Origin of the sequence: Leucobacter albus (assembly GCF_039528015.1) — a bacterium.
In the GTDB taxonomy this organism is placed as follows: domain Bacteria; phylum Actinomycetota; class Actinomycetes; order Actinomycetales; family Microbacteriaceae; genus Leucobacter; species Leucobacter albus.
The window spans coordinates 1-56,038 of record NZ_BAAAKZ010000009.1; the positions used below are offsets into that span (position 1 = coordinate 1).

Genomic DNA, 56,038 nt, shown 5'->3' on the forward strand with positions numbered 1-56,038 from the left:
CGGCGTGGCGGCGGCGCGGCGCCCCGCGCGGTGGGCCGCCGCCCCGGGCGCAGGGAGCGCGAGAACTACCCGAAGAACGACACGGGCTTCACAATGTCGGCGTACATGAGCAGCAGACTCATCGCGCCGAGCGCGATTACGACAACGAAGGTGATCGGCACCATCTTCGCCGTGTCGACCGGGCCGGGGTCGGGCTTGCGGCGCAGCTTCGCCCAGCCGCGCTTGATGGCCTCGTAGATCGCGCCGGCGATGTGGCCGCCGTCGAGTGGCATGAGTGGCACGAGGTTGAAGACGAACAGCGCAACATTCAGCGAGCCCGCGAGGCTGAAGATGAACTGGGCTCGGGCCGCGATGGGCGCCTCGTCCATGCTCACGATCTCGCCTGCGAGCCTGCCGACGCCGACGACACCCATTGGGCCGTTCGGGTCGCGCTCCTCGGCCCCGAACGCAGCCTGCCACACGTCGACCAGGCGCGCGGGAAGGTTGATGACGATGCCCGAGACAGCCTTCACGTTCTCGCCGACGAATGCCGGCACCTCGGTGATGGGGCGCTGCACGGTCTCGGTGCCGGGGGTCGCGCCGATCATGCCGACGGTCTCGGTCTTCGGTGTGCCGTCGTCGTTCAGCAACGCCTTCCCGCTGCCGTCGGCGAGCACGCGCTCGTTAGGCTCGGGGGTGAGCGAGAGCGTGTTGGTGGATCCCGCACGCTCGATCTGCACCGACAGCGGCCTGCCGGGCGACGCGGCGACAATCTGCCTGAACTGCTCCCAGCCCTCGATGGCTGTGCCATCGACCGAGACGAGGGTGTCGCCCGGCTGCAGACCGGCCGCCGCGGCTGGCGCCGCCGGGTCGTCGGCGCCGCACTCGGTCTGCGTGCTGCCGGCCTGCACGAGGCACTCGCTCACGTGAACGAGCGTCGTGCTCGACTGGCCGACGCCGAAGCCCGAGATCACGATGCCGAAGAACACGAACGCGAGCACCAGGTTCATGAGTGGCCCGCCCGCCATCACGATGATCTTCTTCCAGACTGGGAGCCTGTAGAACGAGCGGTGATCCTCCCCCTCGCCGATTGTCTCGGCGCTCGCCTCGCGCGCCTCGTCGACCCAACCGGCGAGGCCGCGCCGATACTCAGCGTCGTCGGTTTCGGGCTCGTCGGCCGCGCCTGTGGTGGGGCCAGCCGGGCCAGTCGCGGGGCCGGCCGCGCCAGTCGCGGGGCCAGCCGGGCCGGTCGCCGGGCCAGTCGCGGGGCCAGCCGGGCCGGCACCAGCGGGGCCGGTGCCCTCGCCCGCCGGCACATCACCCACGCGGGTGATCTCGTCGACGATGTGCTCACCGCGGCCCTTGCCGACCTTCACCGGGGATTCTTCAACGACGGAGTTCAGGAAGCCGGTCGTCGATTCTCGCGGCGCCTCCCCCGGTTTCGCCGGCGGGTACATGCCAATCATCGCGACGTAGCCGCCGAGCGGCAACAGTTTCACGCCGTACTCGGTCTCGCCTTTCTTGCGCGACCAGATGGTGCGGCCAAAGCCGATCATGTACTGCGTCACCTTCACGCCGAACAACTTTGCCGGGATGAGGTGCCCAATTTCGTGCAGCGCAATCGAGATACCGAGCAGGAGCACGATAATCAGGATGCCAAGGGCGTACAGCAGAACGGTAGTCACCGGTTTAGCGTACCCGCGACGGCTGGGTGTCGGCTTCTAGCGCGCCATGTGCCGGCGACGGCGGCATGGCCCGCGCTGGGCGGCGTGCTGGGCGGCGTGCTGGGCGGCGTTCCGCGCCCACACCGCGTGATCCCTTGCGTTGCCACCGAGACCTCGCGCTATTTCGCGATGCAAGTGGGTGGTCTCGGAGGCAATTGCAGGGGTGGGGCGCCGCCGCGGTGCCGCAAGGCCCCGGCCGCACGCGGTGGGACGCACGGCCCGGGCCGCACGCGGTGGGGCACCAAGGCCCTCGCCGCGCGCCCCGCTCAGCACTCGATAACGTTCACGGCGAGCCCGCCGCGCGCCGTCTCCTTGTACTTATCGCTCATGTCTTTGCCAGTCTCGCGCATCGTGATGATGACCTCGTCGAGCGTCACGTGGTGCGCCCCGTCGCCCATGAGCGCCATCTTCGCGGCGTTGATCGCCTTCGATGCGGCGATCGCGTTCCGCTCGATGCACGGAATCTGCACGAGCCCGCCGATCGGGTCGCAGGTGAGGCCGAGGTTGTGTTCCATCGCGATCTCGGCGGCGTTTTCGACCTGCTGCGGGGTGCCGCCGAGGATCTGCGCGAGGCCGGCGGCCGCCATCGATGAGGCGGATCCGACTTCTCCCTGACAGCCAACCTCTGCACCGGAGATCGACGCCTGCTCCTTGTACAGCACCCCAACCGCGGCCGCCGCGAGCAGAAAGTCGACGACGACCCGCTGCTTCTCGCCGGCGCTCCACTCGCTCGCGCCCGGCGCGTAGTGCGTCGCGTAGAACAGCACGGCCGGGATGATGCCCGCCGCTCCGTTCGTCGGCGCGGTGACGACGCGGCCGCCAGACGCGTTCTCTTCGTTCACGGCGAGGGCGACGAGGTTGATCCACTCCTGCCAGAAGACGGGGTCGCGGTGCGGGTCTTGCTCGCTCAGCTTGCGGTGCCACTCCGGCGCGCGCCGCCGCACGTTCAGCCCGCCCGGCAGCACCCCCGTGCGGGTGAGCGCCGAATTCTTGCACTCCTCCATCACATCCCAGATGTGTGCGAGGCCCGTGCGGATCGCCTGCTCGTCGCGCGACACGAGCTCGTTTGCGAGCATCACGTCGGCGATGCTCAGCCCGCTCGACTCGCTGTGCGCGAGTAGCTCGGCCGCGGTGGTGAACGGGTAGGGCTGCTCGGCGAGCTGCTCGGCGAGGCGGTCGAGGATCTTCTCCTCGGCACCATCGCGCACGATGAAGCCGCCGCCGACGGAGTAGTATGTCTGCTCGTCGAGCACCTCGCCAGCGGCATCGAGCGCGGCGAAGCGCATGCCGTTCGTGTGCGCCTCGAGCACGGTGAGCGGGCGCAGCACGATGTCGGAGACCCCGAATCGCACGATCGCGGGTGCGCTTCCTGCGGTGGCGGCGGTGCGATCCGCGGGCGCGCCGGCGGAAGCGGCAGCGGTCGAATCGGCTGCGCCGGCGGAAGCGGCAGCGGTCGAATCGGGCGCGCCGCCGGCCTCGGCAACAATCTCGGCCCCAACGCGCAGCTCGCCCGTCTGCTCGATGCGAGCGAGCGCGGTCTCCACCTCGCTCGGGAGCACGGTCTCGGGGTCGAAGCCCTCGAGACCGAGCAGCACTGCCGTGAAGGTACCGTGGCCGTGGCCGGTGGCCGCGAGCGAACCGTAGAGGTCGACGCGGAGCCCGGCCACGCGCTCAAGCTGCCCGTGCGAGACGAGGCCGGCCGCGAAGGCGTGGGCGGCGCGCATCGGCCCCACCGTGTGCGAGCTCGACGGCCCGATGCCTACGGTAAAGAGGTCGAAGACGCTGATCGCCACGCTGCGGCCTGCCTTTCTTGTGCGGGAGGTGGGGTGTTACGCGACCGTCGCGTCGTTGGCCGCCGCGTACTCGTCGGCGCTGAGCAGCGGGCCCTCCTCGGTCACTGCGACGCGGAACAGCCACGCTGCGCCGTAGGGGTCGCTGTTCACGAGCGCGGGGTCTGCGACCACTGCGTCGTTGATCTCGACGACCTCGCCGGTGACGGGGCTGTATAGGTCAGAGACCGACTTCGTCGACTCGATCTCGCCGCAGACCTCTCCGGCGGTGAGCTGCTTGCCGACCTCGGGCAGCTCGATGTAGACGACGTCGCCGAGGGCGTCGGCGGCGACCTGGCTGACGCCGATTGTCGCTGGGCTCGCCTCGTCGATCCACTCGTGCTCTTCGGAGTAGCGGAATGCTGCGTGTACCTGGCTCATGGGGTTCTCGTTTTCTTTCTTGTGGGGGTTGTCTATCGGAGCGGAAAGAGCGTGCGCGGCCGCGGCGGCTACGCGCCGCGCTTGTAGAACGGAAGCGCGACGACCTCGAACGACTCGCGCTTGCCGCGCAGGTCGACTTCGACGGTCGTGCCGACCTCGGCGTAGCGGGCATCGAGCCGCGCGAGCGCGATCGGGTAGCCGAGCGTCGGGCTCGGCTGGCCGCTCGTGATCACGCCGATCTCGCGCGGTGCCTCGTCGGTCAGCTCGGAGGCGGGGGTGAACACCGGGTACCCACCGCGGCCCGCGCGGCGCCCGAGTCCCTTGAGGCCGACGAGCACGCTGCTCGCGCCGGCCGCCTTCGCTGCCTGGAGCGCCGAGCGCCCGACGAAGTCTTCCTCCTTCTTGAAGGAGACGACGCCGCCGAGGTTCGCGTCGAACGGGGTCGTGTCGACGCCGAGCTCGTTGCCGTAGAGCGGCATGCCTGCCTCGAGCCGCAGCGAGTCGCGCGCGGCGAGCCCGCAGGGCACGAGGCCGTGCGCGGAGCCAGCGGCGATGAGCGTCTGCCAGAGCTCCGGCGAGCGCTCTGCCGGAATGTACAGCTCGAAACCGTCTTCGCCGGTGTACCCGGTGCGGGCGAGCAGCACGTCGAGCCCGTCGACCGTGACCGCGGTCCACGCATAGTAGGCAAGGTCGGCGACCGCCGCGCGCTGCGCGTCGTCGGCGACGACCGCGCGCACGATCGCCTCGGAGTTCGGCCCCTGCACGGCGATGAGGCCGGTCTCGGCCGAGGCGTCGCGCACCTCGACGTCGAATCCAGCGGCGCGCTCGGCGAGGAGCCGTGCGACTGTCGGGGCGTTGCCGGCGTTTGGCACGACGAGGAACCGCTCGTCGGCGATGCGGTAGACGATGAGGTCGTCGACGATGCCGCCGTCTGCGTTCACGATGAGCGAGTACTTCGCCTTGCCTACAGCGGTGACGGCGAAGTTGCCGACGAGCGCGGTGTTCAGAAACTTGGCTGCGTCTGCACCCGAGACCCACACCTCGCCCATGTGCGACAGGTCGAAGATGCCAGCGGCCTCGCGCACGGCGCGGTGCTCAGCGAGTTCGCTGCCGTACTTTAGCGGCATGTCCCATCCGCCGAAGTCGGTGAACGAGGCGCCGAGCTTTTCGTGCTCGGCGTGGAGGGCGGTGTGCTTCGGCGCTGCGGCAGCCTGCTCAGTGGTGTGCTCAGTCATGATTAATCCTCGTAGGCTTCGATTGGCGGGCAGGAGCAGACAAGGTTGCGGTCGCCGAACGCACCGTCGATGCGCGACACCGGCGGGAAGTACTTGTCGACGCGCAGGCGCTCGCTCGGGAAGGCGGCCTGCTCGCGCGAGTAGGCGCGATCCCAGCTGTCGGAGACGACGACAGCGGCGGGGTGCGGCGCCCCACGCAGCGGCGAGGCCTCGATCGCGTAGGTACCTGCAATAACCTCGTCGATCTCGGCGCGAATCTGAATCATCGCCTCGATGAAGCGCTCGATCTCGACGAGATCTTCAGACTCGGTCGGCTCGACCATGAGCGTGCCTGGCACCGGGAACGCGAGCGTCGGCGCGTGGAAGCCGAAGTCGATGAGGCGCTTGGCCACGTCTTCAGCTGTGACGCCCGACTTCGCGGTGAGCTCGCGCAGGTCGAGAATGCACTCGTGGGCGACGAGGCCCGTCTCGCCCGTGAACAGCACCGGGAAGTGCTCGCGCAGGCGGGCCGCGATGTAGTTCGCAGACAGCAGCGCAGATTCGGTGGCGCGGGTGAGCCCGTCGCCGCCCATCATCGCGACGTAGGCGAACGAGATCGGCAGCACTCCGGCCGAACCGAAGAGCGTGGCCGCGACGGGGATGCCGTCGGTCGTCTGGATGCCATCGGCTGAAGCACCGGTCCCAGCACCGGCCGCGGCACCAGCACCAGCACCGCCTACAGGGTTGCCAGGCAGGAACGGCTTGAGGTGCTCGGCAACCGCGACGGGGCCGACGCCGGGGCCGCCGCCGCCGTGCGGAATCGCGAAGGTCTTGTGCAGGTTCAGGTGAGACACGTCGCCGCCGAACTCCCCGGGCTTGCCGAGGCCGACGAGCGCGTTCATGTTCGCGCCGTCGATGTAGACCTGGCCACCCGCCGCGTGCACGCGGTCGCAGACGTCGCGCACGTCGGCGTCGTAGACGCCGTAGGTCGACGGGTACGTGATCATGATCGCCGACAGCTCGGCAGCGTGCTTCTCGATCTTCGCGTCGAGGTCTGCGAGGTCGATCGCGCCAGTCTCGGTGTTCTTCACGATGACGACGCGCATGCCGGCGAGCACCGCAGACGCGGCGTTCGTGCCGTGCGCCGACTCGGGAATCAGGCAGACGTCGCGCGCGGTGTCGCCGTTCGCAAGGTGGTAGCTGCGAATCGCGAGGAGGCCAGCGTACTCGCCCTGCGAGCCTGCGTTCGGCTGCAGCGAGATGCCTGCGTAGCCCGTGACCTCAAGCAGCCAGTTTTCGAGCCGCTGGATGAGCTCGCGCCAACCCTTGCTCTGGTCGGCTGGAACGTAGGGGTGGATACCGGCGAACTCGGGCCACGAGATCGACTCCATCTCGGCGGTCGAGTTCAGCTTCATCGTGCACGAGCCGAGCGGAATCATCGTGCGGTCGAGCGCGAGGTCGCGGTCGGCGAGGCGGCGCAGGTAGCGCAGCATCTGCGTCTCCGAGCGCACCTGGTGGAAGATCGGGTGGGTGAGGTACTCGCTCTCGCGCACGAGCGCGCCACCGAACGCGTAGTCAGCGGCGGCACCAGCACCAGCAGCACCGGCCGAAACCGCCGCGGGCTCCCCCGCGCCAAACACGGCGGCGACGGCAGCGACGGTCTCATCCGTCGTCGTCTCGTCGAACGAAATACCGACGGTGTCGGCGTCGACGTGCCGCAGGTTCAAACCGGCAGCGGCAGCGGCCTCGACGAGCTTCGACGCGCCGCCAGGCACGCGCGCCCAGAGCGTGTCGAAGAACGACGAACGCACGAGCTCGACGCCGGCGCCGGTGAGCGCCGCAGCGAGCGAGCGGGTGTGCGCGTGGGTGCGCTGGGCGATGCGCTTGAGCCCGTCTGGCCCGTGGTAGACCGCGTACATCGATGCGGTGATCGCGAGCAGTGCCTGCGCGGTGCAGATATTGCTCGTTGCCTTCTCGCGGCGAATGTGCTGCTCGCGGGTCTGCAGGGCGAGCCGGTAGGCAGTGTTGCCCTGCTGGTCTTTCGAGACGCCGACGAGGCGGCCGGGCAGTGAGCGCTCGAGCCCCTCGCGCACGGCGAGGAAGGCCGCGTGCGGGCCGCCGAAGAACAGCGGAACGCCGAAGCGCTGCGTGTTGCCGACGGCGATGTCGGCGCCCTGCTCGCCCGGTGAGGTGATGAGGGTGAGGGCCAGGAGATCCGCCGCGACGGTAACCATCGCGCCGCGCTCCTTCGCCGCTGCGATCACCGCGGCGTGATCCACAACCGCGCCGTCGTTGCCCGGCTGCTGCAGCACGATGCCCGAGATGTCGCCGTCGGGCAGCCCCGTGGAGAGGTCTGCGACCTCGACCTCGAAGCCGAGCGCCTCGGCGCGGCCCCGGATCACGGCGATGGTCTGCGGGAAGAGGTTCTCGTCGATGACGGTCTTCGCGTCGGCGAGCTTCTTGTTCGCGCGGCGCATGAGCAGCACCGCTTCGGCGGCAGACGACGCCTCGTCGAGCATCGACGCGTTCGCGACGGGCAGGCCGGTGAGGTCTGCGACCATCGTCTGGAAATTCAGGAGCGCCTCGAGCCGGCCCTGCGAGATCTCGGGCTGGTATGGCGTGTACGCCGTGTACCACGAGGGGCTCTCGAGCACGTTGCGGCGAATCACGGGCGGCGTGTGCGTGCCGTAGAAGCCCTGGCCGATGAGCTGGGTCTTCAGCACGTTTTTCGACGCGAGGCCGCGCAGCTCTGCGAGCACGCCCTCCTCGCTCAGCGCCTCGGGGAGGTCGAGCTGCGACGCGGTGCGGATCGAGGCGGGAACGGCCGCGTCGACGAGGGCCGCGCGGCTCGTAAAGCCGAGGGCGTCGAGCATGACGCGCTGGTCGGCGTCGGATGCGATGCCGATGTGCCGGTTCGCGAAGGGTACGGACAGTGCTGAAGTTGTCAAAAGAGGATCTCCGGTGTCGGGGTCGCGAACGACCAACGAAAAGATCCTCCCCGCTCTGTACTGTGACCTGAGAGATTCGGGCGAGCGAGACCAGCTGCTGCGCCCTTGCACCTTCGGTGAGCGGGGAGACCCCACTGCTTTTCAGAGTTGCCTACGCGTTGCGGTACGGGTGCCTGAGAGTTTCCCGGGGAGGGTTTGCTCCTACGGCGCCGGGGCTCACCCGGTCTCTCCCGCAATGCCTAAGCGGCATATTCAGTTGTTATCGCAGAGTCTACCCTGCCTGCCTCGGGAACTCGCCGCCGATTCGGCGCGGCCGGCAAAGTCGATGTCAGTTTGCCCCGGTGCTCGGGCGAAATCGGCCGAGATTCTGGGGCAAACTGACACCGAGTTGGCGCGCGAGGGGCGGGGCGGGGCAGGCGTAGGCGGGGCGGATCCGCGGGTGCGTGGGTCGCGGGGCGGATCCGCGGCTGTGTATTCTTAGGCCGCGAAGACGCGGTGGGCCTCTGCGCGGGCCCAGGTTTCGGCTGAGGCGAGCGACTCGAGGGTGAGCTCGGCCGGCGCGTCGTGCCGATCCACCACCTCGCGCACCGCGTCGACGATGCCGGTGAACGAGATCTTGCCGTCGTGGAACGCGTCGACGGCCTCCTCGTTCGCGGCATTGAACACCGCGGGGAAGGTGCCTTTCGCCGCACCCACCTGCTTCGCGAGGTTGAGGGCGGGGAACGCCTCGTGATCCACAGGCTCAAACTCCCAGCTCGTCGCCCGCGTCCAATCGAGCGGCACGCCAATGTTCGTGAGCCGCTCGGGCCACGTGAGCCCGAGCGCGATGGGCAGCCGCATGTCGGGCGGCGAGGCCTGTGCGATCGTCGAGCCGTCGATGAACTCGACCATCGAGTGCACGATCGACTGCGGGTGCACGACGACGTCGATCTGCTCGTAGTCGATGTCGAACAATAGGTGCGCCTCGATCACCTCGAGGCCCTTGTTCACGAGCGTCGCCGAGTTCGTGGTGACAACGCGCCCCATATCCCACGTCGGGTGCGCGAGCGCCTCGGCCGGGGTGACGCCTGCGAGCTCTGCCCGGCTGCGCCCGCGGAACGGGCCGCCAGACGCGGTGAGCACGAGCCGCCGCACCTCGGCGTGCGTGCCCGAGCGCAGCGCCTGCGCGAGGGCCGAGTGCTCCGAGTCGACTGGCACGATCTGGCCAGGCGCCGCCAGCCGCTTCACGAGCTCACCGCCGACGATGAGCGACTCCTTGTTCGCCAGCGCGAGCGTGCGGCCGGCCTCGAGCGCCGCAATCGTCGGGGCAAGGCCAACCGAGCCAGTGATGCCGTTGAGCACGACGTCGGCCTCGACGTCGCGCACGAGCTGCACGGCCGCCTCGACGCCGAGCCCCGTATGCTCGACACCGAACTCGGCGGCCTGCTCGGCGAGCCGCCCCGCGTTCGAGCCCGTCACCAGCCCGACGATCTCAAACCTGTCGGGGTGCCGCCTCACGACGTCGAGCGCCTGCTCGCCGATCGAACCGGTTGACCCCAAAATCACAACGCGCCTCATGCATCCATTCTGCATGAGGCGCGCTGAGAGTATTGACCGGTTCGGTTACTCCGAGTGCACGGTGCCGAGAATATCGAGCACAAAGACCATCACGTCGTCGGGCTGGTGGCCCATGCCCTCGAGCTGCGCCGCGCCGTAGCCGCCGTCTTCAGCTGGTACGACCGAGATGATCTGCGAGCCAACCTTCTGGCCCTCGAGCGCCTTCGTGAAGCCCGGAATGACCTCGTTCGTGCGGAATGGGATGGGCTCGCCGCGGCTCCAGCTCGAGTCGAACTCCTCGCCTGTGCGCCAGATGACGCCCTTGTAGTGCACGTAGACGCGGTCGCCGGGCTCGACAACCTCGCCGTCGCCCTCAATGAGCGTCGCAACCGAGAGCTCGCCCGGCGCGTCGACGCCCTCTGGCATCGTGATCTCGGGCTTGCCGTCTGCGTCGAGCTTGACCGTCGGGAAGCCCTCGGGCGCGGCCACGGCCTTGCCCTCGGCCTTCTTCAGCAGGTCGCCCGGCTCGAGCGTGCCCGGCTCACCCTTGGTTTTTTCGATCTTGCCGAACTCCATGACGACGACGATCGCGTCGTCTTTCGTGATGTCGGTGAGCTGCATCTCTGCCGGGTCCATGCCCTCATACATCTTGTCGAACGACGCGGTCATCGCGACCTTCTGGCCCGGAACGGCGCAGCGGAAGGCCTCATCGGCCCAGCCGAGCAGCGACCCCTGCGTGAACGGCATCGGCGCCTCGGGCTGCTGCTGCAGCGCCTCGCCGGTCTTGCCGTTGAACATCGTCATCGCCACCTCGACGGTCTGCCCGTCTTTGATGACGTCGCCCTCGCCCGCCGTCATCACGGTGCGCTCAAGTTCGTTCGCCTTGACCGGCACCTTCGACGTGATCTCGAGGTCGACTCCGACGTCGCCCTTCACCTTGATCGAGTCGCTGACCGAGCCAGACGGCAGGCACGCATCGCCCGATCCGTCTTTTCCGGCGCCTCCCCCGGCGCTGCAGCCCGAAAGCAGCAGCGCACCGACGATGGCAGTGGGCACAAGTACACGGGAAAGTTTCACTGAATTCCTCAACGTAGGGTGAGCTCCGCGGCGCGAAGTATTGCGCACCGCGGCGAGACAACTGCCTCAAGTCTGGGGCATAGCCATGCCGTGAGCCTGGGAAGCGCCTCGACGACAGGCTACTTTGCGGCGAGCGCCGCCGCATAGAGCTCTTTGCTGGAAAGGCCAGACGCCGCCGCAACCTCGCGGGCAGCATCTTTCAGCCGATCCCCCGCCGCGACCCGAGACAGCACCTCGGCGAGCGCGGCCTCGGGCGAGGCAGCGGTCGCGGGCGCACCGCCGACGACCACGACGATCTCGCCGCGCACCCCGGCCCGCGCCCACTCGGCGAGCTCGGCAAGCCCGCCGCGCTTCACCTCCTCATACAGCTTGGTGAGCTCGCGGCAGACGGCGGCCGGGCGATCCGCCCCGAACGCATCGGCGAGATCGGCGAGCGAAGTGGCGAGCCGCGATGGCGCCTCGAAGAACACGAGCGTTCGCCGCTCACCGGCGAGCTCGCGCAACAGTCGATTGCGGTCGCCGCCCTTGCGCGGCAGAAAGCCCTCGAACGCGAACCTGTCGGTCGGCAGCCCCGACACCGCGAGCGCGGTGACGACCGCCGACGGGCCGGGAATCGCGCTGACCCGCACGCCGGCCTCGGCCGCGAGCTGCACGACGCGAAAGCCGGGGTCAGACACCGTCGGCATGCCAGCATCGCTCACGAGCACGACGTCTTCGTGCCTCGCGCGCTCCACGAGGCTCGCCGCCCGGTCGTGCTCGTTGTGGTCGTGCAGCGCGACGAGCTCGGGCCGGTTCTCGATCTCGAGCAGCCGCAGCAGCTGGGCCGTGTGGCGCGTGTCTTCCGCCGCGATCACCGTCGCGCTCGCGAGCGTCTCCCTGAGCCGCACAGACGCGTCGCCGAGATTGCCGATGGGGGTCGCTGCGAGAAGGATCATGGCTCAATGCTATGTCCTCTGGCGGAACGGCTCTGGCTCGCCAGGTCGCGCTCGGGTAAGCTAGGGCGGCTATGCACGAACCGACTCCGCCCACGACACTCTTCGAGCGCACGGGCCTCGCCTACTTCCCGCTTGCGCTCGTCGCGCGGCTCCCCTTCGCGATGATGGTTGTCGGCGTGCTGACGCTCGTGGTCTCCGCGCGTGGGTCACTGCAGCTCGGCGGGATCTCGTCGGCCGTCGTCGGCGTCGGCTCGGCCATCGTCGGCCCGTTCATCGGGGCGGCCGCCGACCGCTACGGGCAGCGCATCGCTCTCCTCATCGCCGCGGTCACACACAGCGCGGCGCTCGTCGGGCTCGCGTTCATCGCCTACTCCGAGGCGCCAGCTTGGGCGATGCTCGCCGTCGCCTTCGCCGTCGGCGCGACGAGCCCGCAGCCCTCTCCGATGTCGCGCTCGCGGCTCGTGCTCATCATTCAGAACTTTCTACCGCCCGAACGCCGCCCGAAGGTGATGTCGCAGGTGCTCGCCTACGAGTCGGCCGCAGACGAGGTCGTGTTCGTCTTCGGCCCGGTGATCGTCGGTATTCTCGCGACGTTCTTCGGCCCGCGCACTCCGATTCTCGCGGCCGCGGCGCTCACCATGCTGTTCATCATCGCGTTCGCGCTGCACCACACGAGCGCCCCGGCCAAGTCTGCAGCCGAGCGCGCCGCGACCCTCGCCCCGGCCTCAGAGCTCGCCCGGCCATCGCTCCTCGTTGTCGTCGCAGGCATCGCGGGCGTCGGGCTCGTGTTCGGCACAACGCTGACCTCGCTCACCGCGTTTATGCAGGGGCTCGGCCGGCCAGAATCTGCCGGCCTGTTCTACGGCATCATGGGCGTCGGTTCGGCGATTCTCGCGATCTGTGTTTCGCTCTTCTCGCCGCGCTTCACGCTGCGGTACCGCTGGCTCGTGTTCGGGCTCTTTGTGCTTGGCGGCGAGGCGATCATCGCCACGGCGTCGACGACTGCGCAGATCGCGCTCGGCCTCGGCATCACCGGCATCGGCATCGGCCCCCTGCTCGTGACGCTCTACAGCCTCGGCACCGCGCGCAGCCCCGAGGGGCGCAGCGCGACCGTGATGACGATGCTGGGCTCCGGCATTGTGCTCGGGCAGTCGCTATCTTCTGCGGTCGCCGGCACTGTAGCCGAGAACGTCGGGGTGGCTGAGGCGCTCGCGCTGCCGTTCTTCGCCGCGAGCTTCACGATGCTCGCTGGGCTCGTGAACTGGGTGCTGACGCCGTCTGGCAGCGGGCGCGACCAGTAGGTGGGGGGCTTGGGCTGGGCCTGGGCTTGGCCTGGGGCCTGGGCTTGGCCTGGGGCCTGGGGCCTGGGGCCTGCACTCAATAGGCAATCTGCGGCCAATAGGCCCGCAGCGGGCCCTGGCGTGCGTACGAGCGCCGATCCACCCCGCTTGCGCAGCACGCCCCGCACGCCCCGCACGCCCCCACACGCCCCGAACGGCCCAGGCGCGGCGCACGCGCGCGGCCGAGGCAACGCGCGCAGCGCTCACCCAGCGCGCACCTATCAAGCGCACCGCGAGCCCACTGCCCGCGCGCGGGCTACGAACTGCTTACGCCCCGGCGCTGCCGGGAGTCGGCTCGGGCGATTCAGGCGTTCCAGACACGGGCTCGGGAGCGAACTTGGGCCGCGGCAGGTTCCAGCCCCGCGCGACCGAGGTCAGTCGCAGCGCGATCGCCGCGGCCCCACCGACCAGCGAGCCTACGATGACATCTCCCCAGAGCGCGACGACCGACACCGCGAGCCCCGCGCCAACGAGCGCCGAAACCGCGTAGAGCTCGCGCGTGAGCACACCGGGCACGGTGTTGACCAGCACATCGCGAATCACGCCGCCACCGATCGCGGCGATCGTGCCGACAAGCACGGCTGCGACCGGAGGCTGGCCGCTTGCGAGCGCGAGCGCCGCCCCGTTTGCCGAGAACAGCCCGAGCCCAAAGGCGTCGAACACCACCTCGAAGTAACGAATGCGGGTGAGGCCCGGGTGCACGAAAAACACCACGAGCGAGCCCGCGACCGCGACCGCGAGGTTCGGCCAGTGCAGAAACGACACGGGTGGGTGCACGCCGAGCAGCATGTCGCGCAGAATCCCGCCGCCGGTGCCGGTCGCGGCGCCCACCACGATCACGCCGAGAACGTCGAGGTTTCGGCGCACGCCGACAAGCGCGCCTGAGAGCGCAAACGCCAAGATCCCCGCAAGCTGCAGCGCTTCATAGATCACATCGCCGATCACGAGTCTGATACTAGGCGATCTACAGGGGCGGTGGGGGCCACGGCGCGGGCACGGCACGGGCACAGGCACAGGCACAGGCACAGGCACAGGCACCGCGCGGGCACGGCACGGGCACGGCACGGGCACGGCGCGGGCGCGGCCCGGCCGCCCCGTCAAGATTCGCTCGCAGCGTAGGCGGCTGGCAGTCTTCCCCGGGCCGGGCGGGCTCGAAGGTGGAAGAATGGGGTACATGCATGCCTCTGTCTCTTCGAAACACCCCGCGTCATCGGTTCGATCTGCCGACCCTGGCGGGCGAGTTTCCCTGGAGGAGGTCGGGCGTCTTCGCGCCGCGTTCCCCTACTTCGCAGGCATCGACGAGCGGGCAGCGGCTGGCGCGGAGCCCGCTCAGGCGCCCGCGTATCTCGACTCCGCGGCGACGTCGCAGCGCCCTCTCGCGGTGCTCGACGCCGAGCGGCAGTTTCTTGAGCGCTCGAACGCTGCCGTGCACCGCGGCACGAGCGGCGCTGTCGGGGCCGCGACGGGGGCGTTCGAGGGTGCCCGCGCGCTCATCGCCGAGTTCGTGGGCACCGCGGCGCCCGAGCAGATCGTGTGGGCCGAGAACGCGACCGATGCGCTGAACCTCGTGACGCTCGGCATCGGCGAGGCGAACGCGGGCAACGGCGTCGCCGGCTCCGAACGGTTTGCCCTCGGCACCGGCGATGAGATTCTCATCACCGAGGCCGAGCACCACGCGAACCTCATTCCGTGGCAGCGTCTCGCGAAGAAGACGGGGGCCGCGCTGCGGTTCATTCCGGTGCGCGAAGACGGCACGTGGACGCTCGACGACGCTCGACAGGCGCTGAACGAGAAGACGCGGTTCTTCGCGTTCGCGCACGTCTCGAACGTCACCGGCATGGTCGCGCCCGTCGCAGAGCTCGTGGAGCTCGCGCACGCGGTTGGGGCAGTCACCGTGGTCGACGCGTGCCAGTCGGTGCCGCACATTCCCGTAGATTTTGGCGCGCTCGGCGTCGATTTCGCGGCGTTTTCTGGCCACAAGATGCTCGGCCCGAACGGCATCGGCGTGCTCTACGGCACCCCTGAGATGCTCGCGGCGCTCCCCGCGTCGCGCACAGGTGGCTCGGCGATCACCCGCGTCACGATGGAAGAGGCCGAGTTCATGCCGCCGCCGCTGCGCTTCGAGGCCGGCACGCAGCCGGTGTCGCAGGTTGTGGGGTTGGGTGCCGCAGCGCAGTTCCTCACCGCTGTGGGGATGGATCGCGTCGCCGCCCGCGAGCACGAACTCGTCGAGCGGCTCGTCGCCGGTATCGCGGAGCTGCGCGGTGTGCGCCTGCTCGGCCCTGCCGACACGTCGCAGCGCGTCGCGCTCACAGCGGTCTCGGTTGAGGGGCTGCACGCGCACGACGTCGGGCAATTTCTCGACGAGCAGGGCGTGCTCGTGCGCGTCGGGCACCACTGCGCGCAGCCGCTGCACCGCGCCCTCGGCATGGCTTCGTCGACGCGCGCGAGCGTGCACGTGACGACCACGGAAGACGAGGTCGACCGGTTTCTCGCCGCTATCGCCGGCGCTCAACAGTATTTTGGAACGGAGGTGTCCGCATGAGCGCGCTCGACGGACTCTACCAAGAGGTTATTCTCGATCACTCACGGCGCCCCATCGGCAAGGGTGAGCTTGCTGCCGCCGCCGATTCGCTGACGGCGACACATCACGAGTTCAATCCGAGCTGCGGCGACGAGATCGATCTCTCGATCGCGGTGGATCCGGCCACGGGCGAGATCACCTCCCTCGCGTGGCAGGGCCAAGGCTGCTCGATTTCCATGGCCTCGGCGTCGATTCTGTCGCAGCTCGTGCGCGACGAGACGCTCGACGGCGCAGCTGCGAGGGAGCGGGTTGCCGCGTTCCGCGAGATGATTCACGGTAAGACAGAGGGCGAGCCTGACGAGGAGCTGCTTGGCGATGCGGTTGCGCTGCAGGGCGTCTCGAAGTTCGTCATGCGCGTGAAGTGCGCGATGCTCGCGTGGGTGGCGCTCGAGGCCGACCTCACGAAGGTCGACGCGCAGCGCTAGCACCGGCGCATCGGCAGGCGGATCGGCGGGCGGATCGGTCTCCCTCCACAGGCTCCCCGGTGCGGGCCTCGACGCCGCGGGCTGTGCGATTCGGCGGAGCGGGGCGGAGCGGGCCTGAGGCTTGGCTCTATGACACACCCACACACCACATCAGCCCCCTCCTCACCCCAGCTCTCAGACGCGGCCGGGCCGACACCCCCAGGCATCGGCGGCCGCGAGCTGCCACGCCCCGCCGCGCCGAAGCTGCTGACATGCAGCACCTCGGCAGATTTTCTCGCTGCCCTGCCGAGGCTCGTTGGGTTCACAGCCCCGAACAGCGTGTTTCTGGTGCTGTTCTCGGGCGCCCGAGCGCAGTGCACCGTGCGCGTCGACCTGCCTCCCGATGAACGACCCGCGACCCTCAAGGAGTACGTCGACGAGTTCGAGCACCGGCTTCGCGGGGCCCAGCTCGCATACGGCGCCAGCGCCCCAGCGATCGTCATCTCGAGCGAACAGACGTTTCGCGATGCGCAGGGCATGCCGTGGCGCCGGCTCGCCAAGCTCCTCGATCGCAGGCTTGCGCGGGCGGGCCAGCGGCCCCGCGAGCTCTGTTGCCAGGCGCCCGATGCCTGGGCGAGCCTCTACGACCCCGCGCAGCCGCGGCTTGGTCGCCCGCTCTCCGAGATAGCGAGCAGCTCGGTTGCCGGCCCACCCCCGCCATCGCTCGCCGAGCTCTCGGCATTTCGGGCCCCGGCCCCAACCGAGCTAGCAGAGGTCGCGCGGGCGGCGGCCCGGCTCCGCGAGGCGGGCGCCACGGCCGAGCCAGCCGAGAGCCGCGCGGCCTGCGAGGCGGCCGTCGCGGCCTTATTCGCGCCGAACCCCTGGAGCCCTGAGGGCTGTGCGTCGCTGCTGCTCGCGCTCGGCTCCGACCTCGGCTGGACTATGGCATTTGATGAGCTGGCCAGCATCGCGGCCCTCGACGGCGCGGCCGCCGAGGCTGGGATTGCCGCTGCGGCAACCCAGCTGTCGAGCATCGTTCCCTTTGCCGGGCCCGATGCGCACGGGCGTATCGCGACACTGTGCGCGCTCGCCTGGTGGGTGCGTGGCCTGGAGTCGGTCGCGCACGCCCAGCTCACCGAGGTGCTCGAGCGCGAGCCCGAGCTCGCGGTGGCGCGCCTCGCGCGACGAATCGTTGACACCGGGGCGTTTGTCTCGGCAGGCCAGCGCGCCGCGGGGGCCGGTTTTGCCTCCTAGCCCATGCCGATCGTGGTATACCTAAGACAGCACAATCAGGGGAGTGACAGCGGTGAACATGAATAATCGCAAATTGGAGCAGACCACGGGTTCACTCAGCCACCACCGGTTTTCCCGGAGCCTGCTCAACGACCCGGCGCTGAGCTCGCTCGTCGAAATGCTGCTGCAAATGGAGCCGGGCCAACGGCTGGCAAGCGAGCGGGAGCTCAGCCAGACGCTCAACCTCAGTCGCAACACGCTGCGAGACCGCATGAGCAAGCTCGAATCGATGGGTGCCCTCGAGCGCAGGGAGCGGCTGGGAACCTACTACACGGGCGTGCAACCGGAGCACACCGGCGACGTGCTCATTCTCAGCCTCATGTTCCAGCAGATGACGCTCGACTCCCTCATCTCGGTGCGCCACGCGCTCGAGCGGCAGGCCGCGGTCGAAGCCTGCCGCAACGCCGATGGTGAGGCGATCGAGGCCCTGAGAGCCGCCGTGTCGGCGATGCACGCGACCGAAGACGGCCAGCTGCTCCTCGACGCCGACGGCGGCTTTCACCGCGCGCTGTTCGCCGCCTCGGCCTCGGCTGGCCTGATCTTCTTTTCTGAGATGCTGCAGCCCGTGCTGCACGGCACGCTGCAGTACCTCACGCTCGAGCAAGACTTCGCCACGATGCGGGTCGTGCACCAGGAGATTCTCGATGCGGTCATCGCCGGCGATGCGGCAGCGGCGTCGCGCACGATCGACGACCACTTTGCCTGGCTCGAGGTGCTCATGGATCGCGAGCGGCAGGGCATACGGCCGCAGTGACGCCAGCCTAGGCGGGCGGTGCCGAGCTCTGCACGAGGCCACCGTCGACGGGCAGGCACACGCCGTTCACGTAGCGTGACTCGTCTGAGGCAAAGAAGAGCGCAGCGTTTGCGACGTCAAACGAGTCACCCATTTTGCCGGTCGGAGACAGGGCGTCGCGGGCGGCCACCATCTCCTCGACCGTGCCATAGGCCGAGCTGATGTCGCGATAGATCATGGGGGTGTTGATGTACCCCGGGGCGATCGTGTTCGCGCGAATGCCTCGCGACGCATATTCAAGTGCGAGGTTCTGAGTGAACTGCGCGACCGCGCCCTTGGTCGCCGAGTAGCTCGGGTAGTTGTAGCCGATGTAGCGCATGCCGCCGACAGACCCGATATTGATGATGCTGCCGCTGCCCTGGGCAAGCATGTGGGGCAGCACGTACTTGCAGGTGAGGAACACGCTCGTGAGGTTCACGTTCATCGAGAGGTTCCACTCGGCCATCGAGAGTTCGATGGGCCCACCCATGCGGGCGATGCCCACATTGTTGTGCAGCACGTCGATTCGGCCGAACCGCTCCATCGTCGCCGCGACCGCGGCCTCGACGGAGGCTTCGTTCGTGACATCGCCGGCGATCCCAAACACAGATGCCTCGATGCCGAGCGCCTCGCACTCCTCGGTGACGCGTCGCACGCCGTCGTCGACCGCGTTCTGGTTCAGGTCGACGATGGTGACCTGGGCGCCCTCACGCGCGTAGGTGATCGCCGCGGCAAGACCGTTGTTGGTCTCGCCACCGACAGATCCACCGCCAAAGACGAGGCAAGACTTGTTGTGCAGACGATTCATGAGGGGCCTTTCAGAGATGGCAAACCCGGGCGTGCAAGGTCGCACAGCGCCCGGGTGGGGTGGGTGTTTGGGGTGTGGAGAGGTGCTACGGAGGCGCGAGGGAGGGGCAGCGGGATACCTACCGCCCCTCCCACGCGCTGTGCCCGTTTAAGCGAGCGTGCGCTTGACAGCGGCCACGATGTCGCCCTTCGACGGAATCACGGCCTCCTCAAGCGGCTGGGAATACGGAATCGGCACCCGGGCCCCACCGATGCGCACGGGGGCCGCATCGAGCTTGTCCCAGGCCGCCTCGACGGTCTGCGCGACGAACTCGGCACCCCAGCCGTAGTCGCGCACGGCCTCGTGGCCAACGACGAGGTGGCGCGTCTTGCCGATCGACTTGTACACGGCGTCCATGTCGAACGGGAAGAGCGTGCGGGGGTCGATGATCTCGACCTCGATGCCCTCTGCCGCGAGCTCCTCGGCTGCCGCCATCGCGTACGCGAGAATCTGCTGCGTCGCGACAATGGTTGCGTCGGTGCCGACCCGGGCGATGCGTGCCTCGCCGAACGGGATCGGCTGGAAGTCGACTGGCCCGCGATCGTAGTACTGGTTCTTGTGCTCCAGGAAGATCGTCGGGTTGTCGCTTGCTGCCGCGGTGCGCAGCAGGCCATACGCGTCTCCGGGGGTGCCGGGGAGCACGACCTCGAGGCCGGGAATGTGGGCGAACAGCGTCTCGAGCGACTGCGAGTGCTGCGCGGCCTTGCCGATGCCCGAGCCGCCGTTCGAGCGAATCACGAGCGGGGTGTCGAACTGCCCACCAAACATGTACCGCGCCTTGGCGGCCTGGTTGATGATGCCGTCGAACCCGAGGAACGAGAAGTCGGAGTACATGATCTCCAAGATCGGGCGGGTGCCGCGCGCGGCCGCTGCCGAGACGGCGGCCAGGAGCACTTCTTCGCTGATGGGAGTATCCATCACGCGCTCCTTCCCGAACTTCTTCAGCAGGCCACGCGTCACACCGTAGGTGCCACCGCCCGTGCCCCAGGTCGTGATGTCTTCACCCAGCACGAATGCCTCGGGGTGATCTTCGAGAATCTGGTGCATGGCGCCGTTCAGTGCACGCCAGGTCACCATCTCTTTCGTTGCCGCGTTCATGCGCTCGCTCCCTTCGCGTACACATCGGTGAAGGCCTCGCTGACATCGGGGAACGGCGAGTTGCGCGCGAACTGCTCCGCTGCCTCGACCTCCTCGAAGATCTGTGCCATCTTGGCATCCCACTCGGCCTGTGTGATGACGCCCTCATCGATGAGCTGCGCGAGCAGCGAATCGATCGGATCGTTTGCCTTCGCTGCCTCGACCTCGTCAGCACTGCGGTAGATCTCGGTGTCTCCGGCCATGTGCCCGAGGTAGCGGTAGGTGTCGAGCACGAGCAGCGTCGGCCCCTCCCCCGCCCGCGCGCGAGCGACCGCCGCACTTGCGAGCTCGTAGACCTCCCGCAGGTTCATGCCGTCGCCGTTAAACGAGGGCACCCCGTACGCCTCGCCGCGCTTGGAAAGGTCGGGCTGCGCGACCATGTCGTCGATCGACGCCGACTGCGCATAGTGGTTGTTCTCGAGCACGAACAGCACCGGCAGCTTCCAGATCGCCGCGAGGTTGAACGCCTCAGCGAGCACGCCCTGGTTCGATGCCCCGTCGCCGAAGTACGACACGGCTACGGTGTCTTCACCCTTGGTCTTCGAGGCGAGCGCGGCTCCGGTTGCAATGCCGATGCCTGCACCAACGATGCCGTTCGTGCCGAGCACGCCCAGCTCCTTGACGCCAATGTGCATCGAGCCGCCCTTGCCGCCGCAGTAGCCGTCGGCCCGGCCGAGAATCTCGGCCATCGTGCGGCCGAAGTCTGCGCCCTTTGCGAGGGTGTGTGCGTGGCCGCGGTGCGTGCTCGCAATCGCGTCGTCGTCGCGCAGGGCGAGCGAAACGCCAACGGCGACCGCTTCCATTCCGAGCGACGGGTGGGTTGAGCCGCGAATCAGCCCCTCTTCTGAGAGCAGCGGCATGCGGCGCTCGAACTCGCGAATCTTCGCCATGAGTTCGAGCCCGGCGAGGCCGTGCTCTGCTGTCTGGTAGTCAGTCATTGCACTCCCTAGTCGATCGTGGCGATGGTTTCGTCAAGCGAAACCAGATCGCCCTCTTCCTTCTTCAGCGAGATCACGCCGGCAGCCGGGGCGACGAGCTCGCTCACGAGCTTCGAGGTCTCGATCGACGCGATGGCCTGGCCCTCGGCGACGGTGTCGCCGTCTGCCACGAGCCATTCGCCCAGATCGGCCTCTTCCTCTTCGCCGAGCAGATCCTGAGTGAGGTTGACGTCCATGTGTGTTCTCCTTAAACGGTGGTGGGTGGGTTAGTCGACAACGATGACGGGCGCCACGAGGCGCTGCACCGTGAGTTCAAATGTGGCGGCGACGAGGTTCTCCCCCGGCACCAGCTCGCCGGCGCGGATCTCGCCGTGGCGATCGACGAGCGTGCAGCTCAGCCGTGTCGTCAGCTCGCCGTCAACGGTGCGCACGTCTCCGACGAGCGCAATGACCTCGGTCGCCGGCCCGTCGACGACGGTGTGCTCGCCGCTCGCGCGATCAACAAAGGTCGCGCCGACGAAACTGCCGAGGCCGGCGCGCACCGAGGCCCGCTCGAACCCGGCCTCGCGGCACACGCGCAGGAGCGCCTCGGTGATGTCAACGTTGGGCAGCACTCGGGCGACGATGGTGTCGCTTGGGTGCCCCTCGGCAGTGGCTGCGTGCATGAGATCGCTCCGCTCTGGTCGGGTGGCTGGCTGCTCGGGGGTGAACACCGGCATCTTGGTTTCTGGGTCGGTCGTGCTCTGCCACTGCGCGCCGAAGACGGCTGTCACGATGGCGACGGGGGGCGTGGTGTCGCCCTCGGTCTCGAGCCACACGTGCCCGCCCTCGAGCGCTCCGCTCGGGGCCTGCCAGAAGCAGTGGCTGTGCATGTAGGGCGCATCGTCGCGCACGCCGAGCGTGACGGAGCCATAGATGAGGTGGGCGCGATCGTGGCCGCGGGTCTCGGAGAAGCTCAGCGCCTTCTCCGCGGTCGCAACGTCGGGAATGCAGTAGCTGAGCGGGGCATAGTTGCCGCCGTGGATCTCTGCGAAGCCGCTGTCGGCGCCGAGGGAGGCGAGGGTCTCGTGCAGCTGGTCGATGACCGGCTGGCCGCCGCTGAGCTCGCGGACTGCCCGTTTCGTGTGAACGGGCCTGGCGATAATTCTGGGTTCGGTCTTGGGACCTGGATGCACCAAAGGCAGCATCGTGTCCTCCTTTCAGCTTGTGACCGTGGAGTGCGTGCGGTTGCACGTGGTGCCCCTGGTGTGGGGCGGGTGTGGCGCGCTCCGGGGTAAGGAACGCGCCACGGGTGTGGCGGGTGTGCGGGAGCTATCCGATAGCGGTGCCTCCGCAGACCTTCAGCGTCTCGCCAGTAATGTAGGTCGCCCCTGGCGACGCGAGGAAGGCGACGGCCTCGGCGATGTCGGAGGGCTGCCCGATCCGCTTGATGGGTTGCGCGTCGACCGGGTACGGAACCCCCGCCGTCATGGGCGTCTCAACGGGCCCGGGGGCAACGGTGTTGCAGGTCACGCCGAGCGGCCCGACCTCCTTCGCAACCCACTTTGTGAACGCGATCACGCCACCCTTCGACGCGGCGTACGCCGGCCCGGTGCGGGCGGCGCCGTCGCCACCGGAGTTTGCGCCACCGATGATGCCCGAGATCGAGCTCACGTTGACGATTGCCCCGGATCCCGCGTCACGCATGTGCGGGTACACAGCGGCCTGCGTCATCAGGAAGGTCCCCTTGAGGTTCGTCTCAAGGTCGCGATCCCAGATCTCGTCGGTCATGTCTTCGAGGCTCAACCGCCCCGCGGTGCCCGCGTTGTTCACGAGCACGTCGAGCGAGCCCCAGTCGGCCACGAGCGTGTCGAGGCACGAGCGCACCGCGGCACGATCGCGAATGTCGACGACCTCGCTGCGGGCGCGCACCGCACCACCCGTGCGCTCGGCGATCGCCGCGACCGTGGCCGCGCCGTCGGTGACATCGACGATGAGCACATCAGAGCCGCGCGCCGCGAGCTCGATCGCGATCGCCGCGCCGATCCCACCGGCGGCGCCAGTAACGACACTCACCTTGCCTGAGAAATCCTGTGACATTGTGTGTTCCCCCTTCGTTGGGCTACAGCCCGAGCAAATCCGGCAGCCAGTTGCTCAGCGCCGGGATGAACGTCACGAGCATGAGCACCGCGATACCAGAGACCACGAACGGCACGACGCCCTTCACAGCCTCACCGAACGGAATCTTCGCGATGCTCGCGGCGACAAATAGGTCGATGCCGACGGGCGGCGTGATCAACCCGATTGCGAGGTTCATCGTCATCATCACGCCGATTGTCGTGAGGTTCATGCCGAGCTCGAGCAGCACCGGCACAAACAGCGGAATGAACAGGTAGAAAGCCGAGATTGCGTCGAGGAACATGCCGGCGATCAGCAGCGCGAGGTTAATGATGAGCACCAGCAGCACCATGCTGTCGGTGAGGCTCAGCATCCAGTCTGCGACGTGCTTCGCGATCTGGTTGCGCGTAATCACGTAGGCGAACAGCGTTGCCGAGGCGATGATCAGCATGATGCGACCCGACATGATGCCGGCCGAGGTGAAAATCTTGAAGACGTCGGCAAGTTTCAGCTCGCGCGTGAAGACCAGCCCCACGACAAGCGCGTACACCGACGCCACCGCTGCCGACTCTGTCGGCGTGAAGATGCCGCCGTAGATTCCACCAAGAATGATCACGGGAACCAGCAGGCCCGGCACGGCACGCATAAACGCCTTGAACACCACTCCAGCTGGCGCGCGCGAGGCGCGCATACCGATTCCGCCGCCCGAACTCGCGTTCGCGGGCGTAACGTCATCGATTGTCAGTAGGCCGGTGTTGTCTGCCGTCTTAGCAACGTCGCCGGTCGCGGTGACAGTCATATCGCGCGAGCGCGGGTTTTTGCCCATCGCCTGGCTGAGGTGAGTGGCAGCGTTCGACTTCGCGAGCTCCATATCGCGCGGCAGGAAGCGCGCGATGAGGTACAGCACCAAGACAAGAATGAGGCCGGGAACGACGCCCGCCATGAAGAGCCGCCCGATGGTGACACGGTCGACGCCAGGGCCGGCGTAGTCGGCGGCAACGACGGCGAACACGATGTAGGCGATGCTCGGCGGCAGAATGATGCCGAGCTCACCCGAGGTCGCCACGAGCGAGGCGGCGTGCCGCTTGCTGTAGCCGTGCTTGGCGAGCGCGGGAATGAGGATGCCGCCAATCGCGGCGACGGTCGCCGGGCCCGAGCCGGAGATCGAGGAGAACAGCAGGGCGGTGAGGATCGCGGTCAGTGCGATGCCGTTCTTCATATGCCCGAAGCAGGCATCGGCAAACTCGACGAGCCTTCGAGAGATACCCGTGAGTTCCATGATCACGCCGGCAAGAATAAAGAACGGGATCGCGAGCAGCGTCTCGGAAGAGAGGCCAGCGTAGAGAATCACCGATGCCGGCGCGAGCGCCTTCAGGCCTCCCGTGAACACGATCGTTGCGAACGCAGACAGGCCCATCGACATGGAGACCGGAACGCCGATAAACAGGCACACAAGGAAGGTGCCGAACAGTACGAGTTCAATCATGGTCGCCCGCCCTCCTTCGTGGGTGTCGTCGTGTCGGTGTTCGTTGCGAGCGCCGCGTTCTCGAGCGCTGCGGTTTCGGCCTGAACGGCCTCGGCGACCTCGAGTGCTTCGGCTTCTTCGCCCTTGAAGGCTTCGCCGCCTCGCAGCTCGATCACCGCGACCTGGATAGAGCGGATCGCGCCGAGCAGGGCGCCAAACGGCAGGCACATCGAGAGGATCCACTGCGGAATCTGGAGCGCCGGCGTGAGGCGGCCCGATTCGAACTGCTTCATCGCGCTCTCGAACCCGAGCCACATGAGCACGAGGAAGAACACAAGCATGCCAAGGCACACGAGGGCGACAACGATTTTGTGGAGGGCTCCGCGACTTGAATCGCGGAGCAGGCTGAAGCTGGGGTGGGTGCCCAACCGCGTTGCGGCGGCGGCACCGACCATCGTCAGCAGCACAGCGAGGTTAATGAGCAGCTCGCTGGTGAACGAAAAAGAGGCGTGGAAAACATAGCGTGCGATCACGTTGGCAAAGGCCAGCAGCGTGATGAACAGGAAGGTGATCGCGATGATCGTGTTTTCGAGCCTGCGCAGAATGAGATCAAACATAGGTGATCCGATCAGCTGTGGGGCGGCCGTGCGGCCGCCCCACAGACAGAACTACTTCGGCTGTACTGCCTCAGCGACCTCTGGGGTCCACTTGTCGGCGTAGGCGTCATACACGGGCTGGAGTGCTTCGCGGAAGACGGCCAGCTGCTCGGGGGTGAGCTCGGTGACGGTCATCTGCTCCTTCATCTCAGCGAGCTGCTCCGCCTCGCGGTCGCGGCTGAGCTTCACCTGGTATTCATTGGCCTCGGCTGCCGCCTCTTCGACGATCTTCTTGTCGGCGTCGCTCAGGCTCTCGAAGAGCTCAAGGTTCATGCCGAGAATCAGCGGGTCGTAGACGTAGTTCGAGACGGTGAGGTACTCCTGCACCTCCATGAGGCCGTTCGAGTAGATCACGTCGAACGGGTTCTCCTGGCCGTCGATGGTGCCGTTCTGCAGCGAGGTGAAGACCTCGGCGAAGTTCATCGTGACGGGGTCTGCGCCGAGCTCCTTGAAGATGTTCAGGAACAGCTCGGAGCCTGCGACGCGCAGCTTCAGGCCTTTGATGTCGCCCGGCTCGACGAGCTCGTGCTTGCTGTTCGTCATCTGGCGGAAGCCGCTCTCGCCGAAGCCGAGCATCTTGATGCCCATCTCGTCGGTGAGCTGCTCGTACGCCTCGATGCCGCCGTTCGCCATTGCGGCGTCGGCCTCGTCGTAGTCGGCGTACAGGAAGGGCGCGGTGATCGCCGAGAACCTGGGGTCGATGCCCGAGTAGATGATCGGCGAGTTGTACGAGAACGCCTTGTCGCCGTTGGCGAGCATCTCGACACCGGCTGCCGGGTCGCCGCCCGAGAGCTGCTCGTTCGCGAACAGGTTCAGCGCAATGCGACCGTCAGACTTTTCGTCGAGCAGCTCAGCAAACTTCTCGGCGCCTGCCCACCAGGCCGAGGCCTCCGAGACGGTGATGGTCATGTCCCAGTTGTAGCTTTCGCCTTCGCTGGCAGACCCGCCCGCGGGCGAACCGCTGCTCGAGCAACCGGTGAGTGCAAGTGCGGTGACAGCGAGTGCTGCCACGAGTGACGTCTTCTTCATTGCGATCTCCTCCTTGAGATTTCGTAGCTGGTTGGATTGTTGTTTCCGCCCAGGTGAGGCAAAGAGGCAACGGGATGTCCGCCCTCCGAACGCGTTCGCACGTCGAAATGTGTGGAGCGCTCGAATCATTATGCACGCTCTGGTAGAACCAGACAAGTCGACGCGGCGCGCACACGCGCAAACCATCGCAAATGCATCGGAAATTGCTCACCGGTCGCGGCCAAAAACCGCGGAATCTCGCCCTTCGAAGGCGAGACCAAAACGTGATGCCACCCGGTCGGCCGGGCTGCTTCCTCTCAATGCTGCCCTCACCAAGGCCATGCAGAGCCGGGAGCGCTACGCGCACCTGGAGGGCACCGGCACGGGGGCACCTGGAGAGCACCGGGCACCGGCATGGGGCACCAGGAGCGCTGCGGGCACCAGGAGCGCTGCGGGCACCAGGAGCACACCGGAGCGCGGCGGCGCGCCGCGGCGCAACGCGACTAGAGCATGAGCAGCACGAACGGAATCGTCACCACGGCGAGCACGCTCGTGACGAGGGTGGTCGCGCCGACGAGGCGCACGTCGCCGTCAAACTCGTAGACGATGATGCTCGCCGTCGACGAGACCGGCATCGCAGCCATGATCACGGCCGTGGCGATCCACTCCGGCGCGAGCTGCCCGCTGAGCGCCGTGGCGACCACGAGCGTCGCGAGCGGCAACACGGCGAGCTTCACCGCCGACGCCGCAGCGACGGCGGACACGGGAATGCTCCCCGAACGCATGCCAGCGAGCGCGGGTTTGATGCTCAGGCCAACGGCAAACATTGCGGCGGGCACCGCCGCCTGGCCGAGCATTGAGATGCTCGCGGTGACAACACCGGGCAGCTCGATGCCCCACAGCCCCACGACGATGCCCGCGACCACGCCGAGCACTACCGGGTTCAGCAGCAGCGCGCTCTTGGCGACGCGCCACATCAGGGCGGCCACGTCGGCGAGCGCGCCGGAGCGGTGTGACGCGCCGCCGCGAGCCCCAGCGCCGGGGCCGTCGGCGACCACGCTCACGGCTCCGCCGCCCCCGCCTACCCCGGCCGTCGCGTCGTCGAGCCCGCCACCGGTTCCCACGCCGGGTTCGCGGCGGCCGCCCCCGAGCGTGCGCAGCAGGGGGTAGGCGACCATGAACAGCATGTTGTGCAGCAGCTGGCCGAGCGCCGCCCCCAGGGCCGCCTCGGGCCCGACGACGCTCAGCACGATCGGCACCCCGAGGTAGCCGACGTTGCCGTAGGTCGCGGCAACCGCGAGCGGGCCGGGCACGAGCCCGGCCCGTGTGGAGCCGAGCACGCGCCGAAGCACAGTCGCGGCCAGGTGCACGAGGGCGAACACGAGCGCGGTGACGCCGAGCGACACCCACACGAACGCGCCGGGCACGCCATCACGAATCGGCGCAGACGTCACGGCAACGAACAGAAACGCCGGGAGCGAGAAGTAGAACACAAACGCGTTAACGCCGGCCTGAGCGCTCTGAAACCTCGGCGCAAACCCGGCGAGCATGCCCACCCCGAGCAGCATGAACATCGGCGCGATGATCGACAGCACGTGCAGCACTCGTGGTCTCCTTGGGCTCCGTTGCAGTGGGGCCACGTTGACCCGCGACCCTCCATCATGCCAGGATACCTCTGGTTCTACCAGACACAATCAATGAGGATGGCCACCGTGCAAACCACCACCGCCCCCGCTGCCGATGCCCACGAGGCGACCGCCCAGCTCCCCCACCACGGAACGACCGAGAAGGTGTCGCGCATCCGCGCGATTATCGCCAAGCGCATGGTCGAGTCCCTCGACACCTCGGCGCAGCTCACCGCCACCGTCGAGGTCGACCTCAGTGCAGTCTCGGCGATCCGCACCCGTGAAAAAGACGCGTTTCGCGAGCGCGAGGGCGCGGGCCTGAGCTATCTCCCGTTCATCGTGCGCGCCGCGATCGAGGGCCTCCAGTCGCACCCCAAGCTCAACGCAACCATCGATCTCGACGCCGGGCTCATCAGCTACCCAGACGGCGAGCACATCGGCATCGCCGTCGACACGCCTCGCGGGCTGCTCGTGCCCGTCATTCACGGCGCGGGCGCGATGGGCGTCGGCGAGCTCGCGAAGGCGGTCTCCACGGTCGCCTCGCAGTCGCAGGCCGGCAAGCTCACGGCGGCGGATCTGGCCGGCGGCACGTTCACCGTCACCAATTACGGCTCGCTCGGCACCCTCTGGGACACGCCGATCATCAACCAGCCGCAGGTCGCCATTCTCGGCACCGGCGCGCTCACCCGCCGGCCCGTTGCGGTGCGCGGCGCCGACGGCGCCGAAACCGTCGAGATTCGCGACATGATGTACCTCTCGCTGAGCTACGACCACCGGCTCGTCGACGGCGCCGATGCCGCACGCTTCCTCAGCCAGGTGAAGGCCCGCCTTGAGGCGGGAGAGTTCGAGATCTAGGCGTCAGGCCGGGCGTGGCCGAGGTCAGTGCCGATCGCGCTAGCGGGAGGTGCTAGCGGAAGGAGCCGCTTGGCCGCGCCCACTCCGCGATGCCCCGCAGCACCGATTCGGCGACGACCGCGCTCGAGGTGGGGTTTGCCTCTGCGACCGCATTTGTAAGCTCGAAGCGATATCGCCCGGCAGCGCCGTCGGCCTCGATCACATGGGTCGTGCGCTCGGCTGCCGGGTCGGCGACCAGGCGCACCCGAACGTCACCCCACAGCCCGGTGGCCTGAGCGAGCGCGCAGGCCACGTTGAGCGAGCCCGGAAACTGGGCGACGGCCTCTTCGACGCCGCCCTCAAAGAGGGTAAAGGCCTCGGTAGCGCGCCGCACCCTTGCGGCCTCGCCCGCTTGCATCCAGGGCTGCACGAGCGCGCCGGCCTGTTTCGTCGACGTGATGCTCGCGCGCGTGATGCCGCCGGGAATGCCCCCGGCGCGCGCCGCCGAGGCGAGCAGGTCAAGCCCGCCGATCGCGCCGCTGGCGAGCAGCAGCGCACCGGGCCCGCGCAGGAGCGCGGCGCGCACGTCGGTTTCGGCGAGGGCACCAACCGACACGGCAAAGAAGTCCCTGCCAGCCGCGACAACGACGGGCCCCGCGACGCGGGCGGCGGCAATGCCGGCGCACTCGACGACGAGGTCGCTCGCCGCGACGGCGCGCGCCAGGTCATCGCCAAAATCGGTGATCGCAGGAGCGCCCGCGCCGCAGCCCGAGCCGCCATCCGCGCTGGCACCGCCAGCGCCGGCATCACCGCTAGCCGCGATCTGCGCGAGCGCCTCCGCAAGCTGGCCCTCGCGCCGCGTGACCACGCCCGCAAGTGTGACGCCGGCGATCCGCCCGGCTGCGAGCTCCGCAACCACACGCGACCCGATCGCACCGGTGCCGATAACCGCCACCCGCAACGGTGCGGCGGCCGCGCGCCGCGCGCCGGGAATGAGCGACACGGCCCGCTGAATCTCGGCGTCGAGCCGGTGGGTGCCGGCGCCCCGCGTCGCCCAGCTCCAGATTGCGGCGCAGACCGCGGCGGCCTGAGCCGCGGCGAGGGTTTCTATCGCGAGGGCGTCGTCGCCGTGGGCGCCGCGCGCCCCGAGCTGATCGGCCAGCACGGCCGCGAGCCGCGCCTGCCGCAGCGCCCGCCCGGCGCCGAGCTCGGCACCGACTCCCATGGCCTCCGCGTTCGCGATGGCGAGCGCCAGCGTGTGCGGCGGGGCCGCACCAAGTGCCGCGGCGACTGCCTCAAGCGAAGCCTCCCCCACAGCCGAGCGATGAGCGAAGTCATCGAGGTGCTCGTCGAGCGCGTACCAAATCGTCGCGGCTTTGCCGTCGAAGTAATTGAAAAACGACGACCGGCTGACCCCCGCCCGCGAGGTGATGTCAGTGACGGCCGTCGCCTCGTAGCCCTGCTCCAAGAACAGCTCGCTCGCGGCATCAGCGAGGGTTTCTCGCGACGACGCTGGGGGCCTTCCGCGCGCTACCGATCTCATACCCCCAGCTTAACGTGGGCACCAGCGTGCGCCCCGGGTGCGCCGGAGCACCGGGGCGGCCCCCGGGTGCGCCCGAAGGTACACGGGGGTGCGGCGGAGTCGACACGTGCGCTAGACTCGATTGTTGCACCGAGTCCAAATAGGCCTCGCGGCGCGTCTGACCCAGCCGGTCTGCATGCCGGGAGGGGCCCATTCAAGCCCCGCCCCGCTGCATTTCCCGCGCGAACGCACACGCCCACCACAGCAAGGAGCCCACATGCGCACCCCCAGACTGCTCGCCCTGAGCGCCGTGACCCTCGCCGCAATCGCCCTCGCGGGCTGCGCGGCCCCCGGAGCGGGCGACGCCGAGCCGGCAACGCGGGCCGGCGGCACCCTCGTCTACGCCACAGGCGACGCCGAGCCCGCGTGCCTCGACCCGCACGTCGGCGGCAACTACCCCCAGGCCCTCATCAGCACCCAGTACATCGAGCCGCTTGTCGGCCGCGACGCGTCGGGCAAGATCACCCCGTGGCTCGCCACCGACTGGGCGATGAGCGAAGACGGCCTGACCTGGGATTTCACGCTCGCTGAGGGCGTCACCTTCACCGACGGAACGCCACTTGACGCCGCCGCGGTAAAAACCAACATCGAACACCTGCAAGACCCAGAGACGCAGTCGTCGACCGGCTTCATCGCGCTGCAGAAGGTGCAAGAGGTCGAGGTGGTGAGCGACTCGCACGCGAGGTTCCACCTCTCGGAGCCCGACTCGGCGCTGCTCGAGTCGCTGAGCCAGCAATGGACGGCGATCCAGTCGCCCGCCGGCATCGCTCGCGGCATGGAGGTGAACTGCCAGCTACCCATCGGCACCGGGCCGTTCATCGTCGAGGAGTGGGTGCCGCAAGACCATGTGACGCTCGTGCGCAACGAGAACTACCAGACCCCGGGCCCCGAGAACGACCACAGCGACGGCGACGATGGCGCCGGGGCCTACCTCGACGGCATCGAGTGGCGTTTCATTCCCGACGCGGCGACGCGGTTCGCCGCACTGCAGTCGGGCGAGGTGCACGTCATCGACAACCCGCTGCCCTCAGACATCACCGCGATCGCGCAGTCGAGCGACGGCGAGCACATCGACGCGCCGCGCCCCGGCTCGGTCAACCGCATCGAGCTCAATGCGGGCCAGGCGCCCTTCGACGACGCGCTCGTGCGCGAGGCCTTCATTCGCTCCGCAGACCCGGCCCCCGGCATCGAGACGCTCTTCCTCGGTACCGCAACGCGCGCCGTGTCGCCGCTCGCGAGCATCGAACCGCTCGCGACGGGCGACGCGGGTCTGCTGAAGACCGACCCGAAGCGCGCGGCCGCGCTGCTCGACGAGGCAGGCTGGAAGCCGGGCGCAGACGGCGTTCGCGAGAAAGACGGCGCGAGGCTGACCGTGCGCTTCCCCGTGAGCACGAACCAGTCAACCGCTGCCGAGCAGTCACTGTTCGAGCAGATCCAGGCAAACACCGCCGCCGTCGGCTTCGACGTGCAGCTCGAGCCGGTCGACCTGAGCACCTGGCACAAGCGCCTCGGCGCCCACGAATACGAGGCCGTGAGCGCGCCGTACACGAAGGTCGGCCCCGACGTGCTGCGCATTCTCTACCACTCAGACGGCATGACCCCCGCACCGTCTGGCTACTTCGCGAACCACGCTCAGCTGTCAGACCCCGAGCTCGACGCCACCCTCGAGCAGGCGGCGCAAACCGCCAACGAGGGCGAGCGCGCAACGCTCTACGCCGACGCGCAGCAGCGCATTCTCGAGAGCTTCACCGTGCTCCCGCTCTACGACCAGCAGAACCACTTCCTCGCGCGCGGCGTGACCGGCGTCACCACGCTCGGCACGGTCGCAACGCCGACGTTTGTGAACGCAAAGCTCCAGGCGTAGGTCGCGGGTGGCCAGGCTCTCACGCGTCGCCGTCGCCGTGCTGAAAAAGCTCGGCGCGGCGGCGCTCGTCGTGTGGATCACCGCCACGGTGGTGTTTCTCGCGTTACGCGCCTCTGGCGATCCGCTCGAGGCAATTCTCGGCGGCCCCGGGTCGCAGGCTGGCCCAGAAACCGCCGCGCAGGCGACCGCGGCGTACGGGCTCGATCAGCCGGTGTTCGTGCAGTACCTGCAGCAGCTCTGGCGCATCGCGACGCTGCAGTTCGGCGACTCCTACGCCCGCAAGCAGCCCGTGTCTGAGCTGCTCGCCGCGAACGTTCCGCCGACCCTCGCGCTCGCAACCCTCGCGTTCGCGCTCGCCTGGGCGCTCGCGCTCGCCGGCACGCTGCTCGCGGCGAACGCACGCGGCCGGGCCGGCGCCGTCGCGCGGGCCCTGCTCACCGCCGTCGAAACGGTTGCGAGCGTCGTGCCCCAGTTCTTCCTCGGCGCCGTGCTGATCCTCGTGTTCGCGACCGGGCTGCGCTGGTTCCCAGCGACGGGCGCCGCGGCGGGCGGCCTCCCCGCGCTCGTGCTCCCGGTGATCACGCTCGCGGTGCCGGTCGCAGGGTACCTCGCGCACGTGCTTCACGGGCCGCTCACCGAGGCGGATCGCTCCCCCTTTGCAACCACCGCCCGCGCACGCGGCGCGAACGAGTCACGCGTGCTCGCTCGCCACACGCTCAGGCACGCGGCGCTCCCGGCGATCGCGCTGTCTGGCTGGGCCTACGGTTCGCTCCTGTCTGGCGCGGTCGTCGTCGAGGTGCTCTTCGCCAGGCAGGGGCTCGGGCGACTGCTACTCGAGGCCGCGACGGTGCGCGATGTGCCCGTCGTCATCGGCGCCGTGGTAGTCGTGGCGCTGCTCTACGTGCTCGTGATGATCGTCTCCGAGATCGTCGAAACCCTCGTCGACCCGCGCGGCGGGCGCGCTGCAGCCGCACGGGCGGGCGGGGTCGGGGGCGACCGCAGCGGCGGACCGAGCCGGAGCGGCGGATCGGGCCGGAGCGGCGGGGGCGGTGCGCCCGGCAGCAGTGCCACGCGCACCACCGCGGGCAGCGAGATGATCGCGTGATGCTGCGCTGGCTCTCCCCCGCGCTTGCCGCGGCAACGCTCTGCCTCGTCGCGCTAGCGGCGCTCGCCCCGGCCATACTCGCCCCGCAAGACCCGCTCGCGATCGCGCCTGCCGCCGCGTTTCAACCCCCCTCGCTCGCGCACCCCTTCGGCACCGACGAGTCGGGCCGCGATCTGCTCGCGCGGGTCGTGCACGGCACCGCGGCCTCGGTGGGCATCGGAGTCGCCGCGACCGCGATCGGCGTGGTCATCGGCGGCGCGCTCGGGTTCGTCGCGGCGCTCGGCCCGCGGTTCGTTGACCGCGCGCTCGCACGGCTGTTCGAGGTGCTGTTCGCGCTGCCGACGCTCGTCGTCGCGCTGCTGTTTGTCGCGGTGTGGGGCGGCGGGGCATGGTCTGCGACGCTCGCGATCGGGCTCGCGACCATTCCCGGGTACGCCCGCATGATCCGCGCGAGGGTGCGCGGCATCGCCGCGAGCGGGTACGTCGAATGGGCGAGGCTCGACGGGGCGCCACGGCTCACCCTATTCGCCAGGCACATCGCTCCGAACTCACTCTGGCCGCTCGTGTCTGCCGCGACGCTCGGCGTCGGCCAGTCGATCGTGTGGGTCGCGGCGCTCGGGTTTCTCGGCCTCGGCACCGAGCCGCCCGCGCCAGAGTGGGGCGCCATGCTCGACGCAGGCCGCGTCTACCTCGGCCACGCGTGGTGGATGACGGTGTTCCCCGGGCTCGCGATCGTCGCGACCGCGACAGCGCTCACAGTTGCCGGTCGCCGGCTCGCCGCAGGAGGTGCAGAGTGATGACCAGGAGTTCAGGGCCAGAACGAGACGTTGCGGGTGATGCCGAGGCCGGTGCGGCAGTTGGCGCAGCGGCCGGAGTTTCGGTTGTCGCGACGGCCGGCGCCGCTCGGGCATCGGCCGGCGCCGCTCGCGTGCCCGCGCTCGATGTCGCTGGCCTCACGGTCACGCGCCCCGTCACGCGCACCGCCGCCCGCCGTGCCCGCCGCGCACCTGGCGAGGCGCGGGTCGGCCCCCACGTCACGGTGCTCGACGAGGTCTCGCTCGCGGTGGCCCCCGGCGAGTGCCTCGCGATCGTCGGATCCTCAGGCGCGGGAAAATCCGTGCTCGCCCGCTCGCTCCTCGGTCTCGCCGACCCCTCCGGGAATGCGGCCTGGCGCTCGAGCGCAGCGCGCTTCGTCGTTGACGGCCGAGACATGCGGCGGGCGACGGCCCGTCAGTGGCGGGAGCTGCGTGGCACCGGTATCGCCCTGGTGTTGCAGGATGCGCTGCAGTCGCTCGACCCGCTGCGCACGATCGAGGCCGAGGTCTCAGAGGCACTCGCGCTGCGAGGGGTGCCTCGGCGCGCCCGCCGCTCGGCTGCCCTCGCGGCCCTTGCAGCGGCCGGCCTTTCCGACCCCGAGTCGTTGCTGCCGCTGCGCGCGACGGCGCTCTCGGGCGGCATGCGACAGCGCGCGCTCATCGCTTCGGCGCTTGTTGGCGAGCCACGGGTGCTCGTCGCCGACGAGCCGACAACCGCGCTCGACCCGGCGACCGCCCGCCAGGTGCTCGCCGAGTTCGGGCGGCTGCGCGACGAGGGGGTTGCGCTCGTCATCGTGAGCCACGACCTCGGTGCGGTCGCGCAGAGCGCCGACACCATCGCGGTGCTTGATCGAGGGCGGATCGTGGAAGCAGGCCCGGCCGCCGCGTTGCTTGCGGCACCGGTTGAGCCCGCGACCCGGGCGCTCGTCGCAGCGATGCCGGTCGGGCTCGGTGGGGCTCACCAGGCAGCCGAGCGGCTGGCGCTCGTCGCGGGTGGTGCGGTGCCGGCTGGCGGCGCAGACCCGATCCTGTCCCTGCACAGCGTGACCCGCAGCTTCGGCGAGCGCGGCGGCACCTTCACCGGTGTTCGCGGGGTAGACCTCAAGCTGCGGCGCGGCGAGATCGTCGGGGTCGCCGGCGAGTCGGGGGCGGGAAAGACCACGCTTGCCAGGCTGCTGTCGGGGGCGGATCGGCCAGACTCTGGCACGATCACGAGCGCGCAGGGGGCTAGGGTGCGGCTCATTCCGCAAGATCCGCTCGCGACCTTCGACCCGCGCTGGCGCGTGCGCCGCATTCTCCAGGCGACACTCGACCGCGCGTACCCGCGGCGCGGTCGCGACGAACCGAAGCTCGCGGCGCCCGCGCTTCAGGCACAGTCGACCCCGCCCTCCCCGGAGGCGCTGCTGCGCAGGGTGGGGCTCGACCCCGCGCTGCTCTCGCGCCGCCCCCCGACCCTCTCTGGCGGGGAGCGGCAGCGGGTCGCTATTGCCCGCGCCCTCGCAGCACGCCCCGATGTGCTCGTGTGTGACGAGGCCGTCTCTGCGCTCGACACGGTCACCCAGGCGGGGGTCTTGGAGCTGCTGCGGTCGCTGCGCGAGGAGCTCGCGGTCGTGTTCATCTCGCACGACCTCGCCGCGCTAACCTCAGTGAGCGACCGCGTCGTGGTGCTGCGCGCGGGGCAGGCCGTGTCGCCCGCCGAGGCCACCGCGTTTCTCGCGGCGGCGCTGTGACACCGCCCGCTTCGGGCCAGGGATGCAATAGCTATGGGTGCTGCAATCACAGGGCCGCAACCGGCCCCGTTCGACCCTGTGATTGCAGATCGCCTATCGTGGGCAGCCGCCGCCCGGGCCGGCGCGCTCTACACTGAACAGCGAACACTCACCGGCACGAAGGAGGCACGGATGGCTCACAGCACCCTGCAACAGTGGGCGACGGCCCGCGCCGACGAGCTCCCTGGGGCGGTACCCGAGCAGCCGTTTGGCCCCGACCACTGGGTGTACAAGGTGCGCGGCAAGATGTTTCTGCTGCTCTCTGACGCGACGGGCGAGCCGTTCGTCACGGTGAAGGCGCGGCCGGCCGACGCGACAACGCTCCGCGAGGCCTTCGACGAGATCATCCCCGGCTACCACATGAACAAGCGGCACTGGGTCAGCCTGCGCTCTGGCGGGTCGCTCGAGGAGCCGCTCGTGCGCGACCTCGTCACCGAGTCGTACCTGCTCGTCGTGGAGTCACTCCCCCGCGTTCAGCGCCCCGTCGACCCCGCGACATTTGGGCAAGCCCCGGCCTGAGCGACCCCGGCCTGAGCGACCCCGGCCTGAGCGACCCCGCGGCCTGAACCTTCGCCCAACCGATACCCCCGGCCGCCCCGCCGCGTGCTCAGCCCGCGAGCGGCTCTCGCACGCGGTTTACCCAGGCGCGCGGTGAGACCCCCTCGCGCTGCGCAAAGACTCGCGAGAACGAGCTGCCCGAATACCCGAGCTCGGCGGCGATCTGCGACACAGGCAGCTGATCGCGCAGCATCTGTTTCCCCACGGTGAGCCGCCAAGAGGTGAGATAGTCGTGCGGGGTCGCCCCGACGAGCTCGTGAAACCTGGCAGCGAAGGCGCTGCGCGACATGTGCGCCGTCTTCGCGAGTGTCTCCAGCGTCCACGCCGAGCCGGGGGCCTCGTGCATCGCGGCGAGAGCCGCTGCGATGTGCGGGTCGGCGAGCCCGCCGAACATGCCGGCCGGCACCCCGTATTGCCCTGGGCGGTCGAGCAGGTGGCGCAGCAGTTTCAGCAGCACGACCTCGAACAGGCGATCGACGATGTGCCGGTGCCCGCAACTGATCGCGTCGATCTCACTCGCCAGCAGGTCGAGGGTGGCTTCGAGGCCGCCGACCTCGCTGATCGGCACGGTCAGCACCTCGGGCAACGCGGCCACCAGGGGGTGGGAGTTGCCGCCGTGGAAGTCGAGGGTGGCGCAGGCGAGTTCGACGCCCTCGGCCGCGACGGGCATGAACGCGTGCTCGTGCGGGCGGGGGTACAGCAAGATCATGGGTTCGGTCACCAGCTTGCCCTCGCGAGCCGCGCCGTCGCGCACCGTCATCTGGCCCGCACGAAGAATGTGCAGAAACCCGCGCCCCGCTTCGGCCGGAAACTGCCGCGTGTGGCAGAGGTTTCCGTCGTAGAACTGCTGCGCCTGCACCGCGAACCTGCGCAGCAGCGCGTCGAGTCTATCGATCGGTTCCATGACACCACCCTAGCTGATTTGACAAGTTTTTAGGCAGATATGCTGCGATTCATCCACGGGGTTTCGCTTAACTGGTCTCAGGCCAGTTCCGGCCGCACTTCCGTTCTAAGGAGCACACCATGGCAGCACGCGTACCCCTTCTCACCAGCGCTGAGGCAAGCCCGGCGGCGAAAGCCAATCTCGACCGAATCGAGAAGGCGTTCGGCAAGATTCCCAACATGTTTGCGGCGGTGGCCAACTCGCCAGCTGCGCTGCAGTCGATGTGGGGCTCCTTCGGCGCCTTTTCGTCTGGGGCGCTCGGCGCCGCCCTTACCGAGCAGGTCGCCGTAGCCGTGGCCGACACGAACGACTGCCGCTACTGCCTGGCCGCGCACACCGCGCTCGGCTCGCAGGCCGGGCTGAGTACCGAGGAGCTCGCAACCGCGCAGCGCGCGCACTCCGAAGACCCCAGGGTCTCGGCACTGCTCCAGTTCGCCCACAGCCTGGTCAATAACAGCGGGCAGGTCGACGCGAGCGAAATCGAGGGGCTTCGCGCCCACGGCTGGACCGACGGCCAAATCGTCGAGACGATCGCCCAGGTCGGGCTGAACCTGTTCACCAACTACATCAACATTGCGCTCGATGTTCCGGTCGACTTCCCTGAGGTGCCGTTCCAGCGCGACTAACCGCACCGACGTGTCAGCTGCCCGAGTAGCCGAAGACCGGCTACTCGGGCAGCTGCGTGTCTGGAGGTGGGGGCAGGAGTCGAACCTGCATGCGCGGCCTTGCGGGCCACTACCTCGCCATTCGGTCACCCCACCGTGGGGGCCGCCCCCCTCGGAGCGACCCTGGCGACGCCTAGGCGCGCGTGTGCGCGAGGGCCTCGCCGATCACCTCCAGAGCATACTCGATCTGCTCGTTCGTCACCGCGAGCGACGGCAGGAAGCGAATGACGTTGCCGAAGCTTCCCGCGGTGAGCAGCAGCACGCCCTGCTTGGCGGCGTGCGCGGCGATCTCACCGGCGAGGCCCGCGAGCGGCGTCGTCGTGCCCGGCTCGACGAGCTCGAACGCCATCATCGCGCCGTGCCCGCGAATATCGCCGATCTCCGGGTAGGTCTGAGCGAGCTCGCGCAGGCCAGCCGTGAGCGCGGCCTCGATGCGGTCGGCCTCGCCGAACGGGGCCCCGCCCTCGAGCAGGTCGAGCACCGCGTGCGCCGCGGCGATCGACACGGGGTTGCCGCCGAAGGTTCCGCCGAGGCCGCCGGGGTTGGCCGAGTCCATGATCTCTGCGCGGCCGGTCACGCCCGCGAGCGGCAGCCCGTCTGCGATGCCCTTCGCAGTCAGCACGAGGTCGGGCACGAGCCCGAACAGCTCGCTCGCGAACCAGGTGCCCGTGCGCCCCAGGCCAGCCTGAATCTCATCGGCAATGAAGACGACGCCGTTGGCGCTCGCCCACTCCTGCAGCGCGGGCAGGTAACCCTCGGCTGGCACGATAAAACCGCCCTCGCCCTGAATCGGCTCGGCGATCACGGCGGCCAGGTCGGCCGCGCCGATGCGCTGCTCGAGGTACTCGATGGTGCGCGCAGCCGCCTCGGCCCCGGTGAGGCCGTCGCGGAACGGGTAGGAGTTCGGCACGCGCTGAATGTCGGCAGCGAGCGGGCCGAAGCCCGTCGCGTACGGGGCAGCACGGTGGTTCATGGTCATCGTGAGATTCGTGCGCCCGTGGAAGGCATGATCGAGCGACGCGACGACGCGCCGGCCCGTGTGGGCGCGCGCAATCTTCACGGCGTTCTCAACAGCCTCTGCCCCCGAGTTCACGAAGAAGGTCTTCTTCGGGTGGTCTCCCGGCGTGTGCTCGGCGAGACGCTCGGCGAGGCGCACGTAGTTCTCGTATGGCGTGACGGTGAAGAGGGTGTGGCTCACCTTCTCGAGCTGCTCCTTGGCCGCTGCGACTACGGTCGGCAGCGTGTGCCCGAGCGTCGTCACGCCGATGCCCGAGCCAAGGTCGAGCAGCCGGTTGCCGTCGACGTCGGTGAGCCATGCGCCGTCAGCGTAGTCGATGTAGACGGGCAGCGCGCACCCCACCCCGCGGGGCACGGCCTGTTCGCGGCGCGCGTGAATTGCCTGGCTCTTCGGGCCGGGGATCTCGGTGACGAGTTCGGGGCGCGTCAGCGCCGTTGGAGCTGCGACGGTGTGTGTCATGGTTGTGTTCCCTTCGGGTGTGGTGCTTCTGTCAGATTGGTCAAGCGGTTACGGAGTGTGTGGTGGCGGGCACCGCTGCGATAGCGGCGCCGACATCGGCGGCGAGTTTCGTCATCTCGTCGTCGCTGAGGTCGTGCACGGTGAGCCTGAGGAAGTGGTCGCCCTCACCCTGCAAGCCAAAGCTTCGGCCGTCGCGCGCGATCCACCCGCGGCGCATCAGCTGCACGAGCACCTCGGCCGAGTCGCCGAGCACATCGACCCAGACGCTCAGCCCGTCACGGCTGAGCGAGGTGAGCCCAACGCCCTGTAACTTCGCGATGAAGCTGGCGTTCTGCGCCGCGTAGTACTCGCGCGCACTGCGCACCAGCTGCTGCGTTTCGGCGTCTGACAGCATCGCGAAGGTGAGCCGCTGTATGAGATGGCTCACCCACGTGATGCCGCCGCTCAGCCGCGAAGCAAGCCGCTCTGCGGTTTCGGTGTCGCTCGCGACGAGCGCGATGCGCATATCTGGCCCGAGCGCCTTCGACATTGACCTCACGAGCGCCCACCGCAGCTGCCCCTCGCCGACAATCGTGACGTAGGGCGCCGTTGCGAGCAACGAGAAATGATCGTCTTCAATCACGAGCACCTGCGGGTATGCCGCGAGCACCTCGCGCAGCTCGCGTGCGCGCTCGGCGGTGAGGCTCGCGCCGGTCGGGTTGTGCGCGCGCGGCGTGCAAATCACCGCCCGCACACCAGCCTCGAGCGCGTCTCGCAGGCTGCCTGGCAGCATGCCAGCCTCGTCCATTGCGACCGGAACGGCGCGATAGCCGGCCTGGCGAATCGTGCTAATGCTCGTCAAGAAGCAGGGGTCTTCGACGGCGAGCGAGTCGCCGGGGGTGAGGGTCTGGGCAAGCAACCGCTCGATCGCGTCGACCGCGCCGGCAGCCACCGTAAGCCTAAAGGGGCGCGGCTGGTCTGCCGCGAGCCATTCGGTCGCCCACTCTGCGAGCTCGGGGTCGATCGTGGTTTCGCCGTAGAGCCGCGGCGGCGCGGGGGCCAGCTGAAACCGCGTCGGGTTGGGCAGCAGGCTGGGATCTGGGTTGCCGTCGCCGACATCGTGGAGCACGGTATCGCGGGCGAACCCCTCTTCTTCGTAGCTTTCGTAGGGGTCGACGATAAACGTGCCGGCCCGGCCGCGCGTCTCGGCGAGGCCCGCCTGCACGAGTGCCTTGTACGCCGCCGAGGCGGTGTTGCGATTCACGCCGAGCGTGTCGGCGAGACTGCGCATCGGCGGGAGCGAGTCTCCCGGCTGCAGCCCCCCGTCGTCGATGAGCGCACGAATGCTCGCGACAATGTCTTCCACCGTGCTGCCGAATATCTCCGGCCGGTCGCGCTTGGCCGCGTTGCGATCGTTCACGAGTGTCTCCCTGCTGTACCGTTGGGCGTCGCCGGGTAGACCCGCAGCGACACTGACCATGTTACGCTTTGTCCTATGACAAATCAACTTGCGGATGAGATGCCCATCCACGACTTCCCGACGGCCACCTCGGTCGCCGAGTTCTCGCGCAATATTGCGGAGGTCAAGCAGAAGATCACCGAGGCGGCCCTGCGCGTTGGGCGCGACCCGGCCGACGTGCAGCTGCTCCCGGTGAGCAAGACCGTGCCCGAGGAGCGCGTGCGGCTCGCGATCGCCGCCGGCTGCCGCGAGCTCGGCGAGAACAAGGTGCAGGAGGCCAAACGCAAGTCCGAGAACCTCGCAGACCTCGGCGTCGCCTGGTCGGTCATCGGGCACCTGCAGACCAACAAGGCCCGCGACGTCGCGGCATTCGCGAGCGAGTTTCAGGCGCTCGATTCGCTCCGCGCCGCGGCCGCGCTCGACCGGAGGCTCCAGGCCGCAGGGCGCAGCCTCGACGTCTACGTGCAGGTGAATACCTCTGCCGAGCCGCAAAAATACGGCCTCCCGCCAGAGGAGCTCGAGTCGTTTCTGCGCGAGATGCCGCAGTTTTCCTCGCTGCGGCTGCGCGGGCTCATGACGCTTGCGATCTTCAGCAGCGATATTCCACGGGTGCGCACGTGCTTCACACTCCTGCGCACGCTGCGCGATCGCATGCGCGATGTGGATCCGCAACTCGTCGGAGACGGCGGCCTCTCGATGGGCATGAGCGGCGATTACGAGGTTGCGATCGAGGAGGGGGCGACGTGCGTGCGCGTTGGCCAGGCAATCTTCGGTGCCAGGCAGGTACCCGATAGCCACTACTGGCCAGATCTCGTCGATTCGCAGAGCGAGGCGAGCGCACCGGCCGCACCAGCCGCACCGGCCGGGCCCGCCGAGAGCACCACACCAGCTCCGAACGCCGCGGAGTAGCCTCGTGCGGGTCGCCGAGATCTCGCTGCCGGCGCTCCGCCACAACATCGAGACGCTCAGGCGCCACACCGGCGCCAAAGTCATCGTTGTTGTGAAAGCCGACGCCTACGGGCACGGCGCCGCAATCGTTGCGCCCGCGGTTATCGCCGCCGGCGCAGCGATTGTCGCCGCAGCGAGCATCGAGGAGGCCGTCGCGCTACGAAGCGAGGGTTTTTGCGCGCCGATTCTGTGCTGGCTCCACGAAGACGAGCTCGACTACGCGGCCGCGGTTCGCGGCGATATTCAGCTCGGCCTCAGCACGGTCACGCAGGTGCGCAGGCTCACAGCAGCGGCCAGGAGCCTCGGCGCGGTCGCGAGCGCTCACCTGAAGCTCGACACCGGGCTGAGCAGAAACGGCGCGGCGCCAGCGAGCTGGCAGGCCTTTTTTGCCGAGGCGGCCGCGGCCGAGGCGGCAGGCCACCTCCGGGTTGTCGGCGTCTTCAGCCACCTCGCGAACGCGGGCGACGCCGCAGACCGAGCCCAGGCCGCGCGCTTCGATGCCGGCACGCGGCTGCTTCGCACCAGCCGCACCAGCCGCACCAGCCGCACCGCCCACACCGATCCCGCCGGCCGCATCCCCAGCGCCCCACTGGGCAGCGCCCCACTGGGCAGCGCCCCAACCGCGCCCGCGCAGCCGATGCGGCACCTCGCCGCGTCGGCCGCGGCGCTCACGTCGCCGCACCTGAGCTACGACGCGGTGCGCATCGGCGCCGCGGCCTACGGCCTAAGCCCCGCGCAAGACGACGGAGCGGCCAGGCTCGGGCTCCGGCCAGTGATGACGTTTGCGACCGAGATCGTTTCGCTGCGCCGCGCCACAGCCGGCCAGGGCGAAACCAGCACGAGCACCAACACGAGCGCCAGCGCCCCGGCGAACGCGCGCACGGCGCTGCTCGCGCAGCTGCCCGTCGGCTTCGCAGACGGCATGCCGCGGGCGCTGGGCGGCACCGGGCTGTCGGTCGCTGTCGGCGGCGAGCGCGCGCCGCTCGTCGGCGAGATCGCGATGGATGAGTGCCTCATAGACGTCACCCACCTTGCGGGGCGCGTCGCAGTGGGAGATCGCGTCGTACTGTTCGGCGACCCGGCACGGGGCGAGCCCGCGGTTGAGGAGTGGGCCGAGCGCCTCGGCACGATCAACTATGAGGTCGTGGCCCGCATCGGCAGGCGCGTGCAGCGTAGGGCGGTGGGCCGGGGCTACCCCCCACGAGAAACCCCGACCCACCTGTCCCCCTCGGTTGCTGAGGGGGAGTTCTAAGAGCCGGCCGCGGCGACCGCGACGACGCCGGCGACGATGCGCTGCAGCTCGCCGTCGGTGAGCGACGGGTGCACGGGCAGCGACAGCACCTCTGCGGCCGCCCGATCTGACTCGGTCAATGCATCGGCAGGTGCGTACTGCGCGAGCGATGGCAGGCGGTGGTTCGGAATCGGGTAGTACACGCCCGTCGCGACGCCGTGCTCTTCGCGCAGCGCGGTGCGAATCCGATCGCGCTCAGCCGCATCGACCCTGATCGTGTACTGGTGATACACGTGGGTTGCCTCTGGCGCGACCCGCGGCGGTGTGACACCGGGAACGAGCGCGAGCTCGCGGTCAAGAAACGCGGCGTTGCGCTGACGCGTTCTCGTCCACGCATCAACCTTGCGCAGCTGCGCCCGGCCAACGGCGGCGTGCACGTCGCTCATGCGCGCGTTGAAACCAATGACCTCGTTCGCGTACTGCGTCGCCATGCCCTGGTTGCGCAGCAGCTTGAGCTGCCGCGCGGTCTCAGACGAGGCGCACGAGACCATGCCACCCTCGATCGCCGTCATGTTCTTGGTCGGGTAGAGGCTGAACATCGCGAACTCGCCGATTGTGCCGACCGGGCGGTCGTTCCAGCTCGCGCCGTGCGCCTGCGCCGCGTCTTCGTAGATCGCGAGGCCGTGATCGCGGGCGATCGCCTCGATCGCGTCGACCTGGAAGGGGTGCCCGTAGAGGTGAACGGGCATGATGCCCCTCGTGCGCTCAGTGATCGCTGCGCGCACCCGCTCGGGGTCGAGGGTGAAGTAGTCGGGCTCGATATCGGCGAACACCGGCGTCGCCCCGGTGAGGGCGACCGAGTTTGCGACCGCGGCGAAGGTGAATGAGGGCACGATCACCTCGTCTCCCGGGCCGACACCACTCGCGAGCAGCCCGAGGTGCTGCCCGCTCGTACCCGAGTTCAGGGCGACCGTTGGCCTGCCGAGCACGAAGTGCGATGAAAACTCAGCCTCGAAGGCCGCAACCTCGGGGCCCTGGGCGAGCATTCCGGAGCGCAGCACCGCGTCGACGGCGAGTCGCTCCTCGCTGCCGATGAGCGGCTTTGCCGCGGGAATCATGTGGGGTGTCGGTGTCATGGGGTGAGTGCCTCTCGTTGTCACTACCATGATAGCCTTTGTCCTATGACAAAAGCGAACTCCGGTGAAAATCGTGCCGCTCAGGGGCCGGGCTCCCGCATCGGGGCGCGTCGTCGCGCCGTGCAGATCGCCGACGCCGCGACCCTCGAACTCACGTCGCGCCCCGCAGCGCTCATCGCCTTCGGCTCCCAGCTCCTGCACGGCTCCGTTGGCCTCAACGCCGCCGAACGGGTCTACGCCGGGCGGGGGGTGCGCGCGATCCGCGTACCGACGATCGTGCTCAGCGTGATGCCGCACTACGCCTCCGCGCACGACACCCCAATTTCGGCGGGGTGGATCGCGGCCGCGCTCGATGACCTCGAGGCCGCACACGCGCTGACCGGCCTCGCGCTCGCAACCACCGGCTACTTCGCGACCGCCGACCAGCCCGCCGCGGTCGCAACCTGGCTCAGGCGCATGCCCGCTGCGGATCGGCCGCCGCTCATCGTCGACCCGACGCTCGGCGACGTCGAGCTCGGGTTCTACACCGACCCGGGGCTCGTTGCCACGATCCGCCACGAACTGCTCCCGCTCGCCACCGGCATCGTGCCGAACCTGTTCGAGCTCGCCCACCTGAGCGGCACGCCGATCGCGCAGCTAGATTCGCGCCGCGCAATCGAGGCCGCCGCACGCGCGATCATGGGCGAGCTCACCGACTGGGTGGCCGTCACCGGCGTGCGCTTGCCCCCGCGGCCCGGCGTCGATTCCCCTGGCCAGCCGGCAGACGTCTGCGAGCTGCTCGTGCGGCGAGATTCGAGCAGCGTGCACCGGCAGCCCGCGCTCGAGATCACCGCGAAGGGGCTCGGCGACACCTTCACCGCGGCGCTCATCGCAGCGCTGCTCGACGCGCACGACGTCGACGAGGCGATCGACGCGGCGGCCCAAGAGGTGCGCAGGCTCAGCCACGAAACCCCGTAACTCCACAACTCCTCAACACCGCTTTCCACCCCCACACGATCGCTACCGAAAGGAGCACCTCCGCATGTCAGCACGCAGCAACATCGTGACCTGGGTGACATCGACCGACCACAAGGTGATCGGGTACATGTATCTGGTGAGCTCAGTCGCCTGGTTTCTCATCGGCGGCGTGCTCGCGCTGCTCATTCGCGCGCAGCTGTTCGCGCCGGGCCTCGAGGTCATCGCCACCAAGGAGCAATACAACCAGCTCTTCACCATGCACGGCACCATCATGCTACTCATGTTCGCAACGCCGCTCTTCACCGGCTTCGCGAACGTCATGATGCCGCTGCACATCGGCGCCCCCGACGTCGCCTTCCCCCGCCTCAACGCGTTCTCGTTCTGGTTGTACACCTTCGGCTCGCTCATCGCGATGGCCGGGTTTCTCACCCCGCAGGGGGCCGCGTCGTTCGGCTGGTTCGCGTATGCGCCGCTCTCCTCAGAGATCTATTCGCCGGGCATCGGCGGCAACGTGTGGGTGCTCGGGCTCGGCATCTCTGGCTTCGGCACAATCCTCGGCTCCGTGAACTTCATCACGACGATCATCACCATGCGCGCGCCCGGCATGACGATGTGGCGCATGTCGGTGTTCTCCTGGAACATTCTCGTCACCTCGCTGCTCGTGCTCGTCGCGTTCCCCGTGCTCGCCGCGGCGCTCTTCGCGCTCGCAATGGATCGCATCTTCGGCGGCCAGATCTTCACGGGCGAGGGCGGGGCGATTCTCTGGCAGCACCTGTTCTGGTTCTTCGGCCACCCCGAGGTCTACATCATCGCGCTGCCGTTCTTCGGCATCATCTCTGAGATTCTCCCCGTGTTTAGCCGCAAGCCGATCTTTGGGTACAAGACGCTCATCTACGCCACCATCGCGATCGCGGCGCTCTCGCTCACAGTGTGGGCGCACCACATGTACGTCACGGGGTCGGTGCTGCTGCCATTCTTCGCGCTCATGAGTATGCTCATCGCCGTGCCAACCGGCGTGAAGATCTTCAACTGGATCGGCACGATGTGGCGCGGCTCGATCACCTTTGAAACTCCGATGCTGTGGTCGCTCGGCTTCCTTGTGACGTTCGTGTTCGGCGGGCTCACCGGCGTCATACTCGCCTCGCCGGCCCTGAACTTTCACCTCTCAGACACCTACTTCGTCGTCGCGCACTTCCACTACGTCGTGTTTGGCACCGTGGTGTTCGCGATGTTCGCAGGCTTCTACTTCTGGTGGCCAAAGTGGACCGGCAAGATGCTCGACGAACGCCTGGGTAAGGTGCACTTCTGGGTGCTCTTCGTCGGGTTTCACATGACCTTCCTCGTGCAGCACTGGCTCGGGGTCATGGCCATGCCCCGCCGGTACTACTCATACCTGCCGGAAGACGGGGTGACCTGGGGCAACCAGCTCTCAACGGTCGGCGCGATGATTCTCGGCGCGTCGATGATTCCGTTCTTCGTGAACGTCTACCTCACCGCCCGGCGCGCGCCGAAGGTCACCGTGAACGACCCGTGGGGCTTTGGCCGCTCGCTCGAGTGGGCGACCTCGTGCCCGCCGCCGAGGCACAACTTCGTGTCGATTCCGCGAATTCGCTCGGAGTCACCGGCGTTCGATTTCAACCACCCGGAGTCGCTGCCTCGGCCTGCGCCTGCCGAGGCGCCTGCCGAGGCGCCCGCCAAGGCTCTGCCTGAGGCCTCGGCCTCGGCCCCAACCCCGACCCCGACCCCGACCCCGACCCCGACCGAGGCTCTGACCCCGACCCCGACCCCGCCCTCTACCCCCTAGCGCAATATGGCGCTTGTTGTCGCCAACCGGGCCCCGAAGCGACAACAAGCGCCATATTCATCAGCAGAGGCGGGCGGCGGGTGGCCCGTCGGCCGGCCCGGGCGGCGGGCGGGCCTAGTCGAAGTCGCCGCGGGGCTTGCGCGTCGGCGAGGTCGTCGCCTTGAGAAACAGGCGCACGAGTGAGCGCTTCTTCTCGAAGTATGCGTGGCGTTCGATCTCGCCGTTCGCGTACTGCTCCCCGAGCTCCCGCAGCGTCTCCTCGGCGGCGGCCGCGTCGTAGCGCGACGCTCCCCCGATGTGGTTGCTTTCCCGAATCTTCATGGTGCCCCCGACGATACCCGACCCAAATGTCGGAACCCAGCTTTACACTGCTCGAACACACATTCGAACGGGGGCTGGGCAGTGTATCGAAACGATCGAGAAAAGCAGACGGAGCGCGAACGCATGCCCTACGTACAGGTTGATACGAACCTGTGGGCCGTCATGCGCTACCCGAAAGATCGCCCGGTCGCGATGATTCAGGGCTTGGCGAACCGCGACAACGTGCCGCTCTTCTTCGTCATGACCTGGCACCCTGAGCCCTCGAAGCGGCGGGTCATTTCGCAGCACGACACCATCGAAGAGGCGAATGGCTCGGTGCTGTGGGACACCGCCCAGGTGGCCACCGCTGCAGCCGCGAACGCCGGGCCCGCGAACGGCAGGCCCGGAGTTCGCTAGCGCTACCCTCCAGATGCTGCGTAGGCTCAACTCACAGAGTTTGCCCCGCAAGCACAAAGGTTTCGCGGGTACGGTGAACACACATCAGCCGAGGAGACCCCATGCAGAAGCAGCACGCCCCCACGAAGCTCATCGCCCTTGCCGCCGTCGCGGTCGCACTCCCGCTCATGGTCGCCGGGTGCACCAAGCAGCCAGACACCGTAGACCCGAGCACCCCGGCCGACGCCACCGCCGAGGCAAAACTCGAACAGCTAAAGAGCTCGGGCAAGGTTCCCGGCACATTCCCAGCGTCACCGACGCAACTCCGGGTCGAGGTTCAGGGAGAGGAGTTTGGGATTCACTGGAAGGGCACGCCCATGACCGAGGGCTGCGAGCCTGCTTCGGCCCAGCCCAACGCCGTGCTCAGCCCCATGCTGCTCCAAGACGCCGGCATCGAAGATGTGCAGCAGTGCGGCACACTGTTCCAGGCCAGCCAGGCAGACGGGTCATACATCGCCTGGAATGCGCCGAAGTAGCGCCCCGGCGCGCGGCGACGCGCGTTCCTGACTGCGCACCCGGCTTCCTCCCACCGACCGTCGGCTACTGTCGTTGCATCGCGGGGCCGCCCCACAGCGGGCCCGCGACAGCGTCTCGGCAGCCAGCCAGGGTTCCGGCGCAGTAAGGATCGTTCCTCCCATGTTGAGCACCCCGCGCGTGAGCGTCATCATTCCCGTCTACAACGCCATGCCCTATCTCACCGGGGCCATCGAGTCGGTGCTCGCGCAAGATCTCACCGAGCTCGAACTCATCGCCGTGAACGACGGCTCCACCGATGGTTCTGCCGCCGAACTCGACAGGCTCGCCGCTGCCGACGAACGCATCACCGTCATCCACCAGCCCAATAGCGGCTGGCCCGGTCTGCCTCGAAACCGGGGCATCGACCGCGCCCGCGGCGAGTTTCTGTTCTTCATGGACGCAGACGACACGATGGCGCCCAACGCGCTCAGCGCCATGACGAACATGGCACTCAGCGCGGCTGACGAGGGCCCGGCCGAGGTCGTCATTCCGCGCTTCGAGGGCACGGGCGGCCGCGGCGTGCAGTCGCTGTTCGCCCGCCACCCTCACGGCCCGATCACCGTGTCGCGAGCGATGGAGACGCTGTCGCCGCAAAAACTCTTCCACCGAGCGTTCGTTGAGCGCCACCGGCTGCGCTTTCCCGAGGCAAAGGTGCGCCTCGAAGACGGCATTTTCGTCACGCAGGCATACGTGAGGGCGAACCGCATCTTGTTCTGCGGGCGCGAGCCGCTCTACTTCATTGCGCTCCGCTCCGACGGGCAAAACATTTCCTCGCGCGCGATCGACGCGGAGAATTACGTCGCGTCGTGTCGCCAAATCTCGCGGATCCTCATCGATGGAACCGCCGACCCCGAGACAGCCAACCGCCTGGTGCTGGAGCTCTTTCAGCGCAAGGGGCTGCGGTTCTACTCCCCAACGCGCTGGCACAAGATGAGCAGGGAGCGACGGGCTACGTGGGTGGCGCTGCACCGCGAGTTTCTGCGAGATGTGCTGCCGGCGCACCGCACCCCGGCTCTCGCCCACCCGACCGATCAGCGCAAGCTCGAGCTCATTCGCGCGGGCAGGGTGGCACGCCTCAACGCCCTGATTGCTGCGGAGGGCGACTTCGCCCATGTGGCCACCGCGACCTCAGCCACGCACTCCCCAGAGCGCGCCATCGAGCTGCGCGTCGCCGTCACCCCCGCGCCCGCAGCAAGCGCGTTCGCCCGCCGCACGCCGGCCGCGGCCCAACTCAGCGCCGCGCGTCGGCTCGACGGGGTGCTCACACGGGTGCAGCACAGGCGGTACGCCCGCGGCATTGGGGCGCGGGCGCGCGCGGTTATCACCTGGCCCGCGCCGCAGCTCTGGCTAGTGCTCAACGGGCGCCGAAAGAATCGGACGCGACTCGTGCGGGCGCGCCTCGTTGGCTACGACGCGGCGAGCGGCGCGTACGAGTACGTGGCTACGCTCTCACCGCAGTTGCTTGCCGGCTTTCGGCGAGACCGCGTCGACCTGCGCACGGTCGCAGGCAGCGCTAACGGGTTCGGCCCGCGCGCGCTCTCGGGGGCTGCCGTACGGTTGCTCGCCGGCGCCGATCTCGGCACGGCTCTCGACGACGGCGCACTCCCGGGCGGCCCCGCCTCTCAGCTCTACGCAACAAACCGCGGCAACGCTTCGATTCGGCCGCGCCCGACTGGCGAGGTTGGCGGGGCTGCCAACAGCGCAGCTGGCGGGGTTGGCGGGGCTGGCAGCAGCGCTGCTGGCGCAGCTGGCGCCGGCGCTACCGGCACTGACGGCACGGCTGGCACTGCCCCGCGGCAGGGCACGGATACGCGACCGCTTAACGTCGTCTAGACCCGGCCCTGGGGTGGGAGTTCGGCGCCCAAGCCCTGGTTTGATCAGGAACACCTGATTGCCTGACCGCCTGACCGGGCATACGTGCGAGCGACGCTACATGCTCTGACGCCTGCGCAGCAGCAGTGCGAGCGCGCCCGCAGCGATCAGGGCGGCCGCGGATCCGCCAACAACGGCGCTAGGGGCAGCCGCGCCGCTCTTGGCAAGTGCGGCGTTGCCCTCGCCGCCTTCAGTGCCGCCACCGGTACCCGGGCCACCGGTGCCGGTATCCTCGTCGCCGTCACCCGGAGGTGTCTTGCTATCGGTGATCACGACGGTGAGCGCGTAGCGCTTCTCGGCCGCGCCATTCGTGACCAACACCTCGAAATCAAACGAGCCCGCCTGGGTGGGGAGGCCCGTCAAGGCCCCCGTTTGCGAGAGCGCGAGCCCCTCAGGGAGCACCCCCTTCACAATGGAGACCTGGGGAAGCGTGGGGGTGCCGCGCAGCAGGAAGTCGAAGCTGTACTTCGTTCCGACGACTCCCGTGACAGGATTGCCCTCGAGCGAGACCGCCGCCGGCGTCGTTGCGTTGACCTCGAAGCTGCCCGAAAACCTGCCGGTCGCGGTGGGAGTGGCGACGGCGAAGGAGTACTCCCATTGCGCAACACCTGACCCGTCGACGCCCCAGGTAATGCCGCTCCCGCTCGCGGCGCCGTTGCCCGAGGCGACAGTGAGCGGCACAGGAGCTCCGTCGATGCCGATGACCGGCGAAGGCATAACAACCCCCGTGTCGGCATCGACAAGCGGCAGCCGTTGGGACGTGGCGTCAACTGTCTTCAGCTTCGTCAAGCCCCCAAGCGGCGAGATATCTCTGATCGCGTTTTGTGCCAAATACACGACTTCGAGATGCTCGAGCCCGCGGAGTGCCTCGACGTCGGAAATGCTATTGCGCTGCAGCAGCACTGCCCGCAGCGTCGGCACCTCTGCCAGCGAGGCAATGTCAGTGAGCTGATTCTGGTTGAGATATAGGTCGGTGAGCGCGGGCATCCCGGCGAGCGGCGCGATGTCTGAGATTCCGTTGCCGCGGAGTATGAGCTCCGTCACTTTGGGTAAACCTGACAGAGGAGCCAGATTGGTCACGCGGTTGTCTGCGAGGTCGAGCCGAACCAGGCCCGTGGCGTGCGCGAGCGGTGTGACGTCGGTGATTCCGCGCCCGCGACATGAAAGCTTGTCGAGCGTCGCAAGCTCTGCTTCGGTCACCGCCCCGCCCACGGGGGGATTCAATGACTCGCGCACGCACGTCTCGAGCGCGGCGTCTGCAAACACCACTGGGTCTGCCGGGGCGGAGTGCGCCGCGACGGGGGCTGTCACCGCGGCGAGAAGGAGCCCGGCGGCTACTCCAATGCTCGCGACTCTCTTAGCACGCGAAAGGTATGTACCGGTAGCAAGGTTCATGCGGCTGACCATAGTCGAACCTCTCTATAAAAGATAGGTTTGATATTTATAGACAATGAATTTCCTACGCACCTTCCACTGCTAGTTGTGGTCGGTGACAGTCGAGGAGCCTGCCCTGCCTCGCCTCCGCGCCAGCACAACGGCGCCGGCCGCCCCTAGCAGCATGGCCCCTGCCGCGACCCACGTTCTGTAGTCTGCCCCGGCGCCGGTCTGAGCGATCACGGGTGTTCGCGTTTCAGCCTGCGGCCCAGCGCCGGTCTGCGCGACCACTTGCCTGCCTGGGGCGACCGGCTTGGTTTCGCGGCCGGCGGCAACAGCGACTGTCACGTCTGCCGACTCCGACGCAGCATGCGACGCGTCGCCCGAGTACACCGCGAAAAGCGCGTGCTCCCCGGCAGTGAGCTCTTTCGTCGTGAGCGTGGCGACGCCACCCGCCAGGGTGGCGGTGCCGAGCGAGGTCTCGCCGCTCACGAATTCGACGCTGCCCGTCGGGCTGCCTCCCGTGACCTCGGCGCTCAGCGTCAGCTCGCCCCCGACCTCCGCGGCCGCCGTGCTCGCGGTGAGCGTCGTCGTAGTCGCCTGCTTCGACACGGTGATCTGCGCGTTGGGGGCCAGTGAGCCCGCGTGAGTTGCGTCGCCTGAGTACGAGGCGCCGACCTCGTGCACGCCGAGTGGCAGCATCACGCCCGAGAGGGTCGCGCTGCCATCTGGCGAGACCGAGGCGCTGCCGAGCGGCGCGCCGCCGGTGGTCGCGAAGGTGACGGTGCCCGTCGGCCCTGCCCCGGGAGTCTCGCCCGCAACCTTGGCTGTCAGGCTCACGGGCTCGCCGGCTGACACCGAGCTGCTGCTCGGCGTGAGCAGGGTCTCAGAGGCGTGCAGGCGCGAGATCGTGACCGGAATCAGCGCAGAAACGCCCGTCGTGCTCGCTACCTGCACCTCGAAGGTCACCTTTGGCAGCGCGCCCCACGAGTAGTAGAAGTCGCCGGCAGTGTTCAGCGCAAACGTACCTTCGGGCGGCAGCGATGCGAGCCTAAACGTGAGCGGGCGCCCCCCCCCCTGAGTCCCTGGCGTACGGGGCGAGCGAGCCGGTGAAACCCGTCGCGTCAGCGCGCTGGAAGTCTGCCGGCGTGCTCGTCACGACGCCCGGAAGCTCCCTACCGGATGCGTGAAATGGCCAGAGCCCACTCGCCCGACCCCGTCTGTCACAACGAACTCGATTGTTTCGTACCCAAGGCCGTGCTCGTCGACTGTGTGGTGGCGGTCGAGCACCAGACCTTCGACGAGCACCGTCGCTATACGAGCATCGGTACAGGTCGACTCGGCAATGGTGAGGTTGCTGGCGCTGCTTGCCTCGGCGGCCGGCGCGGGCCCCAGGGTGCTCGAGGCGACCAGCACGGCCGCGTGCGCAAAATGACCGATGGGCCCGGGGTCAGAGCGCGTTTTGCACTCGCTGCACGAACTCACGCAGCGGCTTGTACGCGGGTGCACCCCACGGCGACACCGGAATGAACGCGAGCACGGTGTCGCGCACCCGCATGTAATCGTCAACGGCGAACTGCACGGTGTGCCCCGCACCGCCGTCGCCGGGGAGGAGCCTGACGGTGAATCGCGCATGTTCGACGCGCACGAAGTTCTTCACGATGCCCGTGTACTGCCCCGGGGCAGAATAGGCGAGGGTCACCTTGCCGCCGAGTGCTGCGGCAAGGTCAGCGGCGTCGGCAAGCAGCTGGCTGATTTGCTCGGCGTTCTTGGCCGTCGGTGCCGAGAAATGCAGGGCATTCATCTTGTCGTCAATGGCAGCCATGTTAGTTCGTGCCCTCCGTGTCGCGCTCGGCGATGCGCTGCTCAATTCGGCCGCGCTTCACGGCCTGGAGCATGCGCTGCCCGAGCCATGCGAACAGGGCTCCCCCGCCCAACACACCGAGCAGCATGGGGAGCTCGTGCTGGTAGAACCCTTCAATGACGCCCCAATAAAGGCCCACGGCGATGAGCACAAGGCCGACCCCCGTGACGATGTACCCGGGTACCGCTGACTTTTGGTTCACAAGATCTCACTCTCATTCGTGGCCAGTTCGAGTAGGCCGGCACGCTGACGTGTCTGGGAATGCGACCGCCCCTCCCGGAACTGTCGCAGCGTCGCCGCGGCTCACGCAACCGCAATGCGCCGCTTTCGAGTTCGGATATTCCGTTCGAACACGTTCAAGACTGGAACGTGGGCCGCGCCGCACGCTGAGTTGGGTCGGGTCGAGGCAGCGGTGGCTGGCGCGCTCCCGTGTGGATCCGCAAGCTCGGCGCAAGGAAGAACAACGCAACATCGTGAGGAAGTGCGATATATCGAACCTCGTACTTTGGTTCGATATATCAGCCATTGCACGCATGTTACTATTAACTAACATCATGCGACGAGATGTGTCACCATCGAGAACGGGAGGCGACATGCGCATTCAGAAGCCCGCCGACCTTGCCCGATTGGTCAAAACTCAACGGCATGCCCAGGGCCGCACCCAGCAGGAGGTCGCCGAAGCCATCGGCATCACTCGGCAGTCATTGGCTCGTGTCGAGCGCGGCGCCGCCGGCGTTTCGTTCCACACCGTGCTGCGCATCTTTGATTACCTCAGCATTCGCCTCGACGCAGCTGCCGGCCCACAACCGCAGGCCGAGATCGCGGCCGCTGCGAGTGCCGAGCCCGAGCAGACCGTCGCCGAGCGAAGCGTCGACTCCGCGGCCATCGCAGCCGCTGCAGCACGCAGTATTGACACGTCTGCGATCACCAACCCTGCCATCCAGAACATCAGCCTCAGCCTCTCTTCTGTCGCAGCAGCGGTGGGCGCATCAACGCGCGACGTCGATAGCTCGGCGGCACTCACCTCCTGGCGCTCGGCGCTCGGCGAGCTATCCGCGCGCCTCCGGGAGAGCACAGCCAGTGAGGGCGTCGAGTTGAGCCCACACCAAGCACGCCAAGCAGTGTTAAACGCGGCAATCGAGGCCGGCGATCCCAACCTCGGCAATTCACCCGATGCAGCCTCACCCCGCAACCCCGAGAGCACTGGGCGGGCATGACGAACGCTCTCGACGTTTACCTCTACGAGCGCCGCGTCGCGACGATCACCCGGCGGGGCGACAACCTGCAACTGCGCTATCTCGACGATTATGTCGCGGCAGATCACCCAACCCCCATCTCGGTTCAACTCCCTGTTGTGGGCGGTGTCGCCCCCGCAGAGACAACCAAGCGCTTCATGGAGAACCTGCTCCCAGATCGCCCCGACGTCAAAACGAGATGGGCGAGAGAAGCCAGGCTCACGAGCGACAGCGCCTTCGACCTCCTCTCCGTCTATGGCGCCGACGTTGCGGGCGCCCTCGAGTTCCACCCGGCCGGCAGCGCGCCACGCACCGAGTCAGCCCTCACCCCAGTGACCGACGACATGATCGCGGAGCGAGTTCGCCAAATCAGAGCTGACGACTCGAACTGGCTCGAGCACCGCAGCGTCGAGGAGGGGTTTTCGCTCGGCGGAGCGCAGGGCAAGTTTGCGCTCGCGCAACGAGACGGAGAGTGGTTCGAGCCCACAGGGCGGCACCCGTCAACCCATATTTTCAAGCCCGGGGTGCAGGCCTACCCCGGGTCAGACGTCACCGAGCACATCACGTTGCGGGTGGCAGCAAAACTCGGCCTGAGCGTGGCAAACACCGAGATCGGCATGTTCGGCGGAGAACACGTGCTCATCGTTGAGAGGTTCGACCGCGCCCCCGCTGTAGAGCGCGTGCTCCGGCTGCACCAAGAAGACCTCGCGCAGGCTACCGGCACCTCCTATCTCAACAAGTACGAGCGCGACAATGGCCCCGACTACCACGCGCTCTTCGAAGTGTTCGACCGCGATCTCACCCCCGCAGCTGCAGCGAGTGCGAAGCGGCGGCTTGCAGAGTGCCTCGTCTTCTCGTGGATCGTTGGCCACAATGACGGCCACGCGAAGAACTACTCGCTCACCCACACCCCGGAGTCTTCTTTTCTCTCGCCGTTCTACGACCTCAACTCTGCCCTTCCGTTCGGGCAGCCCGAGGTGGTGCGGGCAGCAAACTACCACGCCTACGACAGTCTAGAGCTCGCGTTCGCCGTGGAAGGCGCGGCTACACTTGGCGCGTTTGGCGCGAGCAGCCTCCGGGCTCTGGAGCGCGACGCGCGGCTCCCCCACGGGCATCTCGACGACTACGCGCTTCGCATCGCGACCACGCTGCAGACAACGGTTGCCGGGGTCATCGATTCGCTCCCCGCGCCGCTACAGGAGCTCGAAGCTGTTCACCTCTACCCGTTTGCGACGTACGCACAAACGCTGCGGGTGCGCGACCTGCTCGTCGGGCAGTGAGCAGCGGGGAGGCCAGCAGTCGATCGCGAGCACCGCTGGGAATGTCGCCGTTGAGCAGCGTTCGGAAGGTATCGGGGAGGGCCTCAGCGAGCCGAGCGCGATGAGCGCGACGTCGCCCCTGACTGACCAAATGCTGTGCAGACTTCAGCACGAGAACACACGCCCCGACCTAACTAAGGTACGGGAGTGGTCAGGGATGCGGCCGTCGGTGCTCAGGCAGACTGAA

General features: G+C 68.4%; 52 protein-coding genes, 1 tRNA gene and 1 riboswitch (1 of these 54 cut by a window edge). Of the genes, 21 read left to right on the forward strand and 32 right to left on the reverse strand.

What is annotated here, in order from left to right:
• Positions 1-65: 65 nt before the first annotated feature.
• From ABD115_RS10510 to rsmI, 8 genes are all read right to left on the reverse strand, one after another.
• Positions 66-1,664 (reverse strand): M50 family metallopeptidase, encoded by a 1,599-nt coding sequence (locus ABD115_RS10510; RefSeq protein WP_343960692.1) that lies wholly within the window; start codon positions 1,662-1,664, stop codon positions 66-68.
• Positions 1,665-1,969: 305 nt separating this feature from the next.
• On the reverse strand, positions 1,970-3,496 hold the full coding sequence (locus ABD115_RS10515) for an L-serine ammonia-lyase (protein ID WP_343960693.1): 1,527 nt from the start codon (positions 3,494-3,496) through the stop codon (positions 1,970-1,972).
• A gap of 36 nt (positions 3,497-3,532) precedes the next feature.
• Entirely contained in the window at positions 3,533-3,913 is a 381-nt protein-coding gene (gene gcvH / locus ABD115_RS10520) for a glycine cleavage system protein GcvH (protein WP_343960694.1), read from the reverse strand.
• A 68-nt stretch (positions 3,914-3,981) separates the two neighbouring features.
• Positions 3,982-5,148, reverse strand: a complete 1,167-nt coding sequence (gene gcvT / locus ABD115_RS10525; protein WP_343960695.1) for a glycine cleavage system aminomethyltransferase GcvT — start codon at positions 5,146-5,148, stop codon at positions 3,982-3,984.
• Between the two features lie 2 nt (positions 5,149-5,150).
• The gene (gene gcvP / locus ABD115_RS10530) at positions 5,151-8,075 is read right to left on the reverse strand and encodes an aminomethyl-transferring glycine dehydrogenase (RefSeq protein ID WP_343960696.1); all 2,925 of its coding nucleotides are present in this window, start codon (positions 8,073-8,075) and stop codon (positions 5,151-5,153) included.
• Between the two features lie 151 nt (positions 8,076-8,226).
• Positions 8,227-8,318, reverse strand: a riboswitch (glycine riboswitch).
• Between the two features lie 234 nt (positions 8,319-8,552).
• Positions 8,553-9,632: a 1-deoxy-D-xylulose-5-phosphate reductoisomerase gene (gene dxr / locus ABD115_RS10535; RefSeq protein ID WP_343960697.1), complete on the reverse strand. Its 1,080-nt coding sequence runs from the start codon at positions 9,630-9,632 to the stop codon at positions 8,553-8,555.
• 45 nt (positions 9,633-9,677) lie between these two features.
• A complete protein-coding gene (locus ABD115_RS10540; protein ID WP_343960698.1) occupies positions 9,678-10,688 on the reverse strand; it encodes an FKBP-type peptidyl-prolyl cis-trans isomerase in 1,011 nt (336 codons plus the stop codon).
• 119 nt (positions 10,689-10,807) lie between these two features.
• Positions 10,808-11,623, reverse strand: coding sequence for a 16S rRNA (cytidine(1402)-2'-O)-methyltransferase (rsmI, locus tag ABD115_RS10545; protein WP_343960699.1), 816 nt, complete (start codon positions 11,621-11,623; stop codon positions 10,808-10,810).
• A 71-nt stretch (positions 11,624-11,694) separates the two neighbouring features.
• On the opposite strand from rsmI, the gene ABD115_RS10550 reads away from it, so the two are divergent.
• The gene (locus ABD115_RS10550; protein WP_343960700.1) at positions 11,695-12,924 is read left to right on the forward strand and encodes an MFS transporter; all 1,230 of its coding nucleotides are present in this window, start codon (positions 11,695-11,697) and stop codon (positions 12,922-12,924) included.
• Between the two features lie 306 nt (positions 12,925-13,230).
• Here the strand turns inward: ABD115_RS10550 and ABD115_RS10555 are convergent, their stop codons facing one another.
• The gene (locus ABD115_RS10555; RefSeq protein ID WP_343960701.1) at positions 13,231-13,908 is read right to left on the reverse strand and encodes a trimeric intracellular cation channel family protein; all 678 of its coding nucleotides are present in this window, start codon (positions 13,906-13,908) and stop codon (positions 13,231-13,233) included.
• 229 nt (positions 13,909-14,137) lie between these two features.
• On the opposite strand from ABD115_RS10555, the gene ABD115_RS10560 reads away from it, so the two are divergent.
• The 4 genes from ABD115_RS10560 to ABD115_RS10575 all read left to right on the forward strand — a co-directional run bounded on the left by ABD115_RS10560 (position 14,138) and on the right by ABD115_RS10575 (position 17,998).
• Positions 14,138-15,508, forward strand: a complete 1,371-nt coding sequence (locus tag ABD115_RS10560) for an aminotransferase class V-fold PLP-dependent enzyme (protein WP_343960702.1) — start codon at positions 14,138-14,140, stop codon at positions 15,506-15,508.
• On the forward strand, positions 15,505-15,972 hold the full coding sequence (sufU, locus tag ABD115_RS10565) for a Fe-S cluster assembly sulfur transfer protein SufU (RefSeq protein ID WP_343960704.1): 468 nt from the start codon (positions 15,505-15,507) through the stop codon (positions 15,970-15,972). The genes ABD115_RS10560 and sufU overlap by 4 nt, the downstream gene beginning before the upstream one ends.
• Positions 15,973-16,101: 129 nt before the next feature.
• Positions 16,102-17,205 carry a DUF4192 family protein gene (locus ABD115_RS10570; RefSeq protein WP_343960705.1) on the forward strand — a complete coding sequence of 368 codons (1,104 nt, stop codon included), beginning with the start codon at positions 16,102-16,104 and terminating at the stop codon, positions 17,203-17,205.
• 73 nt (positions 17,206-17,278) lie between these two features.
• Positions 17,279-17,998 carry a FadR/GntR family transcriptional regulator gene (locus tag ABD115_RS10575; protein ID WP_343960706.1) on the forward strand — a complete coding sequence of 240 codons (720 nt, stop codon included), beginning with the start codon at positions 17,279-17,281 and terminating at the stop codon, positions 17,996-17,998.
• Between the two features lie 7 nt (positions 17,999-18,005).
• On the opposite strand, the gene ABD115_RS10580 is transcribed toward ABD115_RS10575, so the two are convergent.
• The 10 genes from ABD115_RS10580 to ABD115_RS10625 form a co-directional block, all read right to left on the reverse strand.
• Positions 18,006-18,824, reverse strand: coding sequence for an SDR family NAD(P)-dependent oxidoreductase (locus ABD115_RS10580; protein ID WP_343960707.1), 819 nt, complete (start codon positions 18,822-18,824; stop codon positions 18,006-18,008).
• Positions 18,825-18,971: 147 nt separating this feature from the next.
• A complete protein-coding gene (locus tag ABD115_RS10585) occupies positions 18,972-19,961 on the reverse strand; it encodes an alpha-ketoacid dehydrogenase subunit beta (protein WP_343960708.1) in 990 nt (329 codons plus the stop codon).
• Positions 19,958-20,938, reverse strand: coding sequence for a thiamine pyrophosphate-dependent dehydrogenase E1 component subunit alpha (locus ABD115_RS10590; RefSeq protein ID WP_343960709.1), 981 nt, complete (start codon positions 20,936-20,938; stop codon positions 19,958-19,960). The genes ABD115_RS10585 and ABD115_RS10590 overlap by 4 nt, the downstream gene beginning before the upstream one ends.
• An 8-nt stretch (positions 20,939-20,946) precedes the next feature.
• Complete coding sequence (locus ABD115_RS10595; protein WP_343960710.1) at positions 20,947-21,174, reverse strand: biotin/lipoyl-containing protein; 228 nt, start codon at positions 21,172-21,174, stop codon at positions 20,947-20,949.
• Between the two features lie 30 nt (positions 21,175-21,204).
• The gene (locus tag ABD115_RS10600) at positions 21,205-22,125 is read right to left on the reverse strand and encodes a PCC domain-containing protein (protein ID WP_343960711.1); all 921 of its coding nucleotides are present in this window, start codon (positions 22,123-22,125) and stop codon (positions 21,205-21,207) included.
• Between the two features lie 124 nt (positions 22,126-22,249).
• Complete coding sequence (locus ABD115_RS10605; protein ID WP_343960713.1) at positions 22,250-23,017, reverse strand: SDR family NAD(P)-dependent oxidoreductase; 768 nt, start codon at positions 23,015-23,017, stop codon at positions 22,250-22,252.
• 22 nt (positions 23,018-23,039) lie between these two features.
• Complete coding sequence (locus tag ABD115_RS10610; RefSeq protein WP_343960715.1) at positions 23,040-24,521, reverse strand: TRAP transporter large permease; 1,482 nt, start codon at positions 24,519-24,521, stop codon at positions 23,040-23,042.
• Positions 24,518-25,117 carry a TRAP transporter small permease gene (locus ABD115_RS10615; protein WP_343960716.1) on the reverse strand — a complete coding sequence of 200 codons (600 nt, stop codon included), beginning with the start codon at positions 25,115-25,117 and terminating at the stop codon, positions 24,518-24,520. The genes ABD115_RS10610 and ABD115_RS10615 overlap by 4 nt, the downstream gene beginning before the upstream one ends.
• A gap of 51 nt (positions 25,118-25,168) precedes the next feature.
• Positions 25,169-26,185 (reverse strand): DctP family TRAP transporter solute-binding subunit, encoded by a 1,017-nt coding sequence (locus tag ABD115_RS10620; RefSeq protein WP_343960717.1) that lies wholly within the window; start codon positions 26,183-26,185, stop codon positions 25,169-25,171.
• Positions 26,186-26,667: 482 nt separating this feature from the next.
• Positions 26,668-27,768 carry an AEC family transporter gene (locus ABD115_RS10625; protein WP_343960718.1) on the reverse strand — a complete coding sequence of 367 codons (1,101 nt, stop codon included), beginning with the start codon at positions 27,766-27,768 and terminating at the stop codon, positions 26,668-26,670.
• A gap of 108 nt (positions 27,769-27,876) precedes the next feature.
• Between ABD115_RS10625 and ABD115_RS10630 the strand changes: the two genes are divergently transcribed.
• Complete coding sequence (locus tag ABD115_RS10630; RefSeq protein ID WP_343960719.1) at positions 27,877-28,644, forward strand: 2-oxo acid dehydrogenase subunit E2; 768 nt, start codon at positions 27,877-27,879, stop codon at positions 28,642-28,644.
• 52 nt (positions 28,645-28,696) lie between these two features.
• On the opposite strand, the gene ABD115_RS10635 is transcribed toward ABD115_RS10630, so the two are convergent.
• The gene (locus ABD115_RS10635; RefSeq protein ID WP_343960720.1) at positions 28,697-30,166 is read right to left on the reverse strand and encodes an aspartate dehydrogenase domain-containing protein; all 1,470 of its coding nucleotides are present in this window, start codon (positions 30,164-30,166) and stop codon (positions 28,697-28,699) included.
• A 256-nt stretch (positions 30,167-30,422) separates the two neighbouring features.
• On the opposite strand from ABD115_RS10635, the gene ABD115_RS10640 reads away from it, so the two are divergent.
• The 5 genes from ABD115_RS10640 (at position 30,423) to ABD115_RS10660 (ending at position 36,277) form a co-directional block, all read left to right on the forward strand.
• On the forward strand, positions 30,423-32,069 hold the full coding sequence (locus ABD115_RS10640; RefSeq protein WP_343960721.1) for an ABC transporter substrate-binding protein: 1,647 nt from the start codon (positions 30,423-30,425) through the stop codon (positions 32,067-32,069).
• Positions 32,070-32,076: 7 nt separating this feature from the next.
• Positions 32,077-33,174, forward strand: coding sequence for an ABC transporter permease (locus ABD115_RS10645; protein ID WP_343960722.1), 1,098 nt, complete (start codon positions 32,077-32,079; stop codon positions 33,172-33,174).
• Positions 33,174-33,971 carry an ABC transporter permease gene (locus tag ABD115_RS10650; RefSeq protein WP_343960723.1) on the forward strand — a complete coding sequence of 266 codons (798 nt, stop codon included), beginning with the start codon at positions 33,174-33,176 and terminating at the stop codon, positions 33,969-33,971. The genes ABD115_RS10645 and ABD115_RS10650 overlap by 1 nt, the downstream gene beginning before the upstream one ends.
• Positions 33,971-35,719: an ABC transporter ATP-binding protein gene (locus tag ABD115_RS10655; protein WP_343960724.1), complete on the forward strand. Its 1,749-nt coding sequence runs from the start codon at positions 33,971-33,973 to the stop codon at positions 35,717-35,719. Before ABD115_RS10650 ends, ABD115_RS10655 begins: the two co-directional genes overlap by 1 nt.
• 171 nt (positions 35,720-35,890) lie before the next feature.
• Positions 35,891-36,277: an MmcQ/YjbR family DNA-binding protein gene (locus tag ABD115_RS10660; RefSeq protein WP_343960725.1), complete on the forward strand. Its 387-nt coding sequence runs from the start codon at positions 35,891-35,893 to the stop codon at positions 36,275-36,277.
• An 88-nt stretch (positions 36,278-36,365) separates the two neighbouring features.
• On the opposite strand, the gene ABD115_RS10665 is transcribed toward ABD115_RS10660, so the two are convergent.
• Positions 36,366-37,220 carry a helix-turn-helix transcriptional regulator gene (locus ABD115_RS10665; RefSeq protein WP_343960727.1) on the reverse strand — a complete coding sequence of 285 codons (855 nt, stop codon included), beginning with the start codon at positions 37,218-37,220 and terminating at the stop codon, positions 36,366-36,368.
• Between the two features lie 119 nt (positions 37,221-37,339).
• Here ABD115_RS10665 and ABD115_RS10670 point away from each other — a divergent pair, with 119 nt between their 5' ends.
• On the forward strand, positions 37,340-37,885 hold the full coding sequence (locus tag ABD115_RS10670) for a carboxymuconolactone decarboxylase family protein (RefSeq protein WP_343960728.1): 546 nt from the start codon (positions 37,340-37,342) through the stop codon (positions 37,883-37,885).
• 61 nt (positions 37,886-37,946) lie between these two features.
• Here the strand turns inward: ABD115_RS10670 and ABD115_RS10675 are convergent.
• The 3 genes from ABD115_RS10675 to ABD115_RS10685 all read right to left on the reverse strand — a co-directional run bounded on the left by ABD115_RS10675 (position 37,947) and on the right by ABD115_RS10685 (position 40,800).
• Positions 37,947-38,020 (reverse strand) — tRNA-Cys (locus ABD115_RS10675).
• 37 nt (positions 38,021-38,057) lie between these two features.
• The gene (gene gabT / locus ABD115_RS10680; RefSeq protein WP_343960729.1) at positions 38,058-39,401 is read right to left on the reverse strand and encodes a 4-aminobutyrate--2-oxoglutarate transaminase; all 1,344 of its coding nucleotides are present in this window, start codon (positions 39,399-39,401) and stop codon (positions 38,058-38,060) included.
• A gap of 40 nt (positions 39,402-39,441) precedes the next feature.
• Positions 39,442-40,800 carry an aminotransferase class I/II-fold pyridoxal phosphate-dependent enzyme gene (locus ABD115_RS10685; RefSeq protein ID WP_343960730.1) on the reverse strand — a complete coding sequence of 453 codons (1,359 nt, stop codon included), beginning with the start codon at positions 40,798-40,800 and terminating at the stop codon, positions 39,442-39,444.
• A 75-nt stretch (positions 40,801-40,875) separates the two neighbouring features.
• Here ABD115_RS10685 and ABD115_RS10690 point away from each other — a divergent pair, with 75 nt between their 5' ends.
• Positions 40,876-41,748, forward strand: a complete 873-nt coding sequence (locus tag ABD115_RS10690; protein WP_343960731.1) for a YggS family pyridoxal phosphate-dependent enzyme — start codon at positions 40,876-40,878, stop codon at positions 41,746-41,748.
• Positions 41,749-41,752: 4 nt separating this feature from the next.
• On the forward strand, positions 41,753-43,039 hold the full coding sequence (locus ABD115_RS10695; RefSeq protein WP_343960732.1) for an alanine racemase: 1,287 nt from the start codon (positions 41,753-41,755) through the stop codon (positions 43,037-43,039).
• Here ABD115_RS10695 and ABD115_RS10700 read toward each other — a convergent pair.
• The gene (locus tag ABD115_RS10700) at positions 43,036-44,154 is read right to left on the reverse strand and encodes a DegT/DnrJ/EryC1/StrS family aminotransferase (RefSeq protein WP_343960733.1); all 1,119 of its coding nucleotides are present in this window, start codon (positions 44,152-44,154) and stop codon (positions 43,036-43,038) included. The two genes, ABD115_RS10695 and ABD115_RS10700, sit on opposite strands and share 4 nt — an antisense overlap.
• 45 nt (positions 44,155-44,199) lie before the next feature.
• On the opposite strand from ABD115_RS10700, the gene ABD115_RS10705 reads away from it, so the two are divergent.
• Positions 44,200-45,111: a bifunctional hydroxymethylpyrimidine kinase/phosphomethylpyrimidine kinase gene (locus ABD115_RS10705; protein WP_343960735.1), complete on the forward strand. Its 912-nt coding sequence runs from the start codon at positions 44,200-44,202 to the stop codon at positions 45,109-45,111.
• 64 nt (positions 45,112-45,175) lie between these two features.
• A complete protein-coding gene (gene ctaD, locus ABD115_RS10710; protein WP_343960737.1) occupies positions 45,176-46,915 on the forward strand; it encodes an aa3-type cytochrome oxidase subunit I in 1,740 nt (579 codons plus the stop codon).
• Positions 46,916-47,029: 114 nt separating this feature from the next.
• Here the strand turns inward: ctaD and ABD115_RS10715 are convergent, their stop codons facing one another.
• The gene (locus ABD115_RS10715; RefSeq protein ID WP_343960739.1) at positions 47,030-47,236 is read right to left on the reverse strand and encodes an SHOCT domain-containing protein; all 207 of its coding nucleotides are present in this window, start codon (positions 47,234-47,236) and stop codon (positions 47,030-47,032) included.
• A 123-nt stretch (positions 47,237-47,359) separates the two neighbouring features.
• Here ABD115_RS10715 and ABD115_RS10720 point away from each other — a divergent pair, with 123 nt between their 5' ends.
• The 3 genes from ABD115_RS10720 (at position 47,360) to ABD115_RS10730 (ending at position 50,020) form a co-directional block, all read left to right on the forward strand.
• Positions 47,360-47,632 carry a hypothetical protein gene (locus ABD115_RS10720; protein WP_343960740.1) on the forward strand — a complete coding sequence of 91 codons (273 nt, stop codon included), beginning with the start codon at positions 47,360-47,362 and terminating at the stop codon, positions 47,630-47,632.
• Between the two features lie 101 nt (positions 47,633-47,733).
• On the forward strand, positions 47,734-48,147 hold the full coding sequence (locus tag ABD115_RS10725) for a hypothetical protein (RefSeq protein WP_343960742.1): 414 nt from the start codon (positions 47,734-47,736) through the stop codon (positions 48,145-48,147).
• 160 nt (positions 48,148-48,307) lie between these two features.
• Complete coding sequence (locus tag ABD115_RS10730) at positions 48,308-50,020, forward strand: glycosyltransferase (RefSeq protein WP_343960744.1); 1,713 nt, start codon at positions 48,308-48,310, stop codon at positions 50,018-50,020.
• Positions 50,021-50,116: 96 nt separating this feature from the next.
• On the opposite strand, the gene ABD115_RS10735 is transcribed toward ABD115_RS10730, so the two are convergent.
• The 5 genes from ABD115_RS10735 to ABD115_RS10755 form a co-directional block, all read right to left on the reverse strand.
• Positions 50,117-51,454 carry a leucine-rich repeat domain-containing protein gene (locus tag ABD115_RS10735; protein WP_343960746.1) on the reverse strand — a complete coding sequence of 446 codons (1,338 nt, stop codon included), beginning with the start codon at positions 51,452-51,454 and terminating at the stop codon, positions 50,117-50,119.
• 81 nt (positions 51,455-51,535) lie between these two features.
• Positions 51,536-52,402 (reverse strand): Ig-like domain-containing protein, encoded by an 867-nt coding sequence (locus tag ABD115_RS10740; protein WP_343960747.1) that lies wholly within the window; start codon positions 52,400-52,402, stop codon positions 51,536-51,538.
• Positions 52,403-52,588: 186 nt separating this feature from the next.
• Positions 52,589-52,918 (reverse strand): hypothetical protein, encoded by a 330-nt coding sequence (locus ABD115_RS10745; protein WP_343960748.1) that lies wholly within the window; start codon positions 52,916-52,918, stop codon positions 52,589-52,591.
• Positions 52,884-53,258, reverse strand: coding sequence for a hypothetical protein (locus ABD115_RS10750; protein ID WP_343960749.1), 375 nt, complete (start codon positions 53,256-53,258; stop codon positions 52,884-52,886). The genes ABD115_RS10745 and ABD115_RS10750 overlap by 35 nt, the downstream gene beginning before the upstream one ends.
• 1 nt (position 53,259) lies before the next feature.
• On the reverse strand, positions 53,260-53,499 hold the full coding sequence (locus ABD115_RS10755; protein WP_343960751.1) for a hypothetical protein: 240 nt from the start codon (positions 53,497-53,499) through the stop codon (positions 53,260-53,262).
• A gap of 391 nt (positions 53,500-53,890) precedes the next feature.
• On the opposite strand from ABD115_RS10755, the gene ABD115_RS10760 reads away from it, so the two are divergent.
• Both ABD115_RS10760 and ABD115_RS10765 read left to right on the forward strand, forming a co-directional pair.
• Positions 53,891-54,514, forward strand: a complete 624-nt coding sequence (locus ABD115_RS10760) for a helix-turn-helix transcriptional regulator (RefSeq protein WP_343960752.1) — start codon at positions 53,891-53,893, stop codon at positions 54,512-54,514.
• Positions 54,511-55,812, forward strand: coding sequence for a HipA domain-containing protein (locus tag ABD115_RS10765; protein WP_343960753.1), 1,302 nt, complete (start codon positions 54,511-54,513; stop codon positions 55,810-55,812). The genes ABD115_RS10760 and ABD115_RS10765 overlap by 4 nt, the downstream gene beginning before the upstream one ends.
• Before the next feature lie 212 nt (positions 55,813-56,024).
• On the opposite strand, the gene ABD115_RS10770 is transcribed toward ABD115_RS10765, so the two are convergent.
• On the reverse strand, positions 56,025-56,038 hold the end of the coding sequence (locus tag ABD115_RS10770; protein ID WP_343960754.1) for a hypothetical protein. The gene runs 310 nt beyond the window's last position; 14 of the gene's 324 nt are visible here — the last part of the coding sequence; its start codon lies off the right edge, out of view; its stop codon occupies positions 56,025-56,027.

Bases quoted from the DNA above. Each gene is read 5' to 3' on its own strand.
- ABD115_RS10670 (WP_343960728.1), top strand. From the start codon at position 37,340: ATGGCAGCACGCGTACCCCTTCTCACCAGCGCTGAGGCAAGCCCGGCG.
- dxr (WP_343960697.1), bottom strand. From the start codon at position 9,632: ATGAGGCGCGTTGTGATTTTGGGGTCAACCGGTTCGATCGGCGAGCAG.
- ABD115_RS10650 (WP_343960723.1), top strand. From the start codon at position 33,174: ATGCTGCGCTGGCTCTCCCCCGCGCTTGCCGCGGCAACGCTCTGCCTC.
- ABD115_RS10600 (WP_343960711.1), bottom strand. From the start codon at position 22,125: ATGCTGCCTTTGGTGCATCCAGGTCCCAAGACCGAACCCAGAATTATC.
- ABD115_RS10615 (WP_343960716.1), bottom strand. From the start codon at position 25,117: ATGTTTGATCTCATTCTGCGCAGGCTCGAAAACACGATCATCGCGATC.
- ABD115_RS10550 (WP_343960700.1), top strand. From the start codon at position 11,695: ATGCACGAACCGACTCCGCCCACGACACTCTTCGAGCGCACGGGCCTC.
- sufU (WP_343960704.1), top strand. From the start codon at position 15,505: ATGAGCGCGCTCGACGGACTCTACCAAGAGGTTATTCTCGATCACTCA.
- ABD115_RS10700 (WP_343960733.1), bottom strand. From the start codon at position 44,154: ATGACACCGACACCCCACATGATTCCCGCGGCAAAGCCGCTCATCGGC.
- gabT (WP_343960729.1), bottom strand. From the start codon at position 39,401: ATGACACACACCGTCGCAGCTCCAACGGCGCTGACGCGCCCCGAACTC.
- ABD115_RS10560 (WP_343960702.1), top strand. From the start codon at position 14,138: ATGCATGCCTCTGTCTCTTCGAAACACCCCGCGTCATCGGTTCGATCT.
- ctaD (WP_343960737.1), top strand. From the start codon at position 45,176: ATGTCAGCACGCAGCAACATCGTGACCTGGGTGACATCGACCGACCAC.
- ABD115_RS10720 (WP_343960740.1), top strand. From the start codon at position 47,360: ATGCCCTACGTACAGGTTGATACGAACCTGTGGGCCGTCATGCGCTAC.
- ABD115_RS10660 (WP_343960725.1), top strand. From the start codon at position 35,891: ATGGCTCACAGCACCCTGCAACAGTGGGCGACGGCCCGCGCCGACGAG.
- ABD115_RS10665 (WP_343960727.1), bottom strand. From the start codon at position 37,220: ATGGAACCGATCGATAGACTCGACGCGCTGCTGCGCAGGTTCGCGGTG.
- ABD115_RS10620 (WP_343960717.1), bottom strand. From the start codon at position 26,185: ATGAAGAAGACGTCACTCGTGGCAGCACTCGCTGTCACCGCACTTGCA.
- ABD115_RS10725 (WP_343960742.1), top strand. From the start codon at position 47,734: ATGCAGAAGCAGCACGCCCCCACGAAGCTCATCGCCCTTGCCGCCGTC.
- ABD115_RS10580 (WP_343960707.1), bottom strand. From the start codon at position 18,824: ATGAATCGTCTGCACAACAAGTCTTGCCTCGTCTTTGGCGGTGGATCT.
- ABD115_RS10585 (WP_343960708.1), bottom strand. From the start codon at position 19,961: ATGAACGCGGCAACGAAAGAGATGGTGACCTGGCGTGCACTGAACGGC.
- ABD115_RS10595 (WP_343960710.1), bottom strand. From the start codon at position 21,174: ATGGACGTCAACCTCACTCAGGATCTGCTCGGCGAAGAGGAAGAGGCC.
- ABD115_RS10635 (WP_343960720.1), bottom strand. From the start codon at position 30,166: ATGAGATCGGTAGCGCGCGGAAGGCCCCCAGCGTCGTCGCGAGAAACC.
- ABD115_RS10735 (WP_343960746.1), bottom strand. From the start codon at position 51,454: ATGAACCTTGCTACCGGTACATACCTTTCGCGTGCTAAGAGAGTCGCG.
- ABD115_RS10765 (WP_343960753.1), top strand. From the start codon at position 54,511: ATGACGAACGCTCTCGACGTTTACCTCTACGAGCGCCGCGTCGCGACG.
- ABD115_RS10750 (WP_343960749.1), bottom strand. From the start codon at position 53,258: ATGGCTGCCATTGACGACAAGATGAATGCCCTGCATTTCTCGGCACCG.
- ABD115_RS10715 (WP_343960739.1), bottom strand. From the start codon at position 47,236: ATGAAGATTCGGGAAAGCAACCACATCGGGGGAGCGTCGCGCTACGAC.
- gcvH (WP_343960694.1), bottom strand. From the start codon at position 3,913: ATGAGCCAGGTACACGCAGCATTCCGCTACTCCGAAGAGCACGAGTGG.
- ABD115_RS10655 (WP_343960724.1), top strand. From the start codon at position 33,971: ATGACCAGGAGTTCAGGGCCAGAACGAGACGTTGCGGGTGATGCCGAG.
- ABD115_RS10705 (WP_343960735.1), top strand. From the start codon at position 44,200: ATGACAAAAGCGAACTCCGGTGAAAATCGTGCCGCTCAGGGGCCGGGC.
- gcvT (WP_343960695.1), bottom strand. From the start codon at position 5,148: ATGACTGAGCACACCACTGAGCAGGCTGCCGCAGCGCCGAAGCACACC.
- ABD115_RS10590 (WP_343960709.1), bottom strand. From the start codon at position 20,938: ATGACTGACTACCAGACAGCAGAGCACGGCCTCGCCGGGCTCGAACTC.
- ABD115_RS10640 (WP_343960721.1), top strand. From the start codon at position 30,423: ATGCGCACCCCCAGACTGCTCGCCCTGAGCGCCGTGACCCTCGCCGCA.
- ABD115_RS10605 (WP_343960713.1), bottom strand. From the start codon at position 23,017: ATGTCACAGGATTTCTCAGGCAAGGTGAGTGTCGTTACTGGCGCCGCC.
- ABD115_RS10730 (WP_343960744.1), top strand. From the start codon at position 48,308: ATGTTGAGCACCCCGCGCGTGAGCGTCATCATTCCCGTCTACAACGCC.
- ABD115_RS10610 (WP_343960715.1), bottom strand. From the start codon at position 24,521: ATGATTGAACTCGTACTGTTCGGCACCTTCCTTGTGTGCCTGTTTATC.
- ABD115_RS10570 (WP_343960705.1), top strand. From the start codon at position 16,102: ATGACACACCCACACACCACATCAGCCCCCTCCTCACCCCAGCTCTCA.
- ABD115_RS10690 (WP_343960731.1), top strand. From the start codon at position 40,876: ATGACAAATCAACTTGCGGATGAGATGCCCATCCACGACTTCCCGACG.
- ABD115_RS10760 (WP_343960752.1), top strand. From the start codon at position 53,891: ATGCGCATTCAGAAGCCCGCCGACCTTGCCCGATTGGTCAAAACTCAA.
- rsmI (WP_343960699.1), bottom strand. From the start codon at position 11,623: ATGATCCTTCTCGCAGCGACCCCCATCGGCAATCTCGGCGACGCGTCT.